This window comes from Bacteroides sp. 1001302B_160321_D4, assembly GCF_015667765.1.
GTDB lineage: Bacteria > Bacteroidota > Bacteroidia > Bacteroidales > Bacteroidaceae > Bacteroides > Bacteroides xylanisolvens.
On record NZ_JADPLO010000048.1, the window covers coordinates 1 to 53,834 of the forward strand.

46 protein-coding genes and 1 pseudogene are annotated in these 53,834 nt (G+C 42.3%); 36 read left to right on the forward strand and 11 right to left on the reverse strand.

Annotated elements, in window-relative coordinates; genetic code table 11:
• The first annotated feature begins 425 nt into the window (after positions 1-425).
• The 4 genes from KFO40_RS17500 (at position 426) to KFO40_RS17515 (ending at position 7,373) form a co-directional block, all read left to right on the forward strand.
• Positions 426-1,835 carry a Gfo/Idh/MocA family protein gene (locus tag KFO40_RS17500; RefSeq protein WP_211146658.1) on the forward strand — a complete coding sequence of 470 codons (1,410 nt, stop codon included), beginning with the start codon at positions 426-428 and terminating at the stop codon, positions 1,833-1,835.
• Positions 1,836-1,949: 114 nt separating this feature from the next.
• Positions 1,950-2,840, forward strand: coding sequence for a YitT family protein (locus tag KFO40_RS17505; protein WP_121960001.1), 891 nt, complete (start codon positions 1,950-1,952; stop codon positions 2,838-2,840).
• A gap of 72 nt (positions 2,841-2,912) precedes the next feature.
• On the forward strand, positions 2,913-6,254 hold the full coding sequence (locus KFO40_RS17510; protein ID WP_211146644.1) for a glycoside hydrolase family 2 TIM barrel-domain containing protein: 3,342 nt from the start codon (positions 2,913-2,915) through the stop codon (positions 6,252-6,254).
• Between the two features lie 30 nt (positions 6,255-6,284).
• Positions 6,285-7,373: a phosphotransferase enzyme family protein gene (locus KFO40_RS17515; protein WP_087318804.1), complete on the forward strand. Its 1,089-nt coding sequence runs from the start codon at positions 6,285-6,287 to the stop codon at positions 7,371-7,373.
• Positions 7,374-7,404: 31 nt separating this feature from the next.
• Here the strand turns inward: KFO40_RS17515 and KFO40_RS17520 are convergent, their stop codons facing one another.
• From KFO40_RS17520 to truA, 3 genes are read right to left on the reverse strand one after another with little or no spacing between them, the layout of a single operon-like run.
• Complete coding sequence (locus tag KFO40_RS17520) at positions 7,405-8,055, reverse strand: DUF3256 family protein (protein WP_211146645.1); 651 nt, start codon at positions 8,053-8,055, stop codon at positions 7,405-7,407.
• 45 nt (positions 8,056-8,100) lie between these two features.
• The gene (locus KFO40_RS17525) at positions 8,101-9,003 is read right to left on the reverse strand and encodes a DMT family transporter (RefSeq protein ID WP_008020829.1); all 903 of its coding nucleotides are present in this window, start codon (positions 9,001-9,003) and stop codon (positions 8,101-8,103) included.
• 18 nt (positions 9,004-9,021) lie between these two features.
• Positions 9,022-9,771: a tRNA pseudouridine(38-40) synthase TruA gene (truA, locus tag KFO40_RS17530; RefSeq protein WP_008020828.1), complete on the reverse strand. Its 750-nt coding sequence runs from the start codon at positions 9,769-9,771 to the stop codon at positions 9,022-9,024.
• Positions 9,772-9,899: 128 nt separating this feature from the next.
• On the opposite strand from truA, the gene KFO40_RS17535 reads away from it, so the two are divergent.
• Entirely contained in the window at positions 9,900-10,397 is a 498-nt protein-coding gene (locus KFO40_RS17535; RefSeq protein WP_008020827.1) for a hypothetical protein, read from the forward strand.
• A gap of 20 nt (positions 10,398-10,417) precedes the next feature.
• Entirely contained in the window at positions 10,418-12,064 is a 1,647-nt protein-coding gene (locus KFO40_RS17540; RefSeq protein ID WP_087323849.1) for a flotillin family protein, read from the forward strand.
• Positions 12,065-12,720: 656 nt separating this feature from the next.
• Here the strand turns inward: KFO40_RS17540 and KFO40_RS17545 are convergent.
• On the reverse strand, positions 12,721-13,158 hold the full coding sequence (locus KFO40_RS17545; RefSeq protein WP_211146646.1) for a DUF6078 family protein: 438 nt from the start codon (positions 13,156-13,158) through the stop codon (positions 12,721-12,723).
• Positions 13,159-13,349: 191 nt separating this feature from the next.
• Here KFO40_RS17545 and KFO40_RS17550 point away from each other — a divergent pair.
• The 21 genes and pseudogenes from KFO40_RS17550 to miaA all read left to right on the forward strand — a co-directional run bounded on the left by KFO40_RS17550 (position 13,350) and on the right by miaA (position 33,230).
• Positions 13,350-14,211: pseudogene (locus KFO40_RS17550) on the forward strand (hypothetical protein).
• Between the two features lie 82 nt (positions 14,212-14,293).
• A complete protein-coding gene (locus tag KFO40_RS17555) occupies positions 14,294-14,971 on the forward strand; it encodes a DUF5715 family protein (protein ID WP_211146647.1) in 678 nt (225 codons plus the stop codon).
• A 113-nt stretch (positions 14,972-15,084) separates the two neighbouring features.
• Positions 15,085-16,641: an ATP-binding protein gene (locus KFO40_RS17560; RefSeq protein WP_074706675.1), complete on the forward strand. Its 1,557-nt coding sequence runs from the start codon at positions 15,085-15,087 to the stop codon at positions 16,639-16,641.
• Between the two features lie 74 nt (positions 16,642-16,715).
• Positions 16,716-17,708 (forward strand): PhoH family protein, encoded by a 993-nt coding sequence (locus KFO40_RS17565; RefSeq protein WP_211146648.1) that lies wholly within the window; start codon positions 16,716-16,718, stop codon positions 17,706-17,708.
• Positions 17,709-17,796: 88 nt separating this feature from the next.
• Positions 17,797-18,741, forward strand: a complete 945-nt coding sequence (locus KFO40_RS17570; protein WP_004315679.1) for a phosphoribosylaminoimidazolesuccinocarboxamide synthase — start codon at positions 17,797-17,799, stop codon at positions 18,739-18,741.
• A gap of 161 nt (positions 18,742-18,902) precedes the next feature.
• Positions 18,903-19,640 (forward strand): bifunctional demethylmenaquinone methyltransferase/2-methoxy-6-polyprenyl-1,4-benzoquinol methylase UbiE, encoded by a 738-nt coding sequence (gene ubiE / locus KFO40_RS17575; protein ID WP_004315680.1) that lies wholly within the window; start codon positions 18,903-18,905, stop codon positions 19,638-19,640.
• 39 nt (positions 19,641-19,679) lie between these two features.
• A complete protein-coding gene (locus tag KFO40_RS17580; protein ID WP_211146649.1) occupies positions 19,680-20,426 on the forward strand; it encodes a shikimate dehydrogenase family protein in 747 nt (248 codons plus the stop codon).
• 18 nt (positions 20,427-20,444) lie between these two features.
• A complete protein-coding gene (locus KFO40_RS17585) occupies positions 20,445-21,395 on the forward strand; it encodes an alpha/beta hydrolase (protein ID WP_211146650.1) in 951 nt (316 codons plus the stop codon).
• A gap of 72 nt (positions 21,396-21,467) precedes the next feature.
• Positions 21,468-22,391 (forward strand): TPM domain-containing protein, encoded by a 924-nt coding sequence (locus tag KFO40_RS17590; protein ID WP_211146651.1) that lies wholly within the window; start codon positions 21,468-21,470, stop codon positions 22,389-22,391.
• Between the two features lie 71 nt (positions 22,392-22,462).
• A complete protein-coding gene (locus KFO40_RS17595; RefSeq protein ID WP_211146652.1) occupies positions 22,463-22,762 on the forward strand; it encodes a hypothetical protein in 300 nt (99 codons plus the stop codon).
• On the forward strand, positions 22,759-23,079 hold the full coding sequence (locus tag KFO40_RS17600; protein ID WP_008645477.1) for a type II toxin-antitoxin system RelE/ParE family toxin: 321 nt from the start codon (positions 22,759-22,761) through the stop codon (positions 23,077-23,079). Before KFO40_RS17595 ends, KFO40_RS17600 begins: the two co-directional genes overlap by 4 nt.
• A gap of 8 nt (positions 23,080-23,087) precedes the next feature.
• Entirely contained in the window at positions 23,088-23,669 is a 582-nt protein-coding gene (locus KFO40_RS17605) for a LemA family protein (RefSeq protein WP_211146653.1), read from the forward strand.
• Positions 23,670-23,880: 211 nt separating this feature from the next.
• Positions 23,881-25,047 carry an AIR synthase-related protein gene (locus KFO40_RS17610; RefSeq protein WP_074706687.1) on the forward strand — a complete coding sequence of 389 codons (1,167 nt, stop codon included), beginning with the start codon at positions 23,881-23,883 and terminating at the stop codon, positions 25,045-25,047.
• A 3-nt stretch (positions 25,048-25,050) separates the two neighbouring features.
• Positions 25,051-26,163, forward strand: a complete 1,113-nt coding sequence (gene prfA, locus KFO40_RS17615; RefSeq protein ID WP_004301709.1) for a peptide chain release factor 1 — start codon at positions 25,051-25,053, stop codon at positions 26,161-26,163.
• Positions 26,164-26,245: 82 nt separating this feature from the next.
• Complete coding sequence (gene pyrF, locus KFO40_RS17620) at positions 26,246-27,070, forward strand: orotidine-5'-phosphate decarboxylase (RefSeq protein WP_074706689.1); 825 nt, start codon at positions 26,246-26,248, stop codon at positions 27,068-27,070.
• A gap of 30 nt (positions 27,071-27,100) precedes the next feature.
• The gene (locus KFO40_RS17625) at positions 27,101-28,330 is read left to right on the forward strand and encodes an HD domain-containing protein (protein ID WP_009040145.1); all 1,230 of its coding nucleotides are present in this window, start codon (positions 27,101-27,103) and stop codon (positions 28,328-28,330) included.
• Positions 28,331-28,412: 82 nt separating this feature from the next.
• Positions 28,413-29,453, forward strand: a complete 1,041-nt coding sequence (gene lpxD / locus KFO40_RS17630) for a UDP-3-O-(3-hydroxymyristoyl)glucosamine N-acyltransferase (RefSeq protein WP_074706692.1) — start codon at positions 28,413-28,415, stop codon at positions 29,451-29,453.
• Positions 29,454-29,464: 11 nt separating this feature from the next.
• Positions 29,465-30,850, forward strand: a complete 1,386-nt coding sequence (locus KFO40_RS17635) for a bifunctional UDP-3-O-[3-hydroxymyristoyl] N-acetylglucosamine deacetylase/3-hydroxyacyl-ACP dehydratase (protein ID WP_004301699.1) — start codon at positions 29,465-29,467, stop codon at positions 30,848-30,850.
• An 18-nt stretch (positions 30,851-30,868) separates the two neighbouring features.
• The gene (gene lpxA / locus KFO40_RS17640; protein ID WP_004320906.1) at positions 30,869-31,636 is read left to right on the forward strand and encodes an acyl-ACP--UDP-N-acetylglucosamine O-acyltransferase; all 768 of its coding nucleotides are present in this window, start codon (positions 30,869-30,871) and stop codon (positions 31,634-31,636) included.
• 21 nt (positions 31,637-31,657) lie between these two features.
• Positions 31,658-32,212, forward strand: coding sequence for an IS1096 element passenger TnpR family protein (locus KFO40_RS17645; RefSeq protein ID WP_004308535.1), 555 nt, complete (start codon positions 31,658-31,660; stop codon positions 32,210-32,212).
• Positions 32,213-32,333: 121 nt separating this feature from the next.
• Positions 32,334-33,230, forward strand: a complete 897-nt coding sequence (gene miaA / locus KFO40_RS17650) for a tRNA (adenosine(37)-N6)-dimethylallyltransferase MiaA (protein ID WP_004308534.1) — start codon at positions 32,334-32,336, stop codon at positions 33,228-33,230.
• Positions 33,231-33,279: 49 nt separating this feature from the next.
• On the opposite strand, the gene KFO40_RS17655 is transcribed toward miaA, so the two are convergent.
• The 3 genes from KFO40_RS17655 to KFO40_RS17665 all read right to left on the reverse strand — a co-directional run bounded on the left by KFO40_RS17655 (position 33,280) and on the right by KFO40_RS17665 (position 35,745).
• The gene (locus tag KFO40_RS17655; RefSeq protein ID WP_074706695.1) at positions 33,280-34,911 is read right to left on the reverse strand and encodes a M56 family metallopeptidase; all 1,632 of its coding nucleotides are present in this window, start codon (positions 34,909-34,911) and stop codon (positions 33,280-33,282) included.
• A 23-nt stretch (positions 34,912-34,934) separates the two neighbouring features.
• On the reverse strand, positions 34,935-35,303 hold the full coding sequence (locus KFO40_RS17660) for a BlaI/MecI/CopY family transcriptional regulator (protein WP_004301694.1): 369 nt from the start codon (positions 35,301-35,303) through the stop codon (positions 34,935-34,937).
• A 139-nt stretch (positions 35,304-35,442) separates the two neighbouring features.
• On the reverse strand, positions 35,443-35,745 hold the full coding sequence (locus KFO40_RS17665) for a hypothetical protein (protein ID WP_004301693.1): 303 nt from the start codon (positions 35,743-35,745) through the stop codon (positions 35,443-35,445).
• A 154-nt stretch (positions 35,746-35,899) separates the two neighbouring features.
• Here KFO40_RS17665 and KFO40_RS17670 point away from each other — a divergent pair, with 154 nt between their 5' ends.
• The 3 genes from KFO40_RS17670 to KFO40_RS17680 all read left to right on the forward strand — a co-directional run bounded on the left by KFO40_RS17670 (position 35,900) and on the right by KFO40_RS17680 (position 40,140).
• Positions 35,900-38,110, forward strand: coding sequence for a S9 family peptidase (locus tag KFO40_RS17670; protein WP_211146654.1), 2,211 nt, complete (start codon positions 35,900-35,902; stop codon positions 38,108-38,110).
• Entirely contained in the window at positions 38,110-38,958 is an 849-nt protein-coding gene (lipA, locus tag KFO40_RS17675) for a lipoyl synthase (protein ID WP_004320921.1), read from the forward strand. Before KFO40_RS17670 ends, lipA begins: the two co-directional genes overlap by 1 nt.
• A gap of 63 nt (positions 38,959-39,021) precedes the next feature.
• On the forward strand, positions 39,022-40,140 hold the full coding sequence (locus KFO40_RS17680; protein ID WP_004320922.1) for a hypothetical protein: 1,119 nt from the start codon (positions 39,022-39,024) through the stop codon (positions 40,138-40,140).
• Here KFO40_RS17680 and KFO40_RS17685 read toward each other — a convergent pair.
• The 3 genes from KFO40_RS17685 to KFO40_RS17695 form a co-directional block, all read right to left on the reverse strand.
• Positions 40,106-40,810: an SAM-dependent methyltransferase gene (locus tag KFO40_RS17685; RefSeq protein ID WP_008645497.1), complete on the reverse strand. Its 705-nt coding sequence runs from the start codon at positions 40,808-40,810 to the stop codon at positions 40,106-40,108. The two genes, KFO40_RS17680 and KFO40_RS17685, sit on opposite strands and share 35 nt — an antisense overlap.
• Positions 40,811-40,902: 92 nt before the next feature.
• A complete protein-coding gene (locus KFO40_RS17690; RefSeq protein WP_008020785.1) occupies positions 40,903-41,910 on the reverse strand; it encodes a hypothetical protein in 1,008 nt (335 codons plus the stop codon).
• A 6-nt stretch (positions 41,911-41,916) separates the two neighbouring features.
• Positions 41,917-42,774, reverse strand: a complete 858-nt coding sequence (locus KFO40_RS17695) for an enoyl-ACP reductase (protein ID WP_004301687.1) — start codon at positions 42,772-42,774, stop codon at positions 41,917-41,919.
• A 351-nt stretch (positions 42,775-43,125) separates the two neighbouring features.
• Between KFO40_RS17695 and KFO40_RS17700 the strand changes: the two genes are divergently transcribed.
• The 4 genes from KFO40_RS17700 to KFO40_RS17715 all read left to right on the forward strand — a co-directional run bounded on the left by KFO40_RS17700 (position 43,126) and on the right by KFO40_RS17715 (position 48,797).
• The gene (locus KFO40_RS17700; protein WP_009040136.1) at positions 43,126-44,745 is read left to right on the forward strand and encodes a glycoside hydrolase family 28 protein; all 1,620 of its coding nucleotides are present in this window, start codon (positions 43,126-43,128) and stop codon (positions 44,743-44,745) included.
• A gap of 152 nt (positions 44,746-44,897) precedes the next feature.
• Complete coding sequence (locus KFO40_RS17705; RefSeq protein WP_074706702.1) at positions 44,898-46,139, forward strand: DUF4861 domain-containing protein; 1,242 nt, start codon at positions 44,898-44,900, stop codon at positions 46,137-46,139.
• Between the two features lie 154 nt (positions 46,140-46,293).
• Entirely contained in the window at positions 46,294-47,970 is a 1,677-nt protein-coding gene (locus KFO40_RS17710) for a glycoside hydrolase 43 family protein (protein ID WP_211146655.1), read from the forward strand.
• A gap of 164 nt (positions 47,971-48,134) precedes the next feature.
• Entirely contained in the window at positions 48,135-48,797 is a 663-nt protein-coding gene (locus KFO40_RS17715) for an HAD family hydrolase (protein ID WP_118408762.1), read from the forward strand.
• Positions 48,798-49,197: 400 nt separating this feature from the next.
• On the opposite strand, the gene KFO40_RS17720 is transcribed toward KFO40_RS17715, so the two are convergent.
• On the reverse strand, positions 49,198-50,370 hold the full coding sequence (locus tag KFO40_RS17720; protein ID WP_211146656.1) for a MalY/PatB family protein: 1,173 nt from the start codon (positions 50,368-50,370) through the stop codon (positions 49,198-49,200).
• A 68-nt stretch (positions 50,371-50,438) separates the two neighbouring features.
• Here KFO40_RS17720 and KFO40_RS17725 point away from each other — a divergent pair, with 68 nt between their 5' ends.
• Positions 50,439-51,224 carry a Cof-type HAD-IIB family hydrolase gene (locus KFO40_RS17725; protein WP_004316729.1) on the forward strand — a complete coding sequence of 262 codons (786 nt, stop codon included), beginning with the start codon at positions 50,439-50,441 and terminating at the stop codon, positions 51,222-51,224.
• A gap of 105 nt (positions 51,225-51,329) precedes the next feature.
• On the forward strand, positions 51,330-53,327 hold the full coding sequence (locus KFO40_RS17730; RefSeq protein WP_211146657.1) for an AAA family ATPase: 1,998 nt from the start codon (positions 51,330-51,332) through the stop codon (positions 53,325-53,327).
• The last annotated feature ends 507 nt before the right edge of the window (positions 53,328-53,834 follow it).

Here is a 53,834-nt window from a genome sequence, read left to right on the forward strand (position 1 = left end):
TATGCCCTTTCAGGGCGCAAATTCAGATTGTCGTTTTTACGTAGGGCGTTGCCCTACGCTATATAATTAAGCCCTTTCAGGGCACTCCGCAAAATTATCATTTAGCTCATTTCCGTACCGAAATGAACTATAATGGATTACCGGCTTATGTAGTTAATCAAAACAAAAGAAATAAACGTTAAGCAATTTTAAAAAGACCACTTCTTTTTAGGAAAGACCTTCTAATGGCCTGTCTTTTATATGTATTTGTCGATACACAAGACTATACAAAATCAGGTAGAAAAAGTTTGAATCATTTTCTACCTCATAATAGAAGTTTATGATGAAAATATCAGTTATAAATATAAATAGTTGGCTAATTAATTACTATTTTTGACACGTAAATGAAAAACAGCGAATAACCCCTATTAAAAACTTAAAATATGATGAAGAAACTACTCACAGCCACTGCTATCGGCTTGGCTTTGTTAACTTGGCACACCAGTTGTACTCAACAACCAAAGGCTCCGGAAGCCTTTACTCCTATCAAAGTAGAAACTCCTGCCCGCCCTGCCGGACAAGAAGATGTAATCCAACTCGTTACTCCTAAAATTGATACCGTACGTGTTGGTTTCATCGGCTTAGGAATGCGTGGTCCCGGCGCCGTAGCACGCTGGACTCATATTCCGGGAACTAAGATTGTAGCGTTATGCGACCTGCTTCCCGAACGTGTTGAAAAATCACAAGAAATTTTGAAGAATGCCGGACTCCCTGCAGCTGCTTCTTACAGCGGAGAGGAAGATGCATGGAAAAAACTTTGCGAGCGGGATGATATTGATCTTGTATACATAGCTACAGACTGGAAGCATCATACTGCAATGGGTGTCTATGCCATGGAACATGGCAAGCATGTAGCCATCGAAGTTCCTGCCGCTATGACATTGGATGAAATCTGGCAGTTAATCAACACTTCTGAAAAGACCCGCAAGCATTGTATGCAGCTCGAAAACTGTGTATATGACTTCTTTGAACTGACTTCTTTAAATATGGCACAACAGGGCGTATTCGGAGAAGTGCTTCATGTAGAAGGTTCATATATCCACAACCTGGAAGATTTCTGGCCTGAATACTGGAACAACTGGCGAATGGATTATAATCACCTGCATCGCGGTGACGTATATGCGACTCACGGTATGGGCCCCGCTTGTCAGGTACTTAATATCCACCGTGGCGACCGTATGAAAACATTGGTATCTATGGATACGAAAGCTGTCAACGGACCGGCTTACATTAAGAAACAAACAGGAGAAGAAGTGACCGATTTCCAGAATGGTGACCAGACTTCGACCTTGATTCGCACAGAAAATGGCAAAACGATGCTGATCCAGCACAATGTAATGACACCCCGCCCATACAGCCGTATGTACCAGATAGTAGGAGCCGATGGTTATGCAAGCAAATATCCGATTGAAGAATATTGCCTGCGACCTACACAAGTTGATTCTAAAGATGTGCCTAATCATGAAAATCTGAATGCACATGGCTCTGTATCCGAAAATGTAAAGAAAGCCTTGATGGACAAATATAAAGATCCGATTCACATAGAGTTGGAAGAAACTGCCAAGAAAGTAGGCGGCCACGGTGGTATGGACTTTATCATGGACTACCGTCTGGCATATTGCCTGCAAAATGGATTACCATTAGATATGGACGTTTATGACCTGGCAGAGTGGTGTTGCATGGCCGAACTTACCAGACTTTCCATCGAAAACAATTCTGCTCCGGTAGAAGTCCCCGATTTCACTCGCGGCGGATGGAATAAAGTACAAGGCTATCGTCACGCTTTTGCAAAATAAAACTGAATATATCCTTTTAGCACGAACATAATGAACCAATCCGGCTTCTCCCCCAAAGCCGGATTATTCATGGGTTCGTGTTTGAACATTTTATAGATTATCATAATCACTTTTATGAAAACAGCTATTCCAAAACCTTCTAAGCAAAGCATTATCCGTGAAGCCAGAGATTATGTAATGATTGCCATCGGCATGATTTTGTATGGCATCGGTTGGACCGTTTTTCTACTTCCGAACGATATCACTACCGGGGGAGTACCGGGTATTGCTTCTATTGTATATTGGGCTACGGGTTTTCCCGTACAGTATACGTACTTCAGCATCAACTTCTTTTTATTGCTACTGGCTCTCAAATTGCTGGGGATAAAGTTTTGCATTAAAACTATTTTTGGAGTATTTACCCTCACCTTCTTTCTGTCCGTCATTCAAAAGCTGACAGCAGGTTTCGGACTCCTTCACGACCAGCCCTTTATGGCATGTGTCATTGGAGCATCCTTCTGTGGAGGTGGTATAGGGGTTGCTTTTTCGGCAAACGGAAGCACAGGAGGCACGGATATTATCGCAGCCATCATCAACAAATACCGGGACATCACATTAGGAAGAGTAGTACTCATCTGCGATATGATTATTATTTCTTCCAGTTATTTTGTCTTAAAAGACTGGGAAAAAGTGGTGTATGGGTTTGCAACTCTTTATATTTGTAGCTTCGTTCTCGACCAGGTAGTGAATAGTGCCCGCCAATCCGTACAGTTCTTTATCATATCCAATAAATATGAAGAAATAGGACGGCATATCAACGAATATCCACACCGGGGAGTTACGATTATCAATGCAACCGGCTTTTATACAGGACGAGAAGTAAAGATGATGTTCGTATTAGCCAAGAAGAGGGAATCGCCTATCATCTTCCGGTTGATTAAAGATATAGACCCGAATGCATTTGTGTCACAAAGTGCTGTCATCGGAGTTTATGGAGAAGGATTCGATCATATCAAAGTAAAATAGAAAAGAAATGAAAAACCAATATTGAGAAACATGAAATTTCGACCAACCCCCAATTTATTAACAGGCATTTTCATGGGAATATTTTCCCTGACAACATTTAATGTAATGGCTGAAAAAGCCGTGAAACCCTATTGGCAGGATGTGCAGGTAGTTGAAGTCAACAAAGAGTATCCACGCACTTCTTTTATGACATACAACAATCGCGCTGATGCCTTGAGTGGCAAGTTCGAACGAAGCAAGTATTACCGCTTGCTGAACGGAACCTGGAAATTCTACTTTGTAGACTCTTACAAAAAGCTTCCCGACAACATTACTGACCCGAATACGAATACAGATTCGTGGAATGATATTCAGGTACCCGGCAACTGGGAAGTACAAGGACACGGAATAGCCATCTACACCAATCATGGTTATGAATTCAAGCCACGCAATCCGCAACCTCCGGCTCTTCCCGAAGCGAATCCGGTGGGAGTTTACCGTCGGGATATCGATATTCCGGCAGATTGGGACGGACGGGATATCTACCTGCATCTGGCAGGAGCCAAGTCCGGCGTATATGTATATATCAACGGGCAAGAAGTTGGATATAGCGAAGACTCCAAAAATCCGGCAGAGTTTCTTATTAACAACTATGTGAAGCCCGGCAAAAACGTGCTTACCGTTAAAATCTTCCGTTGGAGCACTGGTTCCTATCTGGAATGTCAGGACTTCTGGCGCATGAGCGGTATTGAACGCGATGTTTATCTGTATTCACAACCTAAAGCAGCCCTCAAAGATTTCCGGGTGAAGTCTACCCTGGATGACAGCTACAAGAATGGAATCTTCAGCTTGAATGTCGATTTGAGAAATCACGAGAAGGTAGCAACTAATCTCACATTAGTTTATGAGCTATTGGATGCACAGGGAAAAGTAATCTCTACTGAAGAGAAGACCGCCTATATCCCATCGGACGAAGTACGTACACTTTCTTTCGATAAGAAACTGGCAGATGTCAATACATGGACATCCGAACATCCGAATCTGTACAAACTACTGATGACCGTCAAAGAGAATGGCAAAATAAATGAGATTATTCCTTTTAATGTAGGATTCCGCCGTATTGAAATCAAACCTATCGAACAAAAAGCTGCTAACGGAAAACCATACGTTTGCCTGTTCATCAATGGTCAGCCACTAAAACTGAAAGGGGTAAATATCCACGAACACAACCCGTCAACAGGTCATTATGTAACAGAAGAGTTAATGCGTCGTGACTTCGAGCTTATGAAGCAACATAACCTGAACAGCGTACGCCTTTGCCACTATCCGCAAGACCGCCGTTTCTACGAACTTTGCGATGAATACGGTCTTTATGTGTACGATGAAGCCAATGTCGAAAGCCACGGAATGTATTACGATCTTCGGAAGGGCGGGTCATTGGGTAACAATCCCGAATGGCTGAAACCACACATGGACCGTACCATCAATATGTTCGAACGCAACAAGAACTATCCGAGCGTCACCTTCTGGTCGTTGGGAAATGAAGCCGGAAACGGATATAATTTCTATCAGACTTACTTGTGGCTGAAAGAGGCTGACAAAGAGCTGATGAATCGTCCGGTCAACTATGAGCGTGCTCAATGGGAATGGAACTCCGATATGTATGTTCCGCAATATCCGGGTGCCGACTGGCTGGAAAATACAGGAAAGAACGGCAGCGACCGTCCTGTAGCTCCTTCCGAATATGCACACGCAATGGGAAACTCCACCGGAAACCTGTGGGGACAATGGCAGGCGATTTACAAATATCCGAACCTCCAGGGTGGATATATCTGGGACTGGGTAGACCAAGGTCTTCTCCAGAAAGATGAGAATGGAAGAGAATACTGGGCTTACGGAGGTGACTTCGGTGTAGACGCGCCGAGCGATGGCAACTTCCTCTGCAACGGTCTTGTCAATCCGGATCGTGGTCCGCATCCGGCAATGGCTGAAGTGAAATATGTACATCAGAATGTAGGCTTTGAGGCAGTAGATGCCGCTGCCGGTATATTCAAAATCACCAACCGTTTCTATTTCACCAATCTGAAAAAGTATCAGATTCACTATAACGTACTCGCTAACGGAAAGACTATAAAAGGTGGAAAAGTATCTTTGGATATTGCTCCGCAGGCATCCAAAGAATTCACCGTACCGGTAAACGGCTTGAAAGCCCAACCGGGAGTGGAATATTTTGTAAACTTCAGCGTAACAACCACAGAACCTGAACCGTTGATTCCAACAGGATATGAAATAGCATACGACCAGTTCCAGCTTCCTATCCAGGCAGAGAAAGCTATTTATAAAGCAAACGGTCCGGCACTGAAAACAACGACTCAAGGAGATGAGCTAATCGTTTCTTCTTCCAAAGTGAACTTTGTATTCAATAAGAATAGCGGATTGGTTACCTCGTATAAAGTGGACGGCACAGAATATTTCAAAGACGGATTTGGTATTCAGCCTAACTTCTGGCGTGCTCCTAATGATAATGATTATGGTAATGGCGCTCCTAAACGTTTACAGGTATGGAAGCAATCAAGCAAAAACTTCCACGTAACGGATGCAACCATGACAACAGAGAATAAGGTAGTTTCCTTAAATGTGACCTACTTATTGGCTGCCGGCAACTTGTATGTTGTCACATACAAAATCTATCCGAACGGAGTAGTCAATGTAAATGCCAAATTCACGTCAACAGATATGCAGGCAACAGAAACTGAAGTTTCCGAAGCTACCCGCATGGCTACGTTTACTCCCGGAAGTGACGCTGCCCGCAAGGCCGCTTCCAAACTGGAAGTTCCCCGTATCGGTGTTCGTTTCCGCTTGCCGGCACAGATGAACAATGTACAATACTTTGGCCGTGGTCCGGAAGAGAACTATATCGACCGTAATCATGGAACACTCGTTGGCGTATATAAGACAACAGCAGATAAAATGTACTTCAACTATGTACGTCCACAGGAAAACGGACATCACACCGATACCCGTTGGATCGCTTTATCTCCCGCCAAAGGAAACGGCCTGGTTTTGGTAGCCGACAGTACGATCGGTTTCAATGCCTTGCGCAACTCTATCGAAGACTTTGACTCTGAAGAGGCTCTGCCCCACCCTTACCAATGGAATAACTTTAGCCCGGAAGAAGTAGCCAATCATGATGAGAATGCCGCCCGTAATGTATTGCGGAGAATGCATCATGTTAATGACATCGTTCCGAGAGAATTCGTAGAGGTTTGTGTGGACATGAAGCAACAAGGTGTAGGCGGATATGACAGTTGGGGTGCACGCCCGGAACCTTTCCACCAAATCCCGGCTAATCGTGATTACCATTGGGGCTTCACATTAGTACCTGTTCGCTCGGCTAATCAGGCCAACGAAGCGGCTAAATACGATTATCGATAACCTTAGTATAAATTTTTAAAGAAAAAACCCATGAAAGATTTATCTAGCATTGTAGCTAAATTTAAAGTCCAAGGTACGATAGAAGAAATCAAACCTTTGGGTACAGGACTTATTAACGACACTTACAAAGTAAACACCAAAGAAGCAGATGCTCCCGACTACGTTCTGCAACGCATCAATCATGCCATTTTTCAGAATGTAGAGATGCTTCAATCCAATATTACCGCTGTCACCAATCATATTCGCAAGAAACTAACGGAGGCAGAAGAATCGGATATAGAGCGCAAGGTTTTGAGTTTCCTCGAAACAGAAGAGGGGAAAGCATATTGGTTCGACGGTGATAGCTACTGGCGTGTGATGGTATTCATCCCACGCGCCAAAACGTATGAGACGGTGAATCCCGAATATTCAAATTATGCTGGAGAAGCTTTTGGTAACTTCCAGGCTATGTTGGCCGATATTCCGGAAACATTGGGTGAAACCATACCTGACTTCCACAATATGGAGTTCCGCCTCAAACAACTACGTGAAGCCGTTGCGAAAGATGCTGCCGGACGGGTATCGGAAGTGAAATACTATCTGGACGAAATAGAGAAGCGTGCAGATGAAATGTGTAAAGCAGAACGTTTATATCGTGAAGGAAAACTCCCCAAACGTGTTTGCCACTGCGATACGAAAGTGAATAACATGATGTTCGACGAGGATGGCAAAGTGCTTTGTGTCATCGACCTGGATACGGTAATGCCCAGCTTTGTCTTCTCCGATTATGGCGATTTCCTTCGTACAGGCGCCAACACGGGTGATGAGGATGATAAAGACCTTGATCGTGTAAACTTCAATATGGAAATATTCAAAGCGTTTACCAAAGGCTATCTGAAAGGAGCCAAATCATTCCTGACTCCAATTGAGATAGAGAATCTCCCTTATGCAGCCGCTTTATTCCCATACATGCAGTGTGTACGGTTCTTGGCAGACTATATCAATGGAGATACTTATTATAAAATCAAATATCCGGAGCATAATTTGGTTCGTACTAAAGCACAATTCAAACTGCTTCAAAGCGTGGAAGCCAACACACCGGAAATGATCGCATTCATCAACGATTGCTTAAAGAGTTGAGAATAGAGGAAAAAAGAGAATGGAGAATTATCTATTTGGTAAAAGCTCCATTCTTCCAATGATAAACAATCGGACGGCGGAGAAACGGTTTCAGTTTCTCTGCCGTTTCTGTTGACATATAATCAGGAGTAGCCAATGTAACAGTCAATTCTGTATTTTCTTTATTAAAATCGGCTTTCATCAATAATATATCTGCCGAACGGCGTGCCTCGTCAAACTCATAAACACCTGCTGAATCCGGCGCATTCAGAAAGTCGCCCATCACAGGAAGGGTAATAAAGAGAGATGTTGTAAGCGGTTTCCAGTCATCTGTATAGAAACGGATGCTGCTGTCGCAGGCAGGTGCACAAGCTGTAGAGACTGTACAGATCACGTTTGTCGAGTCATTCAAAGCCAACACTTTCATCTGCCAGGTAGATTGAGAAGACATCTGCATACGGATATAATCTTTACTTAGATCAGTCATCTCCGACTTCTTGCCGAAACGATTCTCTACTTGCGCTTTCATCTTACTTTCCAGAAAGTCAATACAATCTTCCCGGTTTACTTTGGTTAGTAACGGGCTTAGAGAATCCGGCATATTCACAAACAGCGTTTTGGCTTCTTGTGCCCAAAGAGCGGTCGAAGCAAAGAGTCCGACAGCAGAAAAGAATATAGTGATTACAAATTTATTTATTTTCATATCTATCTTATTTAACCTGTGACAAACAGATTTTGTGTAACTGTTTTAATTTTTAGACCCCAAATATAAGAATATCATTCCGATTAACACCAGTATAAGGTCAATCGCTTTGCTTTTTAAATTCTTTTCACGGAAGAGAAGCGCACCGAAAGTGAAAGAGACTACTACACTTCCCCGACGGACCATCGAAACAATGGAAATCATGGAATCGTCATAGCTCAATGCGTAAAAGTAAACGAAATCAGCAGCCGAAAGGAAGATAGAAATCAGGATAATCGTCCAGTCCCAGCGAAACGGGGTGGTAGACTTTCTTTTAGGCCACCAAAGCAATAACAGAATAGGACACATAATAAACACCTGATAAACATTATACCAGGATTGTACCAGCATCGGATTCAGAGACTTCATCAGATACTTGTCATATAATCCGCTGATAGCACCTGTAATGGCAGCCAACACAATAAAGAATATCCATTTGTTATGTTTAAAATCAATTCCTTCTTTCTTCCCCGAACGACTTAACATAAAGAAAGAGACAATGGCCAGCATTACCCCAATCCATTGATAGAGATTCAACCGTTCGCCAAATACCAGCATCGCTCCCACAAGCACCATCACCGGACGAGTGGCGTTGATAGGTCCTACTATGGTTAAAGGCAGATGTTTCATTCCGAAATATCCGAATATCCACGAAGACAACACGATGAACGACTTGATGATGATATATTTATGCTGTTCCCAACCAACAACGGGAACATTAAATATCGTTCCTCCCAACAGGTCCGGTTTATATACGGATATCAGGATAAACGGCAGAAAGATGAGACTGGAAAAAAATGTATTTAGAAACAAAACGGGAAGTACCGCATTATCTTTCAACGATTTCTTCTTGAATACATCATAAAAGCCCAGCAAAGTAGCCGAGAGAAATGCTAATAATAACCACATGAGAATATTTATTATTTATTATTCAAATATACTTTCGGGATATTCCACATTTACCAGAAACAGGGCTTGCCCCGGAGCAGATGTCCCGGCTTTGCAACGGTCTTGTTGTTCGATAACCCGCCGGAAGCCTTCAACAGTAAGTTTCCCTCGTCCCACTTCAATCAGCGTACCTACGATAGCTCGCACCATATTTCGCAGGAAACGGTCGGCACGGATGGTAAACACCCAAGTAGCATCATCTTCCTGCGTCCATTCGGCATGAGTAATATGGCAGATATTGGTCTTTACATCTGTATGAAGTTTGCTGAAGCTCGTAAAGTCAGTATACTCAAAAAGGGTACGTGCAGCTTCGTTCATGAGTGCATAATCCAACTGATTATAAACTCGCCAACGATATTGCCGGTTAAAAGGATATTTCGATGTCGTTACATAATACTTGTAAGTTCGCGCAGTCGCATCAAAGCGGGCATGCGCATCCGGCCGGACCCGGCAAACACGATAAATGGAAATATCGGGAGGTAACAAACGGTTTAATTTATCGGCAACTGATATTTCATCCAACGGCTCATCGAAGTCAAAATGAGCAACCATCAGGGAAGCATGTACCCCGGCATCTGTCCGACCTGCCCCTATTACTTCAATTTCGCGACGCAGAAAGGTAGACAATGCTTTCATCAGACATTCCTGCACACTAATCCCATTCGGTTGAATTTGCCAACCATGATAGTTGGTCCCGTCGTAAGCCAAATAAATAAAATACCTTTGCACGCTAATTCCTCATTTTAGGGTTTTCGCGCGCAAAATTAATCATTTTATCTCATTTATCTTTGTATAATTCACATAAACCTGTATATTTACAGAACAAAATAATCATGATTTACTAATACCCCACAATTATGAGTAGTACCATTTTCCTCATCATCGCCCTCGTCACGACAGGCATCTTTCTTATTCAATTCGTATTATCCATCTTTTTCGGAGATATAGATGCAGATGTAGACGTGGATGCTGATATCAGTAGCGTAGTTTCTTTTAAAGGACTTACCCATTTCGGAATTGGATTCGGATGGTACATGTATCTGGCGGGAAACACGGAAATTCAAAGTTACATAATCGGTATTCTAGTGGGTCTTTTCTTTGTTTTTGCCGTCTGGTTCCTCTATAAGAAAGCTTATCAACTGCAACAAGTGAACCACAACGAGCAGACCGATCAGCTTGTGGGACGGGAATGTGTGATCTATTTCAAACAAAGCGACAGCAAATATACTGTACAGACCACCCGGGACGGAGCCATGCGCGAAGTAGACGTCATCTCCGAATCCGGAAAAGCATATCAGACTGGCGACAGAACAATGATTACCAGCTACAAAGACGGAACGCTATTCATTCAATAATTATTCAAATACACAATTTTATGACACAAGAAATGTTAATCATGGCTGCTATACTAGTGGCAGTCATCCTACTCACTTTTATTGGTATCCTTTCGCGTTACCGCAAATGTAAGAGTGATGAAGTCCTCGTTGTATATGGTAAAACGGGAGGAGATAAGAAGTCGGCAAAGCTATATCATGGTGGTGCGGCTTTTGTATGGCCGATTATTCAGGGATATGAATTCCTGTCCATGAAACCAATGCAGATCGAATGTAAACTGACCGGTGCATTATCCGCTCAAAACATTCGTGTAGACGTGCCGACTACAATCACTGTAGCTATCAGCACCGATCCTGAAGTGATGCAAAACGCTGCTGAACGTATGCTGGGATTAACAATGGATGACAAGCAGAACTTAATTACTGATGTTGTATATGGTCAGATGCGTATGGTGATCGCCGATATGACTATCGAAGAATTAAATTCAGACCGAGATAAGTTCCTGGCTAAAGTGAAAGATAACATCGATACCGAACTTCGCAAATTCGGTTTGTATCTGATGAACATTAACATCAGTGACATTCGCGACGCTGCCAACTACATTGTCAACTTAGGTAAGGAAGCTGAAAGTAAAGCACTGAACGAAGCACAGGCTAACATCGAAGAACAGGAAAAGCTGGGTGCTATCAAAATTGCCAATCAGATAAAGGAACGTGAAACGAAAGTAGCAGAAACCCGCAAAGATCAGGATATTGCTATTGCAGAAACAAAGAAACAACAGGAAATCTCTGTTGCAAATGCGGATAAGGACAGAATCTCGCAAGTAGCCATCGCCAACGCGGAAAAAGAATCGCAAGTAGCAAAGGCTGAAGCTGAAAAGAATATCCGAATCGAGCAGGCAAATACCGAAAAGGAAAGCCGCGTTGCCGAACTGAATTCCGACATGGAAATCAAACAGGCGGAAGCTGCAAAGAAAGCTGCCATCGGACGAAATGACGCACAGAAAGAGGTAGCACTTTCCAATGCAGAACTAGCTGTAACACAAGCCAATGCCGACAAACAAGCCGGTGAAGCTGCCGCGAAATCGGAAGCTGCTGTACAGACTGCACGCGAAATTGCGCAAAAGGAAGTGGAAGAAGCTAAGGCACGGAAAGTGGAATCTTCATTGAAGGCTGAAAAGATTGTTCCTGCGGAAATCGCCAGACAGGAAGCTATTCTTCAGGCAAATGCCATCGCTGAAAAGATTACCCGCGAAGCGGAAGCACGCGCAAAGGCTACTTTAGCACAAGCCGAAGCGGAAGCAAAAGCTATCCAAATGAAACTGGAAGCAGAAGCGGAAGGTAAGAAACGGTCATTACTTGCGGAAGCGGAAGGTTTCGAAGCAATGGTAAGAGCGGCCGAATCGAATCCGGCTATCGCTATCCAATATAAGATGGTAGACCAGTGGAAGGAAATCGCCGGCGAACAGGTGAAGGCATTCGAACACATGAACTTAGGAAATATCACCGTATTCGACGGAGGAAATGGTGGAACTAGTAATTTCCTGAATACATTAGTAAAGACAGTAGCTCCGAGCCTTGGCGTATTAGACAAACTTCCTATCGGTGAAACAGTGAAAGGTATTATCAATCCGGAAAGCAAAACGGAGGAAAAGCCTGCAACCAAAGCTGATGGAGAAAAAAGATAAGAAATAGTTGTAATCCGACATAATATACGCTGATGAGAAAAGAATGATCGCTTGTTCTCATCAGCGTTTGTTTTTTTATATAATTCAAATAAATCTTTGAATATTCCAGATTTATTACGTTCTTTGTGTTACATAAAATATGTAACGTAAAACATGTAATAAGTCATGAAGCCATATCGCTCATTCTTTGTATACAGTCACAATAATCCTGGAATGTCACCTATTTCGGTCAGCTCCGCTTAGGCACTAGAAATGATTTTTCGAAATCATTTCTCATATTCTCATACTTTACAAGATAATCACCTATAATTCAAAATATTAACACTATGAGAAATACTTTCCAAAAAAGGTGTTTCTCATAGTATTTTGCCTGAAATGCCATAAAAAGCAGGCATTTCTCATACCTTCATCATGCATTTCTCATACCGGGACTGCTATATAATACCTATCTAATCAATGTCAACCCAACCCGAAGATAAGGGAAAAAGGTAGTCAACTATTATCAGGGGATTACAGAATCAGATAGTCCCACATATTGTGGGAAAAGATTCCCTAGCTGGTGGGAATTTATTCCCTCATTTTGTGGGAACAAATTCCCATAATATGAGGGAATACTTTCCCACAATATATGGGACTAATGGAACTAACGGATATACTTACCCAAGATCATAGTATTCTACATATTCGTCAAATTGAGGCATTTCGGTAATTCCCCGCCTGCGGAAAAGTCCCTGTATGTATTCCTGCTCCTTCGGTTTAATCAGCCGTTCCTTGTTGCAACAACGGTAATAGATCGTTTTGCCGAAGTAGGCCATCATCTGTCGTTTGATAACGGTGGCATCAGCAAGCGGCACCTGGTCCAGCAAATGTTTCATACCCCGTGCAAAGAGCACCGGCTTTTCATCAATAAAGTAAGTACAGTCCCCACCATCGGAAGCGATATGTTCGGGATTAATAACCATTACAGTAGCCCGCTCTTTCGGCATTCGGAGAGTTACTTGTCGTCGCAGACATTTGTCCGCACGCAAACAATGTCCATTCAAGCAATGAGCGAAGCTAACGGGCATAGAATTGTAATCGAAATCTGTTTTCATGTGTGTTATGTTTAGTGGAAAAGTGGCCTATTTTTATAAACCGCTACAAATGTATGAAAATAGCTGGAGGACAAGAAATAAATACACTATTTACTTCAACACATTGATAAAATCTTTATATTTGCCTCCAACATCAATACAGGAACTTATAAAACTATATCTCTCCTGCAAAACTATAAAACAGAATAATCATGAAGACAAAACATTTACCTGGAGCACTACTGTCATTTCTCTATACAATTATCTTTTTTAGCTGTGGAAATAACGATGAAAAAAAGATATATTCTTTATCCTTCGAAAAAGAGTATTACGAACGACCTTTGTTAGGAACAACCAATATCACCATCACAGGTGGAAACAGGGACTACACCGTAACTGTAGAAAAAACTGACATTTTAAATATAGATGTAGATTTGTCCAGTTCGATAGGAATGGGAAGCTTAAGGGTCACCCCAAAAAAGAAAGGAGAAACAAAGGTGAAAGTAAAAGATAATATCACCAACGAAACAGTTGATTTAAGAATTAAAATAACAGACAGCTATTTGGCGTACGCTATAGAAAAAAGTAATCATCCGGCACTTTCCAATGGCACTGTAGTTTATCTGATTAACAATGAAGCTAAAGAATGCTATTTTTTCCGTTATATTGAGTTTAGAGACGAACTATCTCACACTCCAATAGCAAAAGGAACATACGACTTTTTCACCAAGTTAGAAAGCGGTTCCGGCAACTCGTCTCCTACATACGCCATACCTTATTTAACATTAAATTATACATCTGACGAACAAGAAAATTTCACGGATGCATCAGTTCCCCCCCACCCCTCACAAATTAAGATTTGAGCTATACGATGGGGTTACGAGTGCAAATGCTGTCCTAAATCTTATATCAAGATTTCTAGGTGTAGATTGGAAAGAACTTGTAGAAAAAGCTCTTACCAGAAGCGAACATACAATAGTACCCACACTAAAAACAACAATTGACAATACAGATTATACCATAATAGGTATATTAAATACCTATCCTGAAATACCAGAGAATATTTTGGAATAACCTCAAAAGTATGGAATTGAAAATAATGCAAAGCATGGAACGTATGAAAAAATAGCGTATATTTGCGAGCAAAAAATATAAAATGACTATTTATAAGCTTCGCATATTACCGCTATTTTTACTAGTTATTGGGCTTACAACGCTTACTTCGAGCTGCAAAAAGAAAGACATGTCGCTGAAACTGAATGAGCCACGCAATATTCGTGGCGTCGTCAGCTATAAACGTTCTTTCCCTGATTTGAATGACGCACATCTGGAAGTAGCCAAAAAGATAGGGATTCGCCCATTGGCAGACCGGGAAGCAGCAGAAGATATGAAAGAAAAGCTAACTCATATTACCGACAATGAGTTTTATGTAGTAGATTCACTGACACACTCCATCCCCTATCTCGTACCGCGTGCCAGTGCACTGCTCGATACAATAGGTTCCAACTTTCTCGATTCATTGGCAGCCAAAGGTCTAAACCCCAACCAGGTAATCATCACTTCCGTATTGCGTACCGAAAACGATGTGAAACGCCTCCGCCGTCGCAACGGAAATGCTTCCGCCAACTCGGCACATTGCTTTGGAGCCACCTTTGACGTCAGTTGGAAACGTTTCAAAAAGGTAGAAGACAAGGATGGAAGACCGTTACAGGATGTAAGTGCCGATACACTGAAACTTGTCTTGTCCGAGGTTTTAAGAGACCTGCGACAAGCTGAAAAATGCTACATCAAATATGAATTGAAACAAGGTTGTTTCCATATCACCGCCCGATAAATACCCTTTTTCAAAATCTTTGACTAGCATATCATAAAACCTTCAAGGTAAATTTTGCGTTAAGACGGAAAACAGCTATCTTTGTATGAATCCAACGCTAAAAGAATCAGATTATGAGCAAGCTATATCCTATCGGCATACAGAATTTTGAAAGTCTCCGTAACGATGGTTATCTCTATGTAGATAAAACCAGACTCATTTACCAATTAGTAAAAACCGGCCGTTACTATTTTCTTAGCCGTCCCCGCCGCTTTGGGAAGAGTCTGTTAATATCTACTCTTGAAGCATACTATCAGGGAAAGAAAGAACTATTCGAAGGATTGGCTATCGAACAACTGGAAAAAGACTGGATCAAACACCCGATATTACACCTTGATTTAAATATCGAGAAATATGATACTCCCGAAAGTCTGGACCAAATACTCAATGACAATCTGGAACATTGGGAAAGCCTGTATGGCACACGCCCGTCGGAAGTTTCCTTTTCTTTACGCTTTGCAGGCATCATACAGCGGGCTTACGAACAGACCGGGCAACGTGTTGTTATCCTTGTAGACGAATATGACAAACCTATGCTGCAAGCTATCGGAAACGAAGAACTGCAAAAATATTACCGAAACACACTAAAGCCTTTCTATGGGGCATTAAAGAGTAAAGACGGATGCATCAAACTCGGATTCCTTACAGGTGTCACCAAATTCGGAAAAGTCAGTGTATTCAGCGACCTGAACAATCTGATTGATATTTCAATGGATGAACAGTACGTGGAACTCTGCGGTATCACAGAGAAAGAAATCCACGACAATATGGAAGAAGACTTGCATATCTTGGCTGATAAGCAAAAAATGACTTATGAGGAGGTATGCTCCGAACTGAAAGAATGTTATGATGGTTATCATTTCGTAGAAAACTCCATAGGAATATACAATCCATTCAGTTTGCTCAACACATTCTATAAGATGAAATTCGGTAGTTACTGGTTTGAGACCGGCACCCCGACTTATCTAGTAGAATTACTAAAGAAATCCAATTACAATCTCCAACGTATCACGCATGAAGAAACGGATGCAGATGTACTGAACAGCATTGATTCGACGTCCCGAAATCCTATTCCGGTCATCTATCAAAGTGGATATCTTACTATCAAAGGATTCGACAAAGAGTTTGGAACTTATCGCCTGGGATTTCCCAATCGGGAAGTAGAAGAAGGTTTTGTTAAATATCTTCTTCCATTCTACACAAACATAGATGCTATCGAGTCACCATTCCAAATTCGTAAATTTGTAGCCGAAGTACGAAGCGGTGATTATGATGCCTTTTTCCGCCGTCTACAAAGTTTCTTTGCCGATACACCTTACGAATTGGTACGCGATTTGGAACTACATTATCAAAATGTACTCTTCATCGTATTTAAACTCATTGGATTCTATGTAAAAGCAGAATATCATACCTCACAAGGACGCATTGACCTCGTCCTGCAAACCGATCATTTCATCTATGTGATGGAATTCAAACTGGAGGGAACCGCCGAAGAGGCTCTGCAACAAATCAATGACAAACATTATGCACAAGCATTTGCTGCCGACAAGCGACAAATATTTAAAATAGGCATTAATTTCAGTAATGAAACAAGAAACATCGAAAAGTGGATAGTAGAAGATTTGCAGTAAAATTCACCTCCAAACAATCAGAGAATCCAAAACGTTTGATTAAATTTGCAGAAATTTTTCTTTAATACAACTTAATGATAGAGAAGCTGATTGTTCTTGAGGACATTGATCCGGTTATTTTTTACGGTGTAAACAACGCCAACATACAGTTAATTAAAGCTTTATATCCAAAGCTACGCATAGTTGCCCGAGGCAATGTCATCAAAGTGCTGGGCGACGAGGAGGAAATGTGTGCCTTCGAAGAAAATATCACCAAACTTGAAAAGTACTGCGCCGAATATAATTCACTGAAAGAAGAAGTTATCATTGACATTATAAAAGGAAATACTCCGCAAGCGGAACAGACAGGAAACGTGATTGTGTTCAGCGTCACGGGCAAGCCTATCATCCCCCGAAGCGAAAACCAGTTGAAACTGGTAGAAGGATTCGCCAAAAATGATATGGTATTCGCCATCGGTCCGGCAGGTTCGGGAAAAACATACACTGCTATCGCCCTTGCCGTGCGTGCATTGAAAAACAAAGAAATCAAAAAAATCATTCTTAGCCGCCCCGCCGTAGAAGCCGGAGAAAAACTCGGTTTCCTACCCGGCGACATGAAAGATAAGATCGATCCATACCTACAACCCTTATATGACGCCTTGCAGGATATGATACCTGCCGCCAAGTTAAAGGAATACATGGAATTGAACATTATCCAGATTGCCCCGTTAGCCTTTATGCGCGGACGTACGCTGAATGATGCAGTCGTTATATTGGACGAAGCCCAGAATACTACCGCCCAACAAATCAAAATGTTCCTCACCCGTATGGGGATGAACACCAAGATGATTGTGACGGGAGACATGACACAGATTGACCTTCCCGCTTCACAAACATCGGGATTGGTGCAAGCCCTCCGCATCTTGAAGGGAGTGAAAGGGATCAGTTTTGTTGAACTGAATAAGAAAGATATCGTACGCCATAAACTGGTGGAACGTATCGTGGATGCTTACGAAAAGTTCGATAAAGAAGCGAAAGCCGAACGGAACGGTTCACCACAGAGGACACAGAGTACACAGAGGATTTAATCCAAATATATCAATGAAGACTCTGTGTACTCCGTGTCCTCCGTGGTGAAATTAAAGAAAGAAGCATAATTTTAATATATATATCATTATGAAAGCATTAACAAAAACAGATTTCAACTTTCCGGGACAGAAAAGTGTGTACCACGGAAAAGTGCGCGATGTGTACAACATCAACGGCGAAAAACTCGTCATGGTAGCAACCGACCGTATTTCGGCCTTTGACGTAGTACTACCTGAAGGTATTCCTTACAAAGGACAAATGCTGAACCAGATTGCAGCTAAATTCCTCGATGCCACTACTGACATCTGTCCGAACTGGAAAATGGCTACTCCGGACCCAATGGTAACAGTGGGTGTGTTGTGTGAAGGTTTTCCAGTGGAAATGATTGTACGTGGTTACCTGTGCGGTAGCGCATGGCGGGCTTACAAAAGCGGTGTACGCGAGATTTGCGGCGTAAAATTGCCGGACGGAATGCGCGAAAACCAAAAATTCCCCGAACCGATCGTCACTCCGACTACGAAAGCAGAAATGGGATTGCACGACGAAGACATCTCTAAAGAAGAAATCCTGAAACAGGGATTGGCTACTCCGGAAGAGTATGAAATCCTCGAAAAATATACATTAGCCCTTTTCAAACGCGGTACTGAAATCGCAGCAGAACGCGGACTGATTCTCGTAGATACAAAATACGAATTCGGCAAGCACAACGGTACTATCTACCTGATGGACGAAATCCACACTCCAGATTCAAGCCGTTATTTCTATGCTGAAGGTTACCAGGAACGTTTCGAAAAAGGCGAACCACAGAAACAACTTTCTAAAGAGTTCGTTCGCGAATGGTTGATGGAAAACGGTTTCCAGGGCAAAGACGGTCAGAAAGTGCCTGAAATGACTCCGGCTATCGTACAAAGCATCAGTGACCGTTACATCGAATTGTTCGAAAACATCACCGGTGAGAAGTTTGTGAAAGAAGATACCACCAACATCGCTGAACGTATATTCAAAAACGTTGAAACGTTCTTGAATCGTTGATAGTCAACAAATGACAGATAATAAATGATAGTTGACAGATAATGAATGACAGTTCGTATGCAATTCATCGCATATAACTTCAACCTTAATTATTATCCGCCAACTATCATTTATCAACTATCATCTTCTAACTATCATTTATCAACTATCAATTAAAAAGAATGGACTACCCACAACAACATATCAAGCCTTACGACGAAGAAGGGAAAAAGACCGAGCAAGTGGAACGAATGTTCGACAACATCGCGCATGCATACGATAAGCTGAACCATACCTTATCTCTAGGTATCGACCGCAGCTGGCGCAAAAAAGCGATTGCCTGGTTACGCCCTTTCCAACCGCAGCGTATGATGGATGTAGCTACCGGCACAGGAGATTTTGCTATCCTCGCCTGTCGCAAACTACAGCCTGCCGAACTGATCGGCACGGACATCTCGGAAGGCATGATGAATGTGGGACGTGAAAAAGTAAAAAAGGAAGGACTGTCGGACAAGATTTCTTTTGCCCGGGAGGACTGTACTTCACTCTCTTTTGCCGACAATGATTTTGACGCCATCACCGTAGCTTTCGGTATCCGCAATTTCGAAGACCTCGACAAAGGACTCTCCGAAATGTGCCGTGTATTGAAACCGGGCGGTCATCTTGTGATTCTGGAACTTACCACTCCGGACCGTTTCCCGATGAAACAATTGTTTTCCATCTACTCAAAAGTCGTCATTCCATTATTGGGCAAACTGCTCTCCAAAGATAACAGTGCCTACCGCTATCTGCCGGATACCATCAAAGTATTTCCTCAAGGGGAAGTGATGAAAGGAGTCATCGCCCGAGCCGGATTTAGCGAAGTCAACTTCAAACGGCTGACCTTTGGCATCTGCACTCTTTATACCGCAACAAAATAGCAATTCATTGTGAATGATTAATTTAACCCTTATTATATTATGGAAAAATATGGTTTAATCGGCTATCCTCTGCGACATTCATTTTCTATCGGATACTTTAATGAGAAGTTCAAATCCGAAGGAATCAATGCAGAGTATGTGAATTTCGAGATTCCCAGTATCAATAACTTCATGGAAGTGATCGAAGAGAATCCCAACCTGTGCGGGCTCAATGTCACCATCCCTTACAAAGAACAAGTGATTCCTTTTCTGGATGAACTCGATCGTGACACCGCAAAGATAGGCGCAGTCAATGTAATTAAAATCATTCGCCAGCCAAAAGGAAAAGTCAAATTGGTGGGTTACAACTCCGATATCATTGGATTCACTCAATCTATCCAGCCCTTGTTGCAGCCTCATCACAAGAAAGCGCTGATTTTGGGTACCGGCGGAGCTTCCAAAGCTGTCTACCACGGTCTGAAGAATCTAGGTATCGAAAGCATCTTCGTATCGCGCACCCACAAAGCCGACGATATGCTGACTTATGAAGAACTGACTCCCGAAATTATAGCAGAATACACAGTCATTGTCAATAGTACCCCCGTAGGAATGTTTCCTAAGGTAGATTTCTGCCCTAATATCCCTTATGAACTTCTGACACCAAACCATTTGCTCTACGATTTGTTATATAATCCGAACGTTACGCTGTTCATGAAAAAAGGAGAAGCGCAAGGGGCTGTTGTGAAAAACGGTCTGGAAATGCTCCTGCTTCAGGCATTTGCCGCCTGGGAGATATGGCATAAATAAGGATTAAAAGAAGTTTTTATGAGGAGAAAAGTAGTATATAGCATCATTATTATCATGCTGGCATTGACCGGCTGCACTATCGGAGGAAGTTTTTATATGTTAAACTTCTCATTGACTCCGAATGCCAAAATTTTGTCTAAAGATGCTGACTCTTATCCTTTCATGTATAAAAACTACCCTTTTTTGCGTCCATGGGTGGATAGCCTGAAACAAGTGGATGCACTGAAAGACACTTTTATCATAAACCCACACGGCATACAACTACATGCGTATTATGTGGTTGCTCCCCAACCTACCAGCAAGACCGCAGTCATTGTACACGGGTATACGGATAATGCTATCCGCATGTTTATGATCGGTTATCTGTATAATCGTGATTTAGGATATAATATATTACTCCCCGACCTGCAACATCAGGGAGAAAGTGAAGGTCCTGCCATTCAAATGGGCTGGAAAGACCGTCTAGATGTATTGCAATGGATGAACATCGCCAATGAAATCTTTGGAGACAGCACGCAAATGGTTGTACACGGAATTTCAATGGGAGGTGCTACCACCATGATGGTATCTGGTGAGGAACAAAAGCCATTTGTCAAATGCTTTGTAGAAGATTGCGGTTACACCAGTGTATGGGACGAATTCTCACACGAGTTGAAAACAAGTTTCCATCTTCCTCCTTTTCCACTCATGTACACCACAAGCTGGCTTTGCGAAAAGAAATATGGATGGAATTTCAAAGAAGCTTCTTCACTGAAACAGGTAGCCAAATCACAACTTCCAATGTTATTTATCCACGGGGACAAAGACACGTATGTGCCTACCTGGATGGTATACCCGCTTTACGAAGCCAAACCGGAGCCCAAGGAACTATGGATTGTGCCGGGAGCCGCTCATGCCGTTTCATACCAAGAGAATAAACAGGAGTACACCGACCGAGTCCGTGCATTCGTCGGACGATACATCCATTAAACCTATTATAACAAGGAGTTTTAGATTCATAACAGAAAAAGTTTCTATATTTGCAAAGATAAAACAAGCGTTATGAAATCAATATTAACTTTTATACTAGCAACTTTTCTTCTGTTCCCACTACAAGCTCAAGAGAAAGTATATACGGTAGACAACCTTCCGAAAGTTCACCTGCAAAACAAAATGCAATATGTTTGCAACCCGGCCGGCATACTTTCACAGGCTGCTTGTGACAGTATAGACTCCATGCTTTATGCCTTGGAACAACAAACAGGAATTGAAACAGTGGTTGCCGTAGTTCCCTCAATCGGAGAAGAAGATTGTTTCGACTTCTGCCACCAGCTGCTTAATAAATGGGGTGTAGGAAAAAAAAGCAAAAACAATGGATTGGTCATTTTATTAGTCACCGATCAACGCTGTATACAGTTCTATACCGGTTATGGCCTGGAAGGAGTACTTCCCGATGCTATCTGCAAAAGGATTCAAACAAGATATATGATTCCTTACCTCAAAGATGGGAATTGGGATGCAGGAATGGTGGCTGGTATAAAAGCGACTTGTCAGCGGCTCGACGGCTCGATGGAAAATGATGCTCTCTCCGATTCTAACAGTGGTGGTTCTTTTGATTTTATTCTTGCCATCCTTTGTTTTATCGCCATTGGCGGAGGTCTTGCTTTCTTTTCGGCACGCAAACAAAGTCGCTGTCCGAATTGCGGTAAACATCAATTGCAGAGAAGCGGAAGCAGAGTCGTATCCCGGATTAATGGAGTGAAGACCGAAGATGTCACCTATACATGTAGAAACTGCGGACATACCATCATACGCCGCCAGCAAAGTTATGACAATGATTACCATCACCGGGGCGGCGGCGGAGGCGGTCCGTTCATTGGTGGTTTTGGCGGAGGCAGAGGTGGTTTCGGAGGCGGAGGCGGTTTCGGTGGAGGCAGCTTTGGCGGAGGAATGGGCGGAGGCGGTGGTGCCGGTTCTCGTTTCTAAAATAAATGTTATCCAATGCCCTAGTTTCGAAATAAATTAGTAACTTTACCTAATGACTAAGACAGAAGAAAATGAAAGAGAATAAAGAATATCAAGAAAAAAAAGAACAAAAAAAAGTTGTCCATGAGCCAACTGGTTCTTACGGTATGGACACCATCACCATGAGACAGAAAATTATGGAACGAGTTATGTTAATGGAAGAAAATCAGCTCAAAGAAATGCTTCGATTCTCCAACGAATTGGAACAAAAATCATGGTTATTACCACATACTCAAGAAGAATTAGAGATCGCAATCAATAGAGGTATGGAGGATGTCAAGGCAGGAAGAATTGTTTCACATGAGGATGTTCTCAAATATTATATGAAATGACAAATATTGTTTGGACTCAATCGGCTTTGCAAACGCTAGAATTAGTTTATTTACAAACATTACAATATACAAAAAACGAACGTATAGCTGCTAAATTACATAATAAACTTATCAAAGAAGCAGAGATGCTTAGAACTTTCCCAAATGCGGGAAACATTCTAAATACTTCAGAAAGAGTTACACTCTGTTACAGAGCATTAGTAGTAGACACTAATTATAAACTTATTTATTACGTTGATGCTAATAAGGATGTAATCATTGTGACAGTTTGGGACGTTCGTCAAAACCCTGATAAATTAACAAAAACTATAGAATAATTAGAAACATGAAGAAGTCAATTATTATCATCTTAGCCGTTGTGGTTATCCTTGTTATATGGGCAGTAAGTGTATATAACGGTCTGGTTACTATGGACGAGAATGTAAGTAGTCAATGGGCAAATGTAGAAACTCAATATCAACGTCGTGCCGACCTGATTCCTAACTTGGTAAACACAGTGAAAGGATATGCGACACATGAAAAGGAAACATTGGAAGGAGTTGTTGCCGCACGTAGCCAGGCTACTCAAATCAAAGTAGATGCTGCCGACCTGACACCGGAAAAGCTAGCACAATACCAAAAGGCACAAGGTGCTGTAACATCAGCATTGGGTAAGTTATTAGCTATCACCGAGAATTATCCGGACCTGAAAGCTAACCAGAACTTCCTGGAACTTCAAGCCCAACTGGAAGGAACAGAAAACCGTATCAATGTAGCACGCAAAAACTTCAATGATGCTGCCCAGGCTTATAATACCAATATCCGCCGTTTCCCGAAAAATATCTTTGCTGGAATGTTCGGCTTCGATAAGAAAGCATATTTTGAAGCAGAGGAAGGAAGTGAAAAGGCTCCGAAGGTAGAATTCTAAAAAAAGATTAGATAAAACACTTCTATATTAAGAGTTAAATTCATAGTTCTCATTACTATGATTTTAACTCTTAATTTTCTATTATTTTTCTCCTTTTCAATAGAATATCCTAAAGTATAAAAGTTAATGATTAACATTTACTAGTACCTAGTTGGCTGTACCAAAAAAAAGCTGTACTTTTGCAGCCGTATACAAAATAATTCTATAACTCATGAGTAATCAACGATACATGATGCGTGGAGTAAGCGCATCAAAAGAAGATGTGCACAACGCCATCAAGAACATCGACAAAGGAATCTTCCCGAAAGCATTCTGTAAAATTATTCCCGATATATTGGGAGGTGACCCGGAATATTGCAACATTATGCATGCCGATGGTGCCGGAACCAAATCATCTCTTGCTTATATGTACTGGAAAGAAACGGGTGACTTATCCGTTTGGAAAGGTATTGCACAGGATGCATTGATTATGAATATCGACGACCTGCTTTGTGTAGGTGCCGTAGACAATATCCTTGTTTCATCTACCATTGGACGTAACAAACTGTTGATTCCCGGAGAAGTAATCTCCGCCATCATCAACGGAACAGACGAATTGCTGGCCGAACTCCGTGAAATGGGTGTAGGCGTATATGCAACCGGTGGTGAAACTGCAGATGTCGGCGATTTGGTACGTACCATCATCGTTGACTCTACCGTAACTTGCCGTATGAAACGTTCAGACGTTATCGACAATGCCAATATCCGTCCGGGTGACGTGATCGTTGGGTTAGCTTCTTACGGACAAGCTACTTACGAAAAAGAATATAATGGCGGTATGGGTAGCAACGGTTTGACGAGTGCCCGTCACGACGTATTCGGCAAATATCTTGCTGAAAAATATCCGGAAAGCTATGATGCTGCAGTTCCTGAAGAGTTAGTTTATTCCGGTAAGTTAAAACTAACAGACAGCGTAGAAGATTCTCCAATTAATGCAGGTAAGTTAGTACTCTCTCCTACCCGTACATACGCACCGGTAGTCAAAAAATTACTTGATGCATTGCGCCCGGAAATCCACGGAATGGTACACTGCTCCGGTGGTGCACAAACTAAAGTTCTGCATTTTGTAGAAAACGTACGCGTAGTAAAAGATAATCTTTTCCCTGTTCCTCCTTTATTCAAAACGATCCAAGAACAAAGCGGTACGGACTGGGCAGAAATGTACAAGGTATTCAATATGGGACATCGCCTTGAAGTCTACCTGTCACCGGAACATGCAGAAGAAGTGATAGCTATCTCCGAGTCATTCGGTATCCCGGCACAGATTGTAGGACGTGTTGAAGCATGCGAGCAAACAGAATTAATCATTAAGAGCGAATTCGGAGAATTTAGATATTAAAGAATGGCAGACAATAGTACCATACTAGAAAAATTAGACGGACTCGTAGCCCGTTTTGAAGAAATATCTACCCTTATCACAGACCCGGCAGTGATTGCCGATCAGAAACGTTATGTCAAGTTGACTAAAGAATATAAGGAATTAGACGACTTGATGAAAGCAAGGAAAGAATATATCCAATTACTGGGTAATATTGAAGAAGCTAAAAATATCCTTGCCAATGAATCGGACGCTGAAATGCGCGAAATGGCGAAAGAAGAAATGGACAATAGTCAAGAGCGCCTTCCGGTATTGGAAGAAGAAATCAAACTGATGCTTGTCCCTGCCGATCCGCAAGACAGCAAGAACGCTATTCTCGAAATCCGCGGAGGTGCAGGAGGCGACGAAGCAGCTATCTTTGCCGGCGACCTCTTCCGTATGTATGCCAAATTCTGTGAAACCAAAGGTTGGAAAATGGAAGTCTCCAATGCGAACGAAGGGACAGCCGGTGGATTCAAAGAAATTGTTTGTAGTGTGACAGGCGATAATGTATACGGAATTTTAAAATACGAATCGGGAGTACACCGCGTACAGCGTGTTCCTGCGACGGAAACGCAAGGACGTGTTCACACTTCAGCCGCATCCGTGGCCGTACTTCCTGAAGCAGAAGAGTTCGATGTAGTCATCAATGAAGGAGAAATCAAATGGGACACTTTCCGAAGCGGCGGTGCCGGCGGACAGAATGTAAACAAGGTAGAATCCGGAGTACGTCTGCGCTATATCTGGAAGAACCCGAACACCGGTATTGCCGAAGAAATCCTTATCGAATGTACCGAGACACGCGACCAGCCGAAAAACAAAGAACGCGCCTTGGCCCGTCTCCGTACTTTTATCTACGACAAAGAACATCAGAAATATATCGATGACATTGCCTCCAAACGTAAGACAATGGTATCTACCGGAGACCGTTCAGCCAAAATACGAACTTACAACTATCCCCAGGGACGTATCACCGACCACCGCATCAACTATACAATCTATAATCTGGCAGCCTTCATGGACGGGGATATCCAGGATTGTATCGACCATCTGATCGTAGCGGAAAATGCAGAACGCCTGAAAGAAAGCGAACTTTAGAGAAGTGGAGAGTTGAGAATTGAGAGTTGAGAACGGTTTCTTAAAATAGTAAATTGTAAATTGCAAAATAGTAAATAACAAGATGGATAAGCAACAATTATTTGAAAACATAAAGCGCAAGAAATCATTCCTTTGTGTAGGACTTGATACTGACATCAAGAAAATCCCGGAACATCTGTTGAAAGAAGAAGATCCGATCTTCGCATTCAACGAAGCAATCATTGACGCGACAGCTGATTTGTGTATCGCCTACAAACCCAATCTGGCTTTCTATGAAAGCATGGGTGTAAAAGGATGGATCGCATTTGAAAAGACAGTAAAATATATCAAAGATAACTATCCGGATCAATTCATCATTGCTGACGCAAAGCGTGGTGACATCGGAAATACTTCTGCAATGTATGCCCGCACATTCTTTGAAGAATTGGATATCGACTCTGTAACAGTAGCCCCCTACATGGGTGAAGACAGCGTTACTCCGTTCCTTACCTACGAAGGCAAATGGGTGATCCTGTTGGCATTGACTTCCAACAAAGGATCTCATGACTTCCAATTGACAGAAGACGTAAACGGCGAACGTCTGTTCGAGAAAGTATTACGCAAATCACAGGAATGGGCTGGCGATGACCGCATGATGTATGTGGTAGGTGCTACTCAAGGACGTGCTTTTGAGGACATCCGCAAGATTGTCCCGAACCATTTCCTTCTCGTACCAGGCGTGGGAGCACAAGGCGGTTCACTCGAAGAAGTTTGCAAATATGGTATGAACAGTACATGCGGATTGATTGTTAACTCGTCGCGTGGTATTATCTACGTAGATAAAACAGAGAAATTTGCAGAAGCTGCCCACACCGCCGCACAAGAAGTGCAAGCACAAATGGCTGAACAACTCAAAGCAATTCTCTGAAAAGGGAAAAAGGATCTCTAAAGAAAACGAATGCCTTACGAAAGAAAGATAATTAACGACCCCGTATTCGGGTTCATCAATATTCCAAAGGGGTTACTGTACGATATAGTACGGCATCCCCTTTTGCAGCGTCTTACCCGCATCAAGCAAGTAGGATTGTCATCTGTTGTGTACCCCGGTGCGCAACACACCCGCTTCCAACACTCCTTAGGTGCTTTTCACCTGATGAGTGAAGCTATCACCCAACTGGCCTCCAAAGGCAATTTTATCTTTGATAGTGAAGCGGAAGCCGTGCAGGCTGCCATCCTGTTGCATGATATAGGACACGGCCCTTTCTCGCATGTACTGGAAGACACGATTGTAAAAGGAGTCTCGCACGAAGAGATTTCTCTCATGTTGATGGAACAGATGAATAAAGAGATGAACGGCCAGCTGAGTCTTGCCATTCAAATCTTCAAGGACGAATACCCGAAACGCTTTCTGCATCAACTCGTAAGCGGTCAGTTAGATATGGACCGGCTTGATTATCTTCGCCGCGACAGCTTTTATACAGGCGTAACGGAAGGTAACATCGGCTCCGCCCGAATTATCAAAATGCTTGATGTAGCGGATGACCGACTGGTTGTCGAATCCAAAGGGATCTATTCTATCGAGAATTTCCTCACGGCACGTCGCCTGATGTACTGGCAAGTATACCTGCATAAGACGTCCGTGGCATACGAAAAGATGCTGATTAGTACTCTCTTGCGTGCCAAAGAACTGGCTTCACAAGGAGTGGAACTGTTTGCATCTCCTGCATTACGTTTTTTCCTTTACAATGATATCAATCCAACGGAATTCTATAACAACCCCGACTGTCTGGAGAATTTTATCCAGCTGGACGACAATGATATATGGACAGCCTTGAAAGTGTGGAGCACCCACACAGATAAGGTACTTTCCACTTTAAGTACGGGAATGATAAACCGAAATATCTTTAAAGTGGAAATTTCGTCGGAACCTATTAGTGAGGACAGAAAAAAAGAATTAACTTTGCACATCAGCCAGCAACTAGGCATAACCCTTTCCGAAGCGAACTATTTTGTCTCTACCCCCAGCATCGAAAAGAATATGTATGACCCGGCAGATGACAGTATTGATATTATCTACAAAGACGGCACTATCAAAAATATTGCCGAAGCATCGGACATGCTGAACATCTCATTATTGTCCAAAAAGGTAAAGAAATACTATCTCTGCTATCAGAGATTACACAGATAAGTATAAAATATTCATGCAATAACACGGAAATCTGAAAAAAAAATCCGTTATTTGTGAACTAATTAAATTTTAAATAAAAGACATGGAGTTCTCGGCTAAGCAAATTGCAGCATTTATCCAAGGGGAAATCATTGGAGACGAAAACGCTACGGTACACACATTCGCTAAAATTGAAGAGGGAATGCCCGGAGCAATTTCTTTCCTGTCAAATCCCAAATATACACCTTACATCTACGAAACACAATCAAGCATTGTCTTGGTTAATAAGGACTTCACTCCCGAACACGAAATTAAAGCTACTCTTATCAAAGTAGACAATGCATACGAAAGTCTGGCTAAATTGCTCAATCTTTATGAGATGAGCAAGCCTAAGAAACAAGGGATAGATTCATTAGCTTTCGTTGCACCCAGCGCCAAAATTGGTGAGAATGTATACATCGGTGCTTTTGCCTATATCGGTGAAAATACCGTGATTGGAGATAATACTCAAATTTACCCCCACACTTTCGTTGGAGACGGCGTGAAGATAGGCAACAGTTGCCTGCTTTACTCCAATGTAAATGTTTATCATGATTGCCGCATAGGTAACGAATGTATCCTGCACTCGGGTGCAGTGATTGGAGCTGACGGATTTGGTTTTGCTCCCACTCCGAATGGATACGATAAGATTCCGCAAATCGGAATTGTTATTCTGGAAGATAAAGTAGATATAGGTGCTAATACTTGTGTAGACCGTGCTACAATGGGAGCTACGGTAGTGCATAGTGGTGTCAAATTAGACAATCTGATACAAATAGCACATAATGATGAAATAGGTTCACATACCGTAATGGCTGCACAAGCCGGAATTGCCGGTTCTACCAAAATTGGTGAATGGTGTATGATCGGAGGTCAGGTAGGTATTGCAGGACATTCCAAAATAGGAGACAAAGTTGGTTTAGGTGCACAGTCAGGTGTACCCGGAGACATTAAATCCGGTAGCCAGCTTATCGGAACTCCTCCTATGGAACTGAAGCAATACTTCAAAGCATCCGTCGCACAAAGAAGCTTACCGGATATGCAGAAAGAATTGCGTAATTTGCGCAAAGAAATAGAAGAATTAAAACAACTATTAAATAAGTAAATAAGTAACCAATGCTGAAACAAAAAACGCTGAAAGATAGCTTTTCACTGAGCGGGAAAGGTCTTCACACTGGACTTGATCTCACTGTAACATTTAATCCTGCTCCGGACAATCACGGATATAAAATCCAACGCATTGACGTAGAAGGACAACCAACTATCGACGCAGTAGCCGACAATGTAACAGAAACCACCCGTGGTACTGTATTGTCGAAAAATGGAGTCAAAGTAAGCACCATTGAACATGGTATGGCAGCCCTTTACGCATTGGGCATTGATAACTGCCTGATCCAAGTTAATGGACCGGAATTTCCTATTTTAGATGGTAGTGCACAATATTACGTACAAGAAATAGAACGTGTAGGAACAGTAGAACAAAATGCCGTCAAAGACTTTTATATTATCAAGTCTAAAATTGAGTTCCGGGATGAAACGACTGGTTCTTCTATCATTGTACTACCTGACGAGAATTTCAGTCTGAATGTACTGGTTTCTTACGATTCGACTATTATCCCGAATCAGTTTGCTACCCTTGAAGATATGCATAATTTCAAAGACGAAGTGGCTGCCAGCCGTACTTTCGTCTTTGTTCGTGAAATAGAGCCGTTGCTCTCCGCCGGATTGATTAAAGGTGGCGACCTGGACAATGCGATCGTAATCTACGAACGCAAGATGTCACAGGAAAGCTTCGATAAGTTGGCAGATGTGATGGGAGTACCTCACATGGATGCCGATCAGTTAGGCTATATCAATCACAAACCGTTAGTTTGGCCCAATGAATGTGCCCGTCACAAACTGCTTGATGTCATCGGTGACCTCGCTCTAATTGGAAAACCGATTAAAGGCCGTATCATCGCTACCCGTCCGGGACACACCATCAACAATAAATTTGCCCGCCAGATGCGGAAAGAAATCCGTCTGCACGAAATACAGGCACCAAGTTACGACTGTAACCGTGAACCAATAATGGATGTAAACCGTATCCGCGAATTGTTACCGCACCGCTATCCTTTCCAACTGGTGGACAAAGTGATTGAAATTGGTGCCAACTACATTGTAGGTATTAAAAATATCACAGCCAACGAACCTTTCTTCCAGGGACATTTTCCACAGGAGCCCGTTATGCCGGGAGTACTTCAAGTGGAAGCAATGGCACAAGTCGGAGGCTTGCTCGTCTTGAATTCCGTAGATGATCCTGAACGTTATTCTACCTATTTCATGAAAATAGATGGAGTGAAATTCCGTCAGAAAGTAGTGCCGGGAGATACAATCATCTTTCGTGTAGAACTGCTGGCACCTATCCGCCGTGGCATTTCTACCATGAAAGGATATGCGTTTGTCGGCGAGAAAGTTGTTTGCGAAGCAGAATTCATGGCACAAATAGTAAAAAATAAGTAATAATTGATATTTAAAAGCATGATAAGTCCTTTAGCGTATATCCATCCCGAAGCTAAGATCGGAGAAAATGTAGAAATTGCGCCTTTTGTATTTATAGATAAGAACGTAGTTATCGGCGACAACAATAAAATTATGGCTAACGCCAATATTTTATACGGTTCACGTATTGGTAACGGAAACACGATTTTTCCGGGTGCCGTTATCGGAGCCATTCCGCAGGACCTCAAGTTTCGCGGTGAAGAATCGACAGCCGAAATCGGAGATAATAATCTGATTCGTGAAAATGTAACAATCAACCGTGGTACGGCAGCTAAAGGGCGCACGATTGTGGGAAATAACAATTTATTGATGGAAGGTGTACACGTAGCACACGACGCATTGGTTGGTAACGGATGTATCATCGGTAACTCTACCAAGATGGCAGGCGAAATCGTCATTGATGATAACGCGATTGTCAGCGCCAATGTATTGATGCATCAATTCTGTCATGTAGGCAGTCATGTAATGATTCAGGGCGGATGCCGTTTCAGTAAAGATATTCCTCCTTACATCATTGCAGGACGCGAACCGATCGCTTTCAGCGGAATCAATATCATCGGCTTGCGCCGTCGTGGCTTCTCCAATGAAGTGATCGAAAGTATTCACAATGCATATCGTATCATCTACCAAAGTGGTTTGAACACGACAGAAGCATTGAAAAAAATAGAAGATGAATTCGAAAAGAGCCCGGAGATTGACTATATAGTCAATTTTATCCGTAATTCAGAACGTGGTATTATTAAATAAACAGTTCAAAATAGTCATATTATGATATACAGATTTACTATCATATCTGATGAAGTTGACGATTTTGTCAGAGAAATACAAATTGATCCGGAAGCAACTTTTTATGACTTCCATGAAGCAATACTGAAATCAGTAGGGTACGCAAACGACCAGATGACTTCTTTCTTTATCTGCGATGACGACTGGGAAAAAGGAAAAGAAGTAACCTTAGAAGAAATGGACGACAATCCGGAAATAGATAGCTGGGTAATGAAAGACACTGCTATCAGTGAACTGGTAGAAGACGAAAAACAGAAACTGCTATATGTATTCGATTACATAACAGAACGTTGTTTCTTCATCGAACTATCCGAAATTATTACCGGAAAAGATATGAATGGTGCCAAATGTACCAAGAAATCAGGAGATGCTCCTAAACAAACGGTAGATTTTGAAGAAATGACCGCTGCGGGAGGTTCTCTTGATCTGGATGAAAACTTCTATGGAGACCAGGACTTCGACATGGAAGATTTCGATCAGGAAGGATTTGACATAGGTGGTGACACTAGCAGCCCATACGAAGAAGAAAAATTTTAAGTATTAAATATCAAGTATTAGGTATTAATTGCTATGTAGTGTCAGGCAGTTAATACCTAATATTTTTTTAGTCCCGTACGCTTTAATACTTAATACTTCTATACTTAATACTTAAAAATCTATGCCTACTCTCATTGTTCTTATAGGTCCTACAGGTGTGGGGAAAACAGAGTTGAGCCTGCGCTTAGCAGAAACATTTCAGACAAGCATTGTATCTGCCGATTCGAGACAGCTTTATGCCGAATTAAAAATAGGTACGGCAGCTCCGACTCCCGATCAACTTAAACGTGTCCCCCATCAACTGGTCGGCACGCTCCACCTCACAGACTATTACAGCGCTGCCCAATACGAAACAGAAGCACTGGAAATTCTGGAGAAATTATTCACGCAACACGAAGTCGTGATTCTCACTGGTGGCTCAATGATGTATGTAGACGCTATCTGTAAGGGAATTGACGATATTCCTACCGTTGATGCGGAAACCCGTCAACTCATGTTACAAAAGTATGAAGAGGAAGGCCTTGAACAACTCTGCGCAGAACTTCGCTTGTTAGATCCGGAATATTACCGGATTGTAGACCTAAAGAATCCCAAGCGGGTGATTCATGCGTTGGAGATTTGCTATATGACCGGACGCACTTATACTTCTTTTCGCACCCAACAAAAAAAACAGCGTCCTTTCCGTATTCTGAAAGTCGGCCTGACTCGTGATCGGGAAGAACTTTATGACCGTATCAACCGTCGGGTAGACCAGATGATGGAGGAAGGATTATTGGAAGAAGTACGTTCCGTACTTCCCTATCGTCACCTCAATTCACTCAATACAGTAGGCTATAAAGAACTGTTCAAATATCTGGACGGAGAATGGGAACTCTCCTTTGCTATAGACAAAATCAAGCAAAACTCCCGCATTTATTCGCGTAAACAGATGACCTGGTTCAAAAGAGATGAAGAAATAAAATGGTTCCACCCGGAACAAGAAACGGAGATACTAGCGTACCTCCGTCAATCTTTATAACATTATATTTTGACAATATTTAGAAACAGAAGACATCTAAAATCTACTGCTATTCTTCAGATGCAGTTACTTTTATTATTGAAGTCACTGTATCATTAATAGCACGAATAGAAATTTGACGGGCTTGATATTCTTCTTTCACTAATAGATTTACTTCAATCACTCCATTCTTTCCCTTATCACCATAAGCAGCCAATGCAGTCTTATCTTTCAATACAGATATACTCCTAATACGATCAGGAGAAATATTCGCTAAAGGATCATCACCTGTAGCCTCTTTGCCATCAATTATAACCAAAGGTTTACCTCCATCAGCAGAACGAAACGTAGCTCCCCAACTCTTTGCCCCACTATTTAATGCATCCAACCTTGTTTTATTAATGCCTTCGATTTCAATCTTTCTCGGCGCAAACTTTTTTTCCGAATATAGTTTTATATCCATCACTCCATCCTTAGCCTTTTCTCCATAAATCTTAATAGCTTTTTCAGGACCTATGACAGACACACTTTCAATACGTTCAGGATTCAAAGCATTTACTACTTCACGTTCAGACTCTTTCCCATTAATAATAACCAAAGGTTTTCCTTCACCGGAAATTCCTTGTACCGAAATAGCCACCTTCTTTTTCCCGGATGTTAAGACAGAATCTTTTTTTTCTGTACGATAACCTACCACTACTACCTTATTCTTGGTAGTATCAATAGGCTCCTTAACAACATTTTCTTCACTCTTTTTTTCCACAATTTCCGCCAAATCATTAACTTTGACTGCAGAAATCTCTTCCACTTTTTCAGAGATTTCAGGACGGGCAAAAGCAGTTACTGCAATAGCTGCCAACGGAAGTACATACAAGTACTTCAACCGTGCCCACGGATTCGATTTTTCTTTTAACATCATAGTGATACGTTTTTTAAGTTTACTGTGATTAAAGCTGTTGGCCATAGAGTAGAGCCTTGTGCCAACGGCTTTTTTTATTAATAATAGTTGATATTCTTTCGCGTTTACACCCTCATTAATGACGGTCTCGTCCGCTTCATACTCATGAATGTTCTGCAACTCTTGTTTCAACAACCATGCACCAGGATTGAACCATTGGAAAAAGATGCAAATATCCGCTACCAATAAATCTACTGAATGGCGATGGTGAATATGAGCCATTTCATGAATAAGGATTTCCCTCCCGTTTTCCTCCAAGTCTTTCCGGCTGATGACAATATACTTCATCCAACTGAACGGAACTATCTCCTGATTATGCACCACAAGTGTAACCCCTTTCTCCAACTTCTCATGTTTGCCGGAATGTACCAACCGAAAGAGACAAATCAAAGAATAGATATTGCGACAGGCAAGAAACAGAATACCCGCCCAATAGACCAACAGAACAATCTGTACCCAAGATATGGCCGACGTCTCCTGCACTGCACCGACATTGGCAGGAGTAGTCTCCAACTCTGCCATCAATAGCAATTGTTCAATGGAAAGCACAGCCTGCTGCACTTCAACCTGATGCCGGGTAGTTACTTCGATACAAGGAATGAGTAATGAAAAGAACAACACTCCCAATAAAGCCATACGATTGAAACGATGAAAGGTTTCCTTGCTAAGTAATAACCGGAAAAACAGGTAAAACAGAACAAGACAAACAGATGATTTTAATATATAAATGAAGAAAACTCCCATAGCATAGATTTTCGTTTAATAGATTAGTGTTTTTTGTCAGCCTGTTCCACTTCCTCGATGAGCTGTTTCAATTCATCCAAGGAAATATCTTCCTCCTTAACCAAAGAAGAAACGGCATTCAGGTAAGAATTATTAAAATACTTACTAATCACATTCCGCAGCGTTCCTTTACGAAAATCTTCTTCACTAACTACGGGATAATATTGATAGGTATTTCCGAAAGTATAATGAGCTAGAAAACCTTTTTCTTCCAACCCACGCACAATCGTAGATAATGTATTGAAATGTGGCTTGGGATCTTCATAGAAAGCCAACATTTCCTTCACGAACAAGGGACCTTTTTCCCAGAAAAAGCCCATGATTTCTTCTTCTTTTGCTGTTAATCCTTTCATATCTGCAACTTTGTTTGCTGCAAATAACGAAAAGTTTTAGTTCATAAACTAATTTATCTAGTTAAAGTAAACTAAAAGCTATAGTTAAGACGAAGAATCTACTATTAAACACCTGTGAAACAGATTTATTACATCTCTTTTAGCTCCACAGTTTATTGACTATAAAGTTGCCGATAAAGAACAAGTCGCCCATAAAAATAATGCTGAATACCAGAAAAGTGAAACAAGTACTCCACCGGGCTCCTCCCTCCTCTTCGCCACGTTTGATACGAAGCAGGGAACTATGTAAACAATCACCTGCTATGAACAGTACAAATAAACTCGGTATCAAGTCACCCCATGACACCAACCACAGATTATCACCCTTCCCCATCAGGAACGTCAATGCCACGGCCAATAAGAAGACAGAAGCATATTGCAAGTCTTTTCTTTTTGAATTCATAGTGGTAATGTTTAAAGTCCTTTTCACAAAGATATTGAATCTCACCCAATAATCCTTATCAAATCTATATAAAAATCGGTCAGGCTTTGTTGAATCTAAGTTTATTGTTACTTTTGCAAGTACGAATTAAAACCAAAACCGATTATAAACGCAGATGAAAAAGATCAGCATCACTTTATTACTCTGCCTTCTCTGTCTGACCGGAATGGCACAAGGACAAAAGGCACTCGATTTAAAAGATATTACTTCCGGACGTTTCCGCCCGGAAAATATTCAGGGAGTAATCCCTATGCCTGATAGTGAACACTACACACAGATGAACGCTGACGGCACGCAAATCATTAAATACTCTTTCAAGACAGGTGAGAAAGTAGAAGTGATTTTCGATGTAAATACTACACGCGAATGTGACTTCAAGAACTTCGACAGTTATCAGTTCTCTCCCGACGGTCAGAAATTGCTGATTGCTACTAAAACAACACCTATTTATAGGCATTCATACACAGCTGTACATTACATTTACCCTTTGAAACGAAATGATAAGGGCGTTACGACAAACAACATTATTGAACGGCTGTCTGACGGTGGACCTCAACAGGTCCCCGTCTTTTCTCCGGACGGTACCATGATTGCATTTGTACGCAACAATAACATATTTCTTGTTAAGTTGCTTTACGGCAACAGCGAAAGCCAGGTCACAGAAGATGGCAAACAGAATTCGGTAATCAACGGTATTCCTGACTGGGTGTATGAAGAAGAGTTCGGCTTCGACCGTGCTTTGGAATTCAGCGCCGACAATACGCTGATTGCTTTTATCCGTTTCGACGAGTCGGAAGTTCCCTCCTACTCTTTCCCGGTATTTGCCGGACAAGCACCCCGCATTGATGCTTTAAAAGATTATCCGGGCGAATATACATATAAGTATCCAAAAGCCGGATATCCGAATTCGAAAGTAGAGGTACGTACGTATGACATCAAATCACATGTCACCCGTACAATGAAACTCCCATTGGATGCAGATGGATACATTCCGCGTATCCGTTTCACAAAGGATGCCAATAAATTGGCTATCATGACATTGAACCGCCATCAAGACCGTTTTGATCTTTACTTTGCCGATCCTCGTTCCACACTTTGCAAACTAATGCTTCGCGATGAGTCTCCTTATTATATCAAGGAGAATATTTTCGATAATATCCAGTTCTATCCGGAATACTTCAGCCTGCTTAGCGAACGTGACGGTTACAGTCACCTCTATTGGTATAGCATGGGGGGGAATCTGATTAAAAAGGTTACTAACGGTAAGTTTGAGGTGAAAGATTTTCTGGGATATGATGAAGAAGACGGTTCTTTCTATTACACCAGCAATGAAGAAAGCCCTCTGCGCAAAGCTGTCTATAAAATAGACAAGAAGGGCAAGAAGCTCAAACTATCCCAACAGGTAGGAACCAATACACCGCTCTTCAGCAAATCGATGAAGTATTACATGAACAAGTTCTCCAACTTGAATACTCCGATGCTGGTTACACTGAATGATAATTCGGGCAAAACACTCAAAACGCTTATTACCAATGACGGATTGAAACAAACATTGTCTGGATATGCTGTGCCACAAAAAGAGTTCTTCACTTTCCAAACCACAGATGGCGTGAAGTTGAACGGCTGGATGATGAAACCGGTTAATTTCTCCGCATCCAAAAAATATCCGGTACTGATGTATCAATATAGCGGTCCGGGCTCTCAACAGGTATTAGATACCTGGGGAATCAGTTGGGAAACATACATGGCAAGCCTCGGTTATATCGTGGTATGCGTGGACGGTCGCGGCACAGGAGGTCGTGGAGAAGCTTTCGAGAAATGCACTTATCTGAAAATCGGAGTCAAAGAAGCCAAAGATCAGGTAGAGACTGCTTTGTATCTCGGCAAACAGCCATACGTGGATAAAGATCGCATCGGAATCTGGGGCTGGAGCTACGGCGGATACATGACTCTTATGAGCATGAGCGAAGGAACTCCCGTATTCAAAGCAGGAGTAGCAGTAGCTGCACCCACCGACTGGCGTTTCTATGATACGATTTATACCGAACGCTTCATGCGTACTCCGAAAGAGAACGCGGAAGGATATAAGGAATCATCAGCCTTCACCCGCGCTGACAAACTACATGGAAACTTGTTGTTGGTGCATGGCATGGCAGACGATAATGTGCACTTCCAAAATTGTGCGGAATATGCCGAGCAGTTGGTTCAGCTTGGAAAACAATTTGATATGCAAGTGTATACAAACCGCAATCATGGAATATATGGTGGCAATACCCGCCAACACCTATACACACGGTTGACCAACTTTTTCTTGAACAATTTATAATGACGGACAGAGTACGTAAGCCCGAATGGCTGAAAATTAATATTGGTGCCAACGAACGATACACCGAAACCAAACGGATTGTCGACTCCCACTGCTTGCATACTATATGCAGCAGTGGGCGTTGCCCTAATATGGGAGAATGCTGGGGAAAAGGAACTGCTACCTTTATGATTGGCGGTGACATCTGCACGCGCAGTTGCAAATTCTGCAACACACAAACCGGCCGCCCGCACCCGCTAGATGCAAACGAACCTACCCATGTCGCAGAATCCATCGCACTGATGAAACTGGATCATGCTGTCATCACTTCCGTAGACAGAGATGATCTGCCGGATTTGGGAGCAACACATTGGGCACGTACCATCCAGGAAATAAAACGGCTGAATCCACAAACAACAATCGAAGTGCTCATTCCTGATTTTCAAGGCAGGATGGAGTTGTTAGATTTGGTAATCGAAGCCCGTCCCGACATTATTTCACACAATATGGAAACCGTACGCCGCATTAGTCCGCTAGTGCGCAGTGCGGCAAATTATGATACAAGTCTGCAAGTTATCAGACACATTTCCGAGAAGGGAGTTAAGTCTAAAAGCGGCATTATGGTCGGACTGGGTGAGACCCCGGAGGAAGTCGAAACATTGATGGATGATCTGTTAGCAACCGGTTGCCAGATTCTTACCATAGGCCAATACCTTCAACCGAGTCACCGGCATTATCCCGTTGCAGCATACATCACTCCGCAGCAATTTGCAGAATATAAAACTGTAGGTTTAGAGAAAGGATTCAACATCGTAGAAAGCGCTCCCCTTGTTCGTTCCTCCTACCATGCAGAGAAACATATTCGTTAGCAAACAAAACATATCCCCTATTTGTTTTATTGATAGAACCGACAAATAAACATAAATATAGAGATGGCTCATAAAGGAACACTTTCTTCCGCATTTAACATGTCGCTGGGTTTTATCCCCGTTATTATTTCCATTTTATTGTGTGAACTTATAACGCAAGACACGGCTATTTACATCGGTACAGGCATAGGTATTATAGGTATATACCTTTCTTATCGACGTAAGGGATTGTTAATTCCTAATTTTATCCTCTATATAGCAACCGGAGTGTTAGCACTATTATCCGTAGCAGCTCTCATTCCTGGTGATTACGTTCCACCCGGTGCACTTCCACTTACGCTGGAAGTCAGTATTCTCATTCCGATGCTAAGTCTTTACATGCATAAGAAAAGGTTTATCAACCATTTCTTAAAACAGATAGGTTCTTGCAACAAACGTTTATATGCGCAGGGAGCAGAAGCAGCCGTTGTATCTGCCCGTATCGCTTTGATCTTCGGTATATTGCATTTTATTATAATCAGCATTACCATCGTTTTCCAAGACCCGTTGAGCAAGACGAGCATGTTTGTACTCTATAAAGTGTTCCCCCCTGCTGTCTTTCTGATGAGTATCCTGTTCAATCAGATCGCCATCCGTTTCTTCAATCATTTAATGTCACACACGGAATATGTTCCTATTGTGAATACCGAAGGAGACGTGATCGGGAAAACACCTGCAATAGAAGCTGTTAATTACAAAAATGCATACATCAATCCGGTGATAAGAATTGCCATATCCACTCACGGAATGTTATTCCTTTGCGACAGGCCATCAACAGCCATTCTGGATAGAGGAAAAGTAGATATTCCCATGGAATGTTATCTCCGCTACGGAGAATCTCTGGAAGCAGGCGCCACTCGTTTAATCAACAATGCTTTTCCTCATGAAAAAGGTATCAAACCTGAATTCAACATCGTTTATCACTTCGAGAATGAAGTGACCAACCGTCTTATCTATCTATTCATTGTCGATATCAAAGATGATTCCATCCTTTGTACCCCCCGCTTTAAAAACAGTAAGCTGTGGAATTTCAAACAGATAGAGGAAAACTTAGGAAAAGGCTTCTTCAGCAGCTGCTTCGAAGATGAATATGAACACCTGAAAGGCGTTATTTATATAAGAGAAAAATACAGGGAATCTTAGATAAATCGGGCACGTGTCCTTTCCAGTCCTTCACTGTACGCGTCTGTATATATTCTCCTTCACAAGTAATATTGGCAGCGATACAGAGCTTTGTTTGAGGACGGCAATTCAACAAAATATCCTCTACCATCTTATGATTCCGGTAAGGCGTCTCAATGAAAAGTTGCGTCTGATTTTCAGCATACACACGCTGCTCCAGTGCTTTTAGTTTCTTGGCACGTTCTCCCGGTTCAATCGGCAGATAACCGTGAAACGCAAAACTCTGCCCGTTAAAGCCGGAAGCCATCACGGAAAGGATAATGGAAGAAGGTCCGACCAAAGGAACCACTTTCAGCTTTTTACGTTGTGCGATAGCAACCACATCCGCTCCCGGGTCAGCTACTGCCGGACAACCTGCTTCGGAGATAACCCCCATTGAAGCTCCACCCACCAAAGGTTGCAGATAACCGGAAATATCATCAGGAGAAGTATGCTTGTTCAACGGGTAAAATGTCAATGCATCAATATCAATCTCCCGGTCCACCTTTTTCAGGAAACGCCGGGCAGAACGAACATCTTCGACTATAAAATACCGGATACCAGAAATGATCTCCTTATTATAAGAAGGCAAAACCTTTTCAATAGACGTATCACCTAACGTCACGGGCAACAAATAGAGGGCAGTTTCCACTTTTTAAATTGAGAATTAAGAGACTATACTTTAATATTAAAAATCAAATAAGGTTTTGAGCGAAGCTAATTAAGAATTGAAAATGCAACAGTTTAGGAAGCCAGATAGTTGGATTCACTTAACATCACATGATAATCAGTAAATTCCAGGAGATCTTTCAGTTTCATGTCCTTATGCTTTTTCATATAAGAAGCGATGATTCTTGCTCCCATCCATGTCCCAATCAATGCCGGAGCTTGAGCACCCAACATATCGACAGCAGGAGCAGGCTTCATATAATAGCGGATCACCATCGGGTCTCGTGCATGCAGATGATCGTTGGTACAGATATAATTCCATATCTCCTTTTCATTCTCCTTACACCAGTCGTTTTCCTCCTTAGAATATCCCATCGCTTCGCCGATATCACTATATCCTAATAAGTTCTGCACGACGTAATTGATTTTTCCGGAGTGCATCATCAAGTCAATCAAACAAGTACCCTCATGATAGTTCATTCCGTAACGGCTCAAAAGATAAAAAGCAAAACAATCCGGCACAATCCGTTCCGGACGCATCGAGCGACATTGATAATCGTAATAAAAACGCTTATAAAGAGGATAATCTTCCCCCATATATTTATCAAGACTGATCCCTAATAAAGAATCCACCAAAATAATAGATTCGTTGAAGGCAGACACTTGCGAATAGATAAAGGGCACTTTCGTATCAGGCACTTCCTTCTTCAGTTTCCGGAATCCTTTGTTAAGTCCTTTTTCCACCTCATCCAGATTAGGATACTTTGCTTCTACGTCGCTAAGCAAACGGACTAAAGTCGTATCCGAATAGAATTTCTGCAGACGTTGCGAAATGGTATCATCTTTCACCGTACCGATAGACAATACATCCTCAATCAGGATTTTCGTCGGCATACGATAGTCCATCGTCAACTTCTGCATAGCAGAAAAGCTGTTGGAGCGAACGTATTCGCTCAACAGCTTATCATATCTTAGAACAGAAATCTCCTCTTCCTTCTGCTCCGTACCCTTTCCCGTGCTTATCCCGCAGGAGGCGAAAAGCATACTAATTAAAATAATAAGAAGAGAGATCCGTAGTTTCATAATCTTTTATCCGTAAATGATGTTACCATTTTCGTCCATATACTCATCGAGTCCTTTCTCGTAAGTAGCCATGGCACGAAGACTCATACCTACACTGGAGAATCCACCGTCATGGAATAAGTTCTGCATAGTTACCTTACGGGTAAGATCGGAGAACATCACGATACAATAATCGGCACATTCGTCAGCCGTAGCATTTCCGAGAGGAGACATACGGTTGGAGAAATCAAACAGTTTATCCATACCCTTCACGCCCGAACCGGCAGTAGTAAATGTAGGAGACTGCGAGATAGTGTTCACACGTACGCTATGTTCGCGTCCGTAGATGTAACCAAAGCTACGTGCAATAGATTCCAGCAATGCCTTTGCATCTGCCATATCATTGTAGCCGTAGAAAGTACGCTGCGCGGCCACATAGCTCAAAGCAACGATAGAACCGTAATCTGCAATAGCGTTCAATTTCTTGGCCGACTGAATCATTTTATGGAATGAAACAGCTGAAATATCCAATGTCTTATCCAACATTCCATAGTCAAGGTCATCGTAAGTACGTTTTTTGCGCACGTTGGGAGACATACCGATAGAGTGGAGTACAAAATCAATTTGTCCACCCAGTATATCCATGGAGGTCTTGAATACATTTTGCAAATCTTCTACGCTGGTGGCATCTGCCGGAATAACCTGGCAATTTAATTTCTGGGCCAAAGCGTCGACTTCTCCCATACGGATAGCCATCGGAGTATTTGATAATGTAATAGTTGCACCTTCTTCTACGGCACGCTCTGCTACTTTCCAGGCAATAGACTGATCGTTCAAAGCACCGAAGATAATACCTCTTTTTCCTTTCAACAAGTTATAACTCATATCTTTTAATAGTTAAATTTTGTGCAAAGATAGGAACTTTCTGCATAAAAACACGAGAAGTGTGCAAATAATAGACAGAAATGACAAAAAATACACGTATTCTATCAATTAGTCCACATCCTCTTGGGGTTTGCCACCTATCTTTGCAATCGATAATTAAGAGGTTTTTTCATAATATTTATTTAAGGTTAGAATTAGGTTAACATGAATTTGTCTTATTCCTCTCCTGCAGGCTGCCTGCGACAGATCGCCTGCGGAAGGACATAAGGATTATGAAATCACCCTCATTAATCATCACCCAACTACCAAGAAAAACAATAGATGTATAACCCTATAGAAATAAGTTACTAAATGAACACATTGACAAAAAGACTCTTCTGGATGGCCCTATGCTGTTTACCGTTTATCTCATCAGGATGTAAACAAAGCGAGACTGCCGTAAAAGAAAGCTCCATCAGTGACGCTCTCTACCAGAATCTACCTTTTGAAATGCCCAAAGTACAGCAACCGGTTTTTCCTGCTTACGAGGTAAACATTGAGAAATTCGGAGCCAAAGGCGATGGTCTGTATCTGAATACCAAAGCAATCAACGATGCTATTAAAGAGGTAAATCAACGCGGAGGGGGTAAAGTGATTATCCCGGAAGGTATCTGGTTGACAGGGCCTATCGAACTGTTGAGCAACGTGAATTTATATACGGAACAGAATGCATTGGTGCTCTTCACCGGTGATTTTGAGGCATATCCTATCATTGCCACTTCTTTTGAAGGATTGGAAACCCGTCGTTGCCAATCGCCTATTTCCGCACGCAATGCAGAGAACATCGCTATCACAGGATACGGCACATTTGACGGAAACGGCGACTGCTGGCGTCCGGTAAAAAAAGGCAAACTGACTGCTTCACAATGGAAAAAACTAGTAAGCTCGGGAGGTGTTCTTGATGAAAAACAAGAGATATGGTACCCCACGGCCGGTTCACTGAAAGGTGCAATGGCTTGTAAAGATTTCAATGTACCCGAAGGTATCAATACAGACGAAGAATGGGCTGAAATCCGTCCGTGGTTGCGCCCGGTGTTGTTAAGCATCGTCAAAAGCAAGAAAGTACTGTTGGAAGGTGTTACTTTCAAAAACTCACCAAGCTGGTGTCTGCACCCCTTGTCCTGCGAAGATTTCACAGTAAATAATATCATGGTCATCAATCCGTGGTATTCCCAGAATGGTGACGCCATCGACCTGGAATCTTGCAAGAACGCGCTCATTATTAATAGTGTATTCGATGCGGGAGATGATGCTATCTGTATCAAATCCGGTAAAGATGAAGACGGCCGCCGTCGCGGTGAACCTTGCCAGAACGTTATCGTTAAAAATAATACGGTACTGCACGGACACGGTGGATTCGTAGTAGGTAGTGAAATGTCGGGTGGCGTGAAGAACATCTATGTAGAAGACTGCACATTTATGGGCACAGACGTAGGTTTGCGCTTCAAGAGCACTCGCGGACGTGGCGGTGTGGTAGAAAACATCTACATTAATAATATCAACATGATTAATATTCCGAACGAACCGTTGTTGTTCGACCTGTTCTACGGTGGAAAAGGTGCCGGCGAAGAATCGGAAGAGGATTTGCTGAACCGCATGAAAACAAGTATTCCTCCGGTAACAGAAGAAACACCCGCTTTCCGCAATATTCATATCTCTAATATTGTTTGTAGAGGTTCGGGACGTGCCATGTTCTTCAATGGTTTGCCGGAAATGCCGATCAGCAATATTACCGTTAAGAATGTCGTGATGACAGAAGCTACGGACGGAGTTGTTATCAGCCAGGTTGACGGAGTTACTTTGGAAAATGTATATGTAGAATCATCCAAAGGTAACAATATATTAAACGTCAAAAATGCTAAGAATCTGACCGTAGACGGAAAGGTTTATGAAGAATTGGGAGCGAAAGAAGAAATTTTAAGCCTCAAATAAAGTTCACTGCAAAAAGAAAACCACAATATCATTATATAGAGTAAAAAGCTCAAATAGCAGACTATAATCTTTTCAAAAGATAGACAGTCTGCTATTTTTTCTGTTACTTTTGCAAGGAGAAATACGACGTATAATTTCAGCCTTAGAAAATCATGAAGAAGAATCTTTTTATTTTTACTTTCCTTTTAGGAGTTTTCAGTCTGTCTGCCCAGGCGCAGAAACAGGAGAAAACCATCACAATTGAAGTACAAAACAACTGGAATCAGGCCAAAGCAGATGCTCCGGTTGTTATCAACCTGCATGAGTTGCACGCCGGCTTCAAAGTTAAATCCGCTGTTGTCATGGAAGGAACAAAGGAAATACCTTCGCAGCTGGACGATTTGAACAGAGACCGCAAGATGGACGAACTGGTCTTTGTGACCGACCTCCCTGCTCACGGTAGAAAAATATTCCAGGTTACACTCTCTTCCGAGAAAAGTGCAAAGACTTATCCGGAACGGGTTTATGCCGATATGTTTATAGTAGACCACCGGAAAGGCAAACATCAACGGGTACAGGCTATCACCGTTCCCGGCACCAGCAATATATACAGCATGGTACGTCCGCACGGTCCGGTTCTGGAATCGGAGCTGGTGGGCTATCGTCTTTATTTCAATGAGAAACAGACACCGGATATTTACGGCAAGTTCAACAAAGGACTGGAGATCAAAGAATCGCAGTTCTACCCGACGGATGAACAGTTAGCTAAAGGATTCGGAGATGACGTACTTCGTGTGTTCGACAGCTGCGGACCGGGCGCATTGAAAGGTTGGGACGGACAAAAAGCAACGCATATCACTCCAGTGGACACTCGCACAGAACGTATCATCTCTTATGGACCGGTGCGGGTGATTGCAGAAATTGAAGTGACCGGATGGAAATATCAGGATCAGGAACTGGATATGATGACACGCTACACGCTTTATGCCGGACATCGCGATCTTCATATCGAAACATTCTTTGACGAACCACTCAATAAAGAAGTTTTCTGCACAGGTGTGCAAGACATCGTAGGTACTTCCAAGTCTTTCTCCGATCATAAAGGGCTCGTAGGAAGTTGGGGAACAGACTGGCCGGTCAACGACACCGTGAAATATGCCAAAGAAACTGTAGGACTGGGCACTTGTATCCCTCAACGTTATGTGAAATCGGAAGAAAAGGATAAAGCCAATTTCCTTTATACCATTACCGCTCCGGGAAATAAATATTTCCAGTATCACACCACTTTCACTTCGATGAAAGAGACATTCGGATATAAGACACCGGAAGCATGGTTTGCTCATCTCCGCGAATGGAAAGAAGAGCTGGCTCATCCGGTGACAGTGAAAATAAAAGATAACCGCACCAATAAATAGGGTAGAAACAAATACAACTAAACAAAAATTACGAGGTTTCTACCAATTTTTCTATGACTCTGCACAAATATTCCTCCTTGTGCAGAGTCTTTTTATTTACCTTTGCCATCAGATAAAACCAACGAATCATATCTATAAATAATCTATCTATAACATGAAACGATTGACACAGACTTTAGCCTTTTGCTTATTAACGGTTTTCACCGCAGTAGCACAGAAGAACTATGTATCTGAAGTATGGGTTTCCGACCTCGGAAACGGTAAATACAAAAATCCGGTACTTTATGCCGACTACTCCGATCCGGACGCTTGTCGCGTAGGGGATGATTTCTATATGACTTCATCCAGTTTCAACTGCTTGCCGGGATTGCAAATCCTTCATTCCAAAGATTTAGTCAACTGGACAATCATCGGTGCTGCAGTTCCCAATGCCCTCCCTCCTATCGAAACTCCGGAACGGCCGGAACACGGTAATCGTGTCTGGGCTCCGGCTATCCGTCACCACAACGGTGAGTTCTATATCTTTTGGGGAGATCCCGATCAGGGAGCTTTTATGGTGAAAGCCAAAGATCCGAAAGGTCCGTGGAGCGAACCGGTCTTGGTGAAAGCGGGAAAAGGCATCATTGACACTTGTCCGTTTTGGGATGAAGACGGGAAAGTATATATGGTACACGCATACGCAGGAAGCCGTGCCGGACTGAAAAGTGTAATCACTATCTGCGAACTGAATGCGGAAGCAAATACAGCGATCACTCCTTCTCGTATTATCTTCGACGGTCACGAAGCACATCAGACTTGCGAAGGTCCTAAAATGTATAAGAGAAACGACTATTATTATATCTTCCATCCGGCCGGTGGTGTACCGACAGGTTGGCAGGTCGTACTACGTTCTAAAAACATCTACGGTCCTTACGAATGGAAAACAGTACTTGCGCAAGGCAACTCTCCGGTCAACGGTCCTCACCAGGGTGCATGGGTAGATACTCCTACCGGAGAAGACTGGTTCCTCCACTTTCAGGATGTCGGCGCTTACGGACGTATTATGCATCTACAACCGATGAAGTGGGTGAACGACTGGCCTGTGATCGGTATCGATAAAGACGGTGACGGCTGTGGCGAACCTGTTTTGACTTACAAAAAGCCGAATGTAGGTAAAACATACCCTATCTGCACTCCGCAGGAAAGTGACGAGTTCGACGGATATACACTTTCTCCACAATGGCAATGGCACGCTAACATCAATGAGAAATGGGCCTATTATGCAGGTGACAAGAGTTATGTGAGATTATATTCTTATCCGGTTTTAAAAGAATATAAGAATTTGTGGGATGTAGCCAACCTGATCTTGCAAAAAACTCCTTCTGATAATTTCACCGCAACAATGAAACTTACGTTCAGCCCTAATCCTAAACTTAAAGGTGAACGCACCGGACTTGTTGTTATGGGCAGGGATTATGCCGGAATCATTCTGGAAAATACAGATAAAGGTTTGATCTTATCTCAAGTTGAATGTAAAAGAGCGGATAAAGGAAAACCGGAACAGGCAAATGCTTCTGTCGATCTTTCTCAAAATACGGTTTACCTGAAAGTTCGTTTCAGTTGTGATGGCAAGAAAATCAAGGGTAGCGAAGGCGAACATGACCTCATTGTGATGTGCAACTTCAGTTACAGCCTCGACGGAAAGAAGTATCATCCACTAGGCAATCCTTTCCAGGCAAGAGAAGGACAATGGATCGGTGCTAAGGTCGGTATGTTCTGCACACGTCCCGCTATCGTTACTAACGACGGAGGATGGGCAGATGTAGACTGGTTCCGTATTACTAAGAAATAAACCAGTACACAAGCATTTTTAGGATAAGACAGCTTTATTCAGAACAAGCATAGTTAACAGTTGTGCCAACATGATGTAAGCGGACGGCATCTAATTCGTTTTTTATTTCTACCTTTGCAACTAAAAGATAGTCTATATAGGATAAACAATAAACTAAAAGTTCAATGAAGAAACTTGTTATATTCGATCTGGATGGAACATTGCTTAATACCATCGCCGACCTTGCCCATAGTACGAATTACGCTTTAAACAAATTAGGATACCCCACTCATGAAATAGAAAAATACAACTTCATGGTAGGCAATGGCATCAATAAACTCTTCGAGCGTGCATTGCCTGAAGGAGAAAAGACGGAAGAAAATGTATTCCGTGTTCGCAATGAGTTTGTTCCCTATTATGATATTCACAATGCAGACGATAGTCGTCCCTATCCGGGTATTTCAGCGTTATTGTCTTATCTGCAATCCGCAGGTATTCAGATTGCCGTAGCTTCTAACAAATATCAGGCCGCTACCGAAAAGCTGGTTGCCCACTACTTTCCGGAAATTCATTTCACTGCCGTTTTCGGCCAACGGGAAGGAGTAAATGTCAAACCTGATCCAACAATCGTTTTTGATATATTAGAACTTGCCAATGTACGAAAAGAAGATGTCCTTTATGTAGGCGATTCCGGTGTAGATATGCAAACGGCAGCCAATGCCGGTGTAACCGCCTGCGGAGTGACATGGGGCTTTCGACCACGTACGGAACTGGAAGAATTTGCGCCCCAGTACATCACGGAGAGTGCCGAAGAGATAAAACGCCTCATCTCGGCTGATAAAATCTAATATTACATATTCTCCGTACAAATTTCAATATCACTTTCCTTACAATGCATTTTCTTTACAACAGGGGAGTAAGTAAACTTTTTTGGAACCATTCATTATTACAGGAGGACGCAAAGGACACAGAAGTGAAAACAGTTCGGGGGTATAAACTAGCAGATGATCTTCTGCTTACTAGTGAAAGATAATTTCCTTCACTAGTATTTTTTATATCTTTCCTCCTATAAATAGTGATCGAACTTGCATTCCGGTTTTCGTTTGACTTAAGTTAAGCGATAGTTTGACTTAAGTTATTCTATCGTTTGACTTAAGTCAAACGAAAACTCATTAGGGAACGAAGAAGATATTGTCTTCAAGGAAAACAACTAAATATAATATAGCGGCAGATTACTTCTTGCTTGAGCTACTTTAAATTTATCACAGCTTGTTCCAGTTGTTTCAATGCCTGTTCCAGCACTGCACGCGGACAAGCGATGTTCAATCGCATAAACCCTTCCCCCTCCTTGCCAAATGTTGTTCCGTCATTCAATGCCAGATGAGCATCTTCTACGAAAAGGCGGTTCAGTTCTTTCTGATTGAGTCCCAACTCACGACAATCCAGGAAAATAAGATAAGAAGCTTGCGGACGAATCATTTTAATCGCAGGAATATGTTCTTTCAAGTATGTCTCTGTAAAATCCACATTTCCTTTAATATAGCCTACCACCTGATCCAGCCATTCTGTTCCATGACTGTAAGCAGCCGCTACGCTAAGATAAGCAAACAGGTGCCCTTCACTAAATTCACTTGCTTCCATATAGGTTTGGAAACGATGGCGAAGTTCGTCATTTTCTATGATTGCATAAGAACTGGCCAGCCCCGGCATATTGAATGCTTTGCTCGGAGACATAAAGACAAGTGAATTCATCCGTGCTTTTTCCGAAATCAAAGCAAAAGTAGGATGTTTATAAGGTGGTAAGGTCAAGTCGGCATGAATCTCGTCCGAGATCACCAGAGTACCGCTTTCATAACAGATATCAGCTATTTGAGAAAGTTCCTCTTTTGTCCATACGCGTCCGCCCGGGTTATGGGGATTACTTAAAATCAATAATTTGCATCCTTGTACATCCCGGCGAAAACGGTCAAAGTCGATATGATACTGTCCATCTTTCAGTACCAATGGGCTGTATACTACTTCACGCTCATTCTTCTGTGTTACCAAAAAGAAAGGATGATAAACAGGAGGCATGACCATTACTTTATCACCTTTTTGCGTAAAACATTGAATAACGAAAGCCAATCCGCGGACAATACCGGGAGTGAAAGTCAACATCTCTTCACGGATCGTCCAGCCATGACGCTCTTTCACCCAGTTAACAATAGACTCCGACCATTCTTTGCAAGCAAAAGTATATCCGAGCACTTCATGTTCCAGCCGTTTTCTCAAAGCCTCTATTACAAAAGGAGCCGTACGGAAATCCATATCAGCTACCCACATTGGAATCAAGTCATTGCGTCCCCAACGGCTTTCTACAGCATCCCATTTTACGGAATCTGTACCGTTACGGTTTATTATTTCATCAAAATTATAGTTCATACTGCATAATGTTTTTATGTTATGTGAGACAAAAGTAGTACATTTGTACTCAATTCAAAAAGGAATTTATGACGAAAGCTTTATTTTTTGATATAGACGGAACGCTGGTCAGTTTTGAAACTCACCGTATACCGTCTTCTACCATCGAGGCGTTGGAAGCTGCCCACGCAAAAGGGCTGAAGATATTTATCGCTACCGGACGCCCGAAAGCCATTATCAACAACCTTTCCGAATTGCAGGACCGGAACCTTATCGATGGATATATAACCATGAACGGAGCCTATTGTTTTGTCGGTGAACAGGTTATTTATAAAAGTGCCATACCACAGGAAGAAGTGAAAGCAATGGCAGCTTTTTGCGAGAAGAAAGGTGTTCCCTGCATTTTCGTAGAGGAACATCATATTTCTGTCTGCCAACCTGATGATATGGTGAAAAAGATATTCTACGATTTTCTGCATGTGAATGTAATTCCTACTGTATCTTTTGAAGAAGCAACAAGCAAGGAAATTATACAGATGACTCCTTTTATCACAGAGGAAGAAGAAAAAGAAATCCGTCCGTCTATCCCCACCTGCGAAATCGGACGCTGGTATCCCTCATTCGCAGACATAACAGCCAAAGGAGACACCAAGCAGAAAGGGATTGATGAAATCATCCGTTACTTCGGCATAAAGCTGGAAGAAACAATGGCATTCGGAGATGGAGGAAATGATATCACTATGCTTCGCCACGCAGCTATCGGAGTTGCTATGGGACAGGCTAAGGAAGACGTGAAAGCCGCTGCCGATTACGTTACGGCTCCCATTGACGAGGACGGAATAAGTAAGGCAATGAAACATTTCGGAATTATTTAATAATGTGCCGATTTACCAATGCGCCCAAAAAACTATTATCCCGCGATTTCATGACACAACGTATTGGCAAATTAACACATCAACAAATTTGCATATTATCATATTATGAGCGTAGACACTAACAACGCCGAGTTTCAGGATGCACTGAATCTGATTCAATATACCCGCCAATCGGTCTTTCTAACCGGAAAAGCCGGTACGGGAAAATCTACATTCCTGCGTTATGTCTGCGAGCATACCAAGAAGAAGCATGTTGTACTTGCACCGACCGGAATTGCCGCAATCAATGCCGGTGGAAGTACGATGCACAGTTTCTTCAAACTTCCTTTCTATCCGCTATTGCCGGATGATCCTAATTTAAGTCTCCAACGTGGCCGTATTCACGAGTTCTTCAAATACACCAAGCCACATCGTAAGTTGCTGGAACAAATAGAACTGGTCATTATCGACGAAATCTCTATGGTACGGGCAGACATCATCGATGCCATCGACCGTATCTTACGAGTTTATTCACATAATCTTCGCGAACCTTTCGGTGGAAAACAACTCTTATTAGTAGGAGACGTCTTCCAACTGGAACCCGTTGTAAAGAACGATGAGCGGGAAATTTTGAACCGCTTCTATCCCACTCCCTACTTTTTCTCTGCCAGAGTGTTCGGACAAATAGACCTCGTCTCTATCGAACTTCAAAAAGTATATCGACAGACAGACCCTGTATTCGTCAGTGTCCTCGACCATATCCGCACCAATACAGCCGGAGCCGCAGACCTGCAACTGCTCAACACCCGCTACGGAAGCCAGATTGAAGAATCTGAAGCAGATATGTACATCACACTCGCCATCCGAAGAGATACGGTCGACTCCATTAATGAGAAGAAATTAGCAGAGCTCCCCGGAGAACCCATTACTTTTGAAGGAGTTATCGAAGGAGATTTTCCGGAAAGCAGTCTGCCTACTTCACAAGAGCTTGTACTCAAACCCGGTGCACAAATCATCTTCATCAAAAATGATTTCGATCGCAGATGGGTAAACGGTACGATTGGTGTCATTGCCGGAATTGATGAGGAAGAAGAAACGATCTACGTCATCACCGACGATGGAAAAGAATGTGACGTAAAACTGGAATCATGGCGAAATATCCGCTACCACTACAACGAAAAAACAAAAGAAATAGAAGAAGAAGTATTAGGCAGCTTCACTCAATACCCTATCCGGTTAGCATGGGCCATCACTGTCCATAAAAGTCAGGGACTGACCTTCAGCCGTGTAGTCATCGACTTCACCGGTGGTGTATTTGCCGGAGGACAAGCATACGTAGCACTTAGCCGTTGTACCTCACTGGACGGCATCCAGCTCAAAAAGCCTGTTAACCGTGCCGATGTTTTCGTCCGCCCCGAAATCGTCAACTTTGCCGGACGCTTCAACAACCGCCAAGCCATCGACAAAGCCCTGAAACAAGCACAAGCCGATGTGCAATATGCCGCTGCCTCACGTGCCTTCGACAAAGGGGATATGGAAGAATGTCTGGAACAGTTTTTCCGTGCCATCCATTCACGCTACGATATTGAGAAACCTGTTCCCCGTCGTTTGATCCGCCGTAAACTCGGCATTATCAATACACTGAAAGAGCAGAACAAGAAACTCAAAGAACAGATGCGCGAACAACAGGAACGTATACGACAATACGCCCACGAGTACCTGTTAATGGGAAACGAATGTATCACCCAAGCCCACGACGTACGTGCCGCCCTTGCCAACTACGACAAAGCCCTTAGCCTCGACCCCAACTACATAGATGCCTGGATAAGAAAAGGAATCACACTCTTCAACAGCAAAGAGTACTTCGACGCTGAAAACTGTTTCAACACCGCAGTCAGCCTCCATCCTGCAAACTTTAAAGCAGTCTATAACCGTGGAAAGCTCCGACTAAAAACAGAAAACACAGAAGGCGCCATCGCCGACCTGGACAAAGCCACCAGCCTGAAACCCGAACACGCCGGTGCACACGAACTTTTCGGGGATGCCCTGTTAAAAGCCGGAAAAGAAGTGGAAGCTGCGTTACAATGGAGAATTGCAGAGGAACTGAAGAAAAAGAAGAAGTAATAAATCTACATAAAAGAAAAAGACGGAAACCGTCCGTTTTCTTCCTCACCGACCAACACCCCGTTCCTCACCGAGGAAAGACCTGTTCCTCACCGAGAAAGAGAGCATTGCTCACCGAGGAACGGATCCCCCACCTACAACCCCTTGGAGAGCCATTGTATCCTTGGGCGAATCATACACAAATATATTTACAGACTAAATTAGGATCAATCCGAAAAAACGATTGCTTTGTAGGCAATCCTCAAATTCTGTGTAACCTGTAAATCTGTGGTAAATTCTTTTTCATCCATCACGGTACAGGTTATTAGTTAAATGAGAATTTAGCGGTTAAATGGGAATTTTGCAGTTAGGCTGAAAGCCTTACAATTATATATTTATTGGGGTGCCCTGAAAGGGCTTAATTATATAGCGTAGGGCAACGCCCTACGAAAAAAACACACCAGCCACAAGCCCTGAAAGGGCGGAACCGTATACAATTATGCCCTTTCAGGGCGCAAATTCAGATTG

Coding starts and splice junctions, on each gene's coding strand:
- lipA (WP_004320921.1), top strand. CDS start 38,110: ATGACGGACAGAGTACGTAAGCCCGAATGGCTGAAAATTAATATTGGT.
- prfA (WP_004301709.1), top strand. CDS start 25,051: ATGGCAGACAATAGTACCATACTAGAAAAATTAGACGGACTCGTAGCC.
- pyrF (WP_074706689.1), top strand. CDS start 26,246: ATGGATAAGCAACAATTATTTGAAAACATAAAGCGCAAGAAATCATTC.
- KFO40_RS17525 (WP_008020829.1), bottom strand. CDS start 9,003: ATGTGGTTATTATTAGCATTTCTCTCGGCTACTTTGCTGGGCTTTTAT.
- KFO40_RS17545 (WP_211146646.1), bottom strand. CDS start 13,158: ATGAAAACAGATTTCGATTACAATTCTATGCCCGTTAGCTTCGCTCAT.
- KFO40_RS17510 (WP_211146644.1), top strand. CDS start 2,913: ATGGGAATATTTTCCCTGACAACATTTAATGTAATGGCTGAAAAAGCC.
- KFO40_RS17610 (WP_074706687.1), top strand. CDS start 23,881: ATGAGTAATCAACGATACATGATGCGTGGAGTAAGCGCATCAAAAGAA.
- KFO40_RS17660 (WP_004301694.1), bottom strand. CDS start 35,303: ATGAAAGGATTAACAGCAAAAGAAGAAGAAATCATGGGCTTTTTCTGG.
- KFO40_RS17695 (WP_004301687.1), bottom strand. CDS start 42,774: ATGAGTTATAACTTGTTGAAAGGAAAAAGAGGTATTATCTTCGGTGCT.
- KFO40_RS17670 (WP_211146654.1), top strand. CDS start 35,900: ATGAAAAAGATCAGCATCACTTTATTACTCTGCCTTCTCTGTCTGACC.
- KFO40_RS17520 (WP_211146645.1), bottom strand. CDS start 8,055: ATGAAAATAAATAAATTTGTAATCACTATATTCTTTTCTGCTGTCGGA.
- KFO40_RS17700 (WP_009040136.1), top strand. CDS start 43,126: ATGAACACATTGACAAAAAGACTCTTCTGGATGGCCCTATGCTGTTTA.
- KFO40_RS17535 (WP_008020827.1), top strand. CDS start 9,900: ATGAGTAGTACCATTTTCCTCATCATCGCCCTCGTCACGACAGGCATC.
- KFO40_RS17665 (WP_004301693.1), bottom strand. CDS start 35,745: ATGAATTCAAAAAGAAAAGACTTGCAATATGCTTCTGTCTTCTTATTG.
- KFO40_RS17505 (WP_121960001.1), top strand. CDS start 1,950: ATGAAAACAGCTATTCCAAAACCTTCTAAGCAAAGCATTATCCGTGAA.
- KFO40_RS17555 (WP_211146647.1), top strand. CDS start 14,294: ATGACTATTTATAAGCTTCGCATATTACCGCTATTTTTACTAGTTATT.
- KFO40_RS17725 (WP_004316729.1), top strand. CDS start 50,439: ATGACGAAAGCTTTATTTTTTGATATAGACGGAACGCTGGTCAGTTTT.
- KFO40_RS17580 (WP_211146649.1), top strand. CDS start 19,680: ATGGAAAAATATGGTTTAATCGGCTATCCTCTGCGACATTCATTTTCT.
- ubiE (WP_004315680.1), top strand. CDS start 18,903: ATGGACTACCCACAACAACATATCAAGCCTTACGACGAAGAAGGGAAA.
- miaA (WP_004308534.1), top strand. CDS start 32,334: ATGCCTACTCTCATTGTTCTTATAGGTCCTACAGGTGTGGGGAAAACA.
- KFO40_RS17715 (WP_118408762.1), top strand. CDS start 48,135: ATGAAGAAACTTGTTATATTCGATCTGGATGGAACATTGCTTAATACC.
- KFO40_RS17560 (WP_074706675.1), top strand. CDS start 15,085: ATGAGCAAGCTATATCCTATCGGCATACAGAATTTTGAAAGTCTCCGT.
- KFO40_RS17565 (WP_211146648.1), top strand. CDS start 16,716: ATGATAGAGAAGCTGATTGTTCTTGAGGACATTGATCCGGTTATTTTT.
- KFO40_RS17645 (WP_004308535.1), top strand. CDS start 31,658: ATGATATACAGATTTACTATCATATCTGATGAAGTTGACGATTTTGTC.
- KFO40_RS17635 (WP_004301699.1), top strand. CDS start 29,465: ATGCTGAAACAAAAAACGCTGAAAGATAGCTTTTCACTGAGCGGGAAA.
- KFO40_RS17710 (WP_211146655.1), top strand. CDS start 46,294: ATGAAACGATTGACACAGACTTTAGCCTTTTGCTTATTAACGGTTTTC.
- KFO40_RS17705 (WP_074706702.1), top strand. CDS start 44,898: ATGAAGAAGAATCTTTTTATTTTTACTTTCCTTTTAGGAGTTTTCAGT.
- KFO40_RS17595 (WP_211146652.1), top strand. CDS start 22,463: ATGAAAGAGAATAAAGAATATCAAGAAAAAAAAGAACAAAAAAAAGTT.
- KFO40_RS17690 (WP_008020785.1), bottom strand. CDS start 41,910: ATGAAACTACGGATCTCTCTTCTTATTATTTTAATTAGTATGCTTTTC.
- KFO40_RS17540 (WP_087323849.1), top strand. CDS start 10,418: ATGACACAAGAAATGTTAATCATGGCTGCTATACTAGTGGCAGTCATC.
- KFO40_RS17730 (WP_211146657.1), top strand. CDS start 51,330: ATGAGCGTAGACACTAACAACGCCGAGTTTCAGGATGCACTGAATCTG.
- KFO40_RS17625 (WP_009040145.1), top strand. CDS start 27,101: ATGCCTTACGAAAGAAAGATAATTAACGACCCCGTATTCGGGTTCATC.
- lpxD (WP_074706692.1), top strand. CDS start 28,413: ATGGAGTTCTCGGCTAAGCAAATTGCAGCATTTATCCAAGGGGAAATC.
- KFO40_RS17655 (WP_074706695.1), bottom strand. CDS start 34,911: ATGGGAGTTTTCTTCATTTATATATTAAAATCATCTGTTTGTCTTGTT.
- KFO40_RS17680 (WP_004320922.1), top strand. CDS start 39,022: ATGGCTCATAAAGGAACACTTTCTTCCGCATTTAACATGTCGCTGGGT.
- KFO40_RS17605 (WP_211146653.1), top strand. CDS start 23,088: ATGAAGAAGTCAATTATTATCATCTTAGCCGTTGTGGTTATCCTTGTT.
- lpxA (WP_004320906.1), top strand. CDS start 30,869: ATGATAAGTCCTTTAGCGTATATCCATCCCGAAGCTAAGATCGGAGAA.
- KFO40_RS17600 (WP_008645477.1), top strand. CDS start 22,759: ATGACAAATATTGTTTGGACTCAATCGGCTTTGCAAACGCTAGAATTA.
- KFO40_RS17590 (WP_211146651.1), top strand. CDS start 21,468: ATGAAATCAATATTAACTTTTATACTAGCAACTTTTCTTCTGTTCCCA.
- KFO40_RS17585 (WP_211146650.1), top strand. CDS start 20,445: ATGAGGAGAAAAGTAGTATATAGCATCATTATTATCATGCTGGCATTG.
- KFO40_RS17570 (WP_004315679.1), top strand. CDS start 17,797: ATGAAAGCATTAACAAAAACAGATTTCAACTTTCCGGGACAGAAAAGT.
- KFO40_RS17720 (WP_211146656.1), bottom strand. CDS start 50,370: ATGAACTATAATTTTGATGAAATAATAAACCGTAACGGTACAGATTCC.
- KFO40_RS17500 (WP_211146658.1), top strand. CDS start 426: ATGAAGAAACTACTCACAGCCACTGCTATCGGCTTGGCTTTGTTAACT.
- KFO40_RS17515 (WP_087318804.1), top strand. CDS start 6,285: ATGAAAGATTTATCTAGCATTGTAGCTAAATTTAAAGTCCAAGGTACG.